This window comes from Chryseobacterium endalhagicum (genome assembly GCF_016745235.1).
Taxonomy (GTDB): Bacteria; Bacteroidota; Bacteroidia; order Flavobacteriales; family Weeksellaceae; genus Chryseobacterium; species Chryseobacterium endalhagicum.
In genome coordinates, this window is the sequence record NZ_JAELVM010000001.1 from 936,598 (window position 1) to 994,268 (window position 57,671).

At 37.9% G+C, this 57,671-nt stretch carries 51 protein-coding genes and 2 tRNA genes (1 of these 53 running past the window's edge); 30 read left to right on the forward strand and 23 right to left on the reverse strand.

The genetic code is table 11. From position 1 onward, the window contains the following. A protein-coding gene (locus JET18_RS04185) for a RagB/SusD family nutrient uptake outer membrane protein (protein WP_202089357.1) crosses the window boundary here: on the forward strand, window positions 1-103 show its final stretch. Its footprint begins 1,322 nt before the window's first position; 103 of the gene's 1,425 nt are visible here — the last part of the coding sequence; the start codon falls outside the window, past its left edge; its stop codon occupies window positions 101-103. Between the two features lie 91 nt (window positions 104-194). Here JET18_RS04185 and JET18_RS04190 read toward each other — a convergent pair whose 3' ends face one another. Next, a complete protein-coding gene (locus JET18_RS04190; protein ID WP_202089358.1) occupies window positions 195-1,127 on the reverse strand; it encodes an AraC family transcriptional regulator in 933 nt (310 codons plus the stop codon). 180 nt (window positions 1,128-1,307) lie between these two features. Here JET18_RS04190 and JET18_RS04195 point away from each other — a divergent pair, with 180 nt between their 5' ends. Both JET18_RS04195 and JET18_RS04200 read left to right on the forward strand, forming a co-directional pair. Continuing rightward, on the forward strand, window positions 1,308-2,837 hold the full coding sequence (locus JET18_RS04195; RefSeq protein WP_202089359.1) for an aldehyde dehydrogenase family protein: 1,530 nt from the start codon (window positions 1,308-1,310) through the stop codon (window positions 2,835-2,837). A gap of 590 nt (window positions 2,838-3,427) precedes the next feature. Then, window positions 3,428-3,811 (forward strand): DUF779 domain-containing protein, encoded by a 384-nt coding sequence (locus JET18_RS04200; RefSeq protein ID WP_202089360.1) that lies wholly within the window; start codon window positions 3,428-3,430, stop codon window positions 3,809-3,811. Window positions 3,812-3,927: 116 nt separating this feature from the next. On the opposite strand, the gene JET18_RS04205 is transcribed toward JET18_RS04200, so the two are convergent. Beyond that, window positions 3,928-5,127 carry a dicarboxylate/amino acid:cation symporter gene (locus JET18_RS04205; protein ID WP_202089361.1) on the reverse strand — a complete coding sequence of 400 codons (1,200 nt, stop codon included), beginning with the start codon at window positions 5,125-5,127 and terminating at the stop codon, window positions 3,928-3,930. A 301-nt stretch (window positions 5,128-5,428) separates the two neighbouring features. On the opposite strand from JET18_RS04205, the gene JET18_RS04210 reads away from it, so the two are divergent. The 4 genes from JET18_RS04210 (at window position 5,429) to JET18_RS04225 (ending at window position 8,686) form a co-directional block, all read left to right on the forward strand. Beyond that, window positions 5,429-6,793, forward strand: a complete 1,365-nt coding sequence (locus JET18_RS04210) for a S8 family serine peptidase (protein WP_228728482.1) — start codon at window positions 5,429-5,431, stop codon at window positions 6,791-6,793. 98 nt (window positions 6,794-6,891) lie between these two features. After that, window positions 6,892-7,809 (forward strand): DnaJ C-terminal domain-containing protein, encoded by a 918-nt coding sequence (locus JET18_RS04215; RefSeq protein ID WP_202089362.1) that lies wholly within the window; start codon window positions 6,892-6,894, stop codon window positions 7,807-7,809. Window positions 7,810-7,811: 2 nt separating this feature from the next. Beyond that, the gene (locus tag JET18_RS04220) at window positions 7,812-8,114 is read left to right on the forward strand and encodes a chaperone modulator CbpM (protein WP_202089363.1); all 303 of its coding nucleotides are present in this window, start codon (window positions 7,812-7,814) and stop codon (window positions 8,112-8,114) included. A 44-nt stretch (window positions 8,115-8,158) separates the two neighbouring features. Beyond that, entirely contained in the window at window positions 8,159-8,686 is a 528-nt protein-coding gene (locus JET18_RS04225) for a hypothetical protein (protein ID WP_202089364.1), read from the forward strand. A gap of 62 nt (window positions 8,687-8,748) precedes the next feature. Here JET18_RS04225 and JET18_RS04230 read toward each other — a convergent pair whose 3' ends face one another. Together JET18_RS04230 and JET18_RS04235 are read right to left on the reverse strand one after the other, a co-directional pair. After that, window positions 8,749-9,732, reverse strand: coding sequence for a PLP-dependent cysteine synthase family protein (locus tag JET18_RS04230; protein WP_202089365.1), 984 nt, complete (start codon window positions 9,730-9,732; stop codon window positions 8,749-8,751). 242 nt (window positions 9,733-9,974) lie between these two features. Then, the gene (locus JET18_RS04235; protein ID WP_202089366.1) at window positions 9,975-11,204 is read right to left on the reverse strand and encodes an ABC transporter permease; all 1,230 of its coding nucleotides are present in this window, start codon (window positions 11,202-11,204) and stop codon (window positions 9,975-9,977) included. A 4-nt stretch (window positions 11,205-11,208) separates the two neighbouring features. Here JET18_RS04235 and JET18_RS04240 point away from each other — a divergent pair, with 4 nt between their 5' ends. Beyond that, window positions 11,209-12,405: an exo-beta-N-acetylmuramidase NamZ family protein gene (locus JET18_RS04240; RefSeq protein WP_202089367.1), complete on the forward strand. Its 1,197-nt coding sequence runs from the start codon at window positions 11,209-11,211 to the stop codon at window positions 12,403-12,405. Window positions 12,406-12,517: 112 nt separating this feature from the next. On the opposite strand, the gene JET18_RS04245 is transcribed toward JET18_RS04240, so the two are convergent. The 5 genes from JET18_RS04245 to JET18_RS04265 form a co-directional block, all read right to left on the reverse strand. Then, complete coding sequence (locus JET18_RS04245) at window positions 12,518-12,724, reverse strand: hypothetical protein (RefSeq protein ID WP_040998643.1); 207 nt, start codon at window positions 12,722-12,724, stop codon at window positions 12,518-12,520. 4 nt (window positions 12,725-12,728) lie between these two features. Then, entirely contained in the window at window positions 12,729-13,352 is a 624-nt protein-coding gene (locus JET18_RS04250) for a DUF3575 domain-containing protein (protein ID WP_202089368.1), read from the reverse strand. After that, a complete protein-coding gene (locus tag JET18_RS04255) occupies window positions 13,352-14,530 on the reverse strand; it encodes a thioredoxin family protein (protein ID WP_202089369.1) in 1,179 nt (392 codons plus the stop codon). Before JET18_RS04255 ends, JET18_RS04250 begins: the two co-directional genes overlap by 1 nt. Before the next feature lie 169 nt (window positions 14,531-14,699). Next, complete coding sequence (locus JET18_RS04260; protein WP_202089370.1) at window positions 14,700-15,395, reverse strand: alpha/beta hydrolase; 696 nt, start codon at window positions 15,393-15,395, stop codon at window positions 14,700-14,702. A 67-nt stretch (window positions 15,396-15,462) separates the two neighbouring features. Further along, complete coding sequence (locus JET18_RS04265) at window positions 15,463-16,047, reverse strand: Crp/Fnr family transcriptional regulator (protein ID WP_202089371.1); 585 nt, start codon at window positions 16,045-16,047, stop codon at window positions 15,463-15,465. A gap of 352 nt (window positions 16,048-16,399) precedes the next feature. Between JET18_RS04265 and JET18_RS04270 the strand changes: the two genes are divergently transcribed. The 14 genes from JET18_RS04270 to JET18_RS04335 all read left to right on the forward strand — a co-directional run bounded on the left by JET18_RS04270 (window position 16,400) and on the right by JET18_RS04335 (window position 31,199). Next, window positions 16,400-17,467, forward strand: coding sequence for a helix-turn-helix domain-containing protein (locus JET18_RS04270; RefSeq protein WP_202089372.1), 1,068 nt, complete (start codon window positions 16,400-16,402; stop codon window positions 17,465-17,467). Window positions 17,468-17,740: 273 nt separating this feature from the next. Further along, on the forward strand, window positions 17,741-18,643 hold the full coding sequence (locus tag JET18_RS04275; protein WP_202089373.1) for an alpha/beta hydrolase: 903 nt from the start codon (window positions 17,741-17,743) through the stop codon (window positions 18,641-18,643). Between the two features lie 10 nt (window positions 18,644-18,653). Continuing rightward, window positions 18,654-19,322, forward strand: a complete 669-nt coding sequence (locus tag JET18_RS04280; RefSeq protein ID WP_202089374.1) for a hypothetical protein — start codon at window positions 18,654-18,656, stop codon at window positions 19,320-19,322. A gap of 205 nt (window positions 19,323-19,527) precedes the next feature. Further along, window positions 19,528-21,411, forward strand: coding sequence for a type VI secretion system Vgr family protein (locus JET18_RS04285; RefSeq protein WP_202089375.1), 1,884 nt, complete (start codon window positions 19,528-19,530; stop codon window positions 21,409-21,411). 90 nt (window positions 21,412-21,501) lie between these two features. After that, complete coding sequence (locus JET18_RS04290) at window positions 21,502-23,130, forward strand: DUF6402 family protein (protein ID WP_202089376.1); 1,629 nt, start codon at window positions 21,502-21,504, stop codon at window positions 23,128-23,130. Continuing rightward, entirely contained in the window at window positions 23,096-23,605 is a 510-nt protein-coding gene (locus tag JET18_RS04295) for a hypothetical protein (RefSeq protein ID WP_202089377.1), read from the forward strand. Before JET18_RS04290 ends, JET18_RS04295 begins: the two co-directional genes overlap by 35 nt. Before the next feature lie 69 nt (window positions 23,606-23,674). Continuing rightward, entirely contained in the window at window positions 23,675-24,250 is a 576-nt protein-coding gene (locus tag JET18_RS04300; protein ID WP_202089378.1) for a hypothetical protein, read from the forward strand. 20 nt (window positions 24,251-24,270) lie between these two features. Then, window positions 24,271-25,935: a hypothetical protein gene (locus JET18_RS04305; protein WP_202089379.1), complete on the forward strand. Its 1,665-nt coding sequence runs from the start codon at window positions 24,271-24,273 to the stop codon at window positions 25,933-25,935. Window positions 25,936-25,958: 23 nt separating this feature from the next. Beyond that, window positions 25,959-26,420: a hypothetical protein gene (locus tag JET18_RS04310; protein ID WP_202089380.1), complete on the forward strand. Its 462-nt coding sequence runs from the start codon at window positions 25,959-25,961 to the stop codon at window positions 26,418-26,420. Window positions 26,421-26,468: 48 nt separating this feature from the next. Then, the gene (locus JET18_RS04315) at window positions 26,469-27,338 is read left to right on the forward strand and encodes a hypothetical protein (RefSeq protein ID WP_202089381.1); all 870 of its coding nucleotides are present in this window, start codon (window positions 26,469-26,471) and stop codon (window positions 27,336-27,338) included. Next, the gene (locus tag JET18_RS04320) at window positions 27,325-27,477 is read left to right on the forward strand and encodes a hypothetical protein (protein ID WP_202089382.1); all 153 of its coding nucleotides are present in this window, start codon (window positions 27,325-27,327) and stop codon (window positions 27,475-27,477) included. The genes JET18_RS04315 and JET18_RS04320 overlap by 14 nt, the downstream gene beginning before the upstream one ends. 10 nt (window positions 27,478-27,487) lie before the next feature. After that, window positions 27,488-29,080 (forward strand): hypothetical protein, encoded by a 1,593-nt coding sequence (locus JET18_RS04325; RefSeq protein WP_202089383.1) that lies wholly within the window; start codon window positions 27,488-27,490, stop codon window positions 29,078-29,080. Next, window positions 29,073-30,059, forward strand: coding sequence for a hypothetical protein (locus tag JET18_RS04330; RefSeq protein ID WP_202089384.1), 987 nt, complete (start codon window positions 29,073-29,075; stop codon window positions 30,057-30,059). Before JET18_RS04325 ends, JET18_RS04330 begins: the two co-directional genes overlap by 8 nt. A gap of 177 nt (window positions 30,060-30,236) precedes the next feature. Further along, entirely contained in the window at window positions 30,237-31,199 is a 963-nt protein-coding gene (locus JET18_RS04335; RefSeq protein WP_202089385.1) for a beta-1,6-N-acetylglucosaminyltransferase, read from the forward strand. A gap of 191 nt (window positions 31,200-31,390) precedes the next feature. On the opposite strand, the gene JET18_RS04340 is transcribed toward JET18_RS04335, so the two are convergent. Beyond that, window positions 31,391-31,463, reverse strand: a tRNA-Phe gene (locus JET18_RS04340). Between the two features lie 278 nt (window positions 31,464-31,741). Here JET18_RS04340 and JET18_RS04345 point away from each other — a divergent pair. Beyond that, the gene (locus tag JET18_RS04345; RefSeq protein ID WP_202089386.1) at window positions 31,742-33,481 is read left to right on the forward strand and encodes a S41 family peptidase; all 1,740 of its coding nucleotides are present in this window, start codon (window positions 31,742-31,744) and stop codon (window positions 33,479-33,481) included. A gap of 46 nt (window positions 33,482-33,527) precedes the next feature. On the opposite strand, the gene JET18_RS04350 is transcribed toward JET18_RS04345, so the two are convergent. After that, window positions 33,528-33,890, reverse strand: a complete 363-nt coding sequence (locus JET18_RS04350; RefSeq protein WP_202089387.1) for a winged helix-turn-helix transcriptional regulator — start codon at window positions 33,888-33,890, stop codon at window positions 33,528-33,530. A gap of 118 nt (window positions 33,891-34,008) precedes the next feature. Between JET18_RS04350 and JET18_RS04355 the strand changes: the two genes are divergently transcribed. Further along, the gene (locus JET18_RS04355) at window positions 34,009-34,980 is read left to right on the forward strand and encodes an alpha/beta hydrolase (RefSeq protein ID WP_228728483.1); all 972 of its coding nucleotides are present in this window, start codon (window positions 34,009-34,011) and stop codon (window positions 34,978-34,980) included. A 19-nt stretch (window positions 34,981-34,999) separates the two neighbouring features. Further along, the gene (locus JET18_RS04360) at window positions 35,000-35,566 is read left to right on the forward strand and encodes a cysteine hydrolase family protein (RefSeq protein WP_202090709.1); all 567 of its coding nucleotides are present in this window, start codon (window positions 35,000-35,002) and stop codon (window positions 35,564-35,566) included. A 1,484-nt stretch (window positions 35,567-37,050) separates the two neighbouring features. Here the strand turns inward: JET18_RS04360 and JET18_RS04365 are convergent. From JET18_RS04365 to JET18_RS04375, 3 genes are all read right to left on the reverse strand, one after another. Beyond that, window positions 37,051-37,123: transfer RNA gene (locus tag JET18_RS04365), tRNA-Phe, on the reverse strand. Window positions 37,124-37,230: 107 nt separating this feature from the next. After that, a complete protein-coding gene (locus JET18_RS04370) occupies window positions 37,231-39,072 on the reverse strand; it encodes a lysophospholipid acyltransferase family protein (protein WP_202089388.1) in 1,842 nt (613 codons plus the stop codon). A 22-nt stretch (window positions 39,073-39,094) separates the two neighbouring features. After that, window positions 39,095-40,333: an aspartate kinase gene (locus JET18_RS04375; RefSeq protein ID WP_202089389.1), complete on the reverse strand. Its 1,239-nt coding sequence runs from the start codon at window positions 40,331-40,333 to the stop codon at window positions 39,095-39,097. A gap of 325 nt (window positions 40,334-40,658) precedes the next feature. Here JET18_RS04375 and fbp point away from each other — a divergent pair, with 325 nt between their 5' ends. Together fbp and JET18_RS04385 are read left to right on the forward strand one after the other, a co-directional pair. After that, complete coding sequence (gene fbp / locus JET18_RS04380; RefSeq protein ID WP_202089390.1) at window positions 40,659-41,675, forward strand: class 1 fructose-bisphosphatase; 1,017 nt, start codon at window positions 40,659-40,661, stop codon at window positions 41,673-41,675. Further along, on the forward strand, window positions 41,675-42,682 hold the full coding sequence (locus tag JET18_RS04385) for an o-succinylbenzoate synthase (protein WP_202089391.1): 1,008 nt from the start codon (window positions 41,675-41,677) through the stop codon (window positions 42,680-42,682). The genes fbp and JET18_RS04385 overlap by 1 nt, the downstream gene beginning before the upstream one ends. 9 nt (window positions 42,683-42,691) lie before the next feature. On the opposite strand, the gene JET18_RS04390 is transcribed toward JET18_RS04385, so the two are convergent. Then, window positions 42,692-42,835, reverse strand: coding sequence for a hypothetical protein (locus tag JET18_RS04390; protein WP_202089392.1), 144 nt, complete (start codon window positions 42,833-42,835; stop codon window positions 42,692-42,694). Window positions 42,836-43,293: 458 nt separating this feature from the next. Further along, the gene (locus JET18_RS04395) at window positions 43,294-44,424 is read right to left on the reverse strand and encodes an alpha/beta hydrolase (protein ID WP_202089393.1); all 1,131 of its coding nucleotides are present in this window, start codon (window positions 44,422-44,424) and stop codon (window positions 43,294-43,296) included. Between the two features lie 153 nt (window positions 44,425-44,577). Here JET18_RS04395 and JET18_RS04400 point away from each other — a divergent pair, with 153 nt between their 5' ends. Then, window positions 44,578-46,251 (forward strand): glutamine--tRNA ligase/YqeY domain fusion protein, encoded by a 1,674-nt coding sequence (locus tag JET18_RS04400; protein WP_202089394.1) that lies wholly within the window; start codon window positions 44,578-44,580, stop codon window positions 46,249-46,251. A 272-nt stretch (window positions 46,252-46,523) separates the two neighbouring features. Then, entirely contained in the window at window positions 46,524-47,690 is a 1,167-nt protein-coding gene (locus tag JET18_RS04405) for an MFS transporter (protein WP_202090711.1), read from the forward strand. A gap of 409 nt (window positions 47,691-48,099) precedes the next feature. Here JET18_RS04405 and JET18_RS04410 read toward each other — a convergent pair whose 3' ends face one another. Continuing rightward, window positions 48,100-49,065 carry a YpdA family putative bacillithiol disulfide reductase gene (locus JET18_RS04410; RefSeq protein ID WP_202089395.1) on the reverse strand — a complete coding sequence of 322 codons (966 nt, stop codon included), beginning with the start codon at window positions 49,063-49,065 and terminating at the stop codon, window positions 48,100-48,102. 117 nt (window positions 49,066-49,182) lie between these two features. On the opposite strand from JET18_RS04410, the gene JET18_RS04415 reads away from it, so the two are divergent. After that, window positions 49,183-49,827 (forward strand): hypothetical protein, encoded by a 645-nt coding sequence (locus tag JET18_RS04415; RefSeq protein WP_202089396.1) that lies wholly within the window; start codon window positions 49,183-49,185, stop codon window positions 49,825-49,827. A gap of 189 nt (window positions 49,828-50,016) precedes the next feature. Here JET18_RS04415 and JET18_RS04420 read toward each other — a convergent pair whose 3' ends face one another. The 6 genes from JET18_RS04420 to JET18_RS04445 all read right to left on the reverse strand — a co-directional run bounded on the left by JET18_RS04420 (window position 50,017) and on the right by JET18_RS04445 (window position 56,848). Further along, the gene (locus JET18_RS04420; protein WP_202089397.1) at window positions 50,017-51,351 is read right to left on the reverse strand and encodes a glycosyltransferase family 4 protein; all 1,335 of its coding nucleotides are present in this window, start codon (window positions 51,349-51,351) and stop codon (window positions 50,017-50,019) included. 26 nt (window positions 51,352-51,377) lie between these two features. Further along, on the reverse strand, window positions 51,378-53,918 hold the full coding sequence (locus JET18_RS04425; protein WP_202089398.1) for a YfhO family protein: 2,541 nt from the start codon (window positions 53,916-53,918) through the stop codon (window positions 51,378-51,380). A gap of 30 nt (window positions 53,919-53,948) precedes the next feature. Then, on the reverse strand, window positions 53,949-54,176 hold the full coding sequence (locus tag JET18_RS04430; RefSeq protein ID WP_202089399.1) for a hypothetical protein: 228 nt from the start codon (window positions 54,174-54,176) through the stop codon (window positions 53,949-53,951). A gap of 183 nt (window positions 54,177-54,359) precedes the next feature. Then, on the reverse strand, window positions 54,360-55,409 hold the full coding sequence (locus tag JET18_RS04435; RefSeq protein WP_202089400.1) for a DUF6263 family protein: 1,050 nt from the start codon (window positions 55,407-55,409) through the stop codon (window positions 54,360-54,362). A 96-nt stretch (window positions 55,410-55,505) separates the two neighbouring features. After that, window positions 55,506-56,255 carry a 23S rRNA (guanosine(2251)-2'-O)-methyltransferase RlmB gene (rlmB, locus tag JET18_RS04440; RefSeq protein ID WP_202089401.1) on the reverse strand — a complete coding sequence of 250 codons (750 nt, stop codon included), beginning with the start codon at window positions 56,253-56,255 and terminating at the stop codon, window positions 55,506-55,508. A 119-nt stretch (window positions 56,256-56,374) separates the two neighbouring features. After that, the gene (locus JET18_RS04445; RefSeq protein ID WP_202089402.1) at window positions 56,375-56,848 is read right to left on the reverse strand and encodes a DinB family protein; all 474 of its coding nucleotides are present in this window, start codon (window positions 56,846-56,848) and stop codon (window positions 56,375-56,377) included. Between the last annotated feature and the right edge of the window lie 823 nt (window positions 56,849-57,671).

Here is a 57,671-nt window from a genome sequence, read left to right on the forward strand (position 1 = left end):
GGGTGTGACATTGAATAGTACTAAATATCAGTTTAAAGCATTTCCCATTCCACAAGGAGAAATGCTAAGTAACCCAAATATCAAACAATTCCCAGGATATTAAGAAGATAAATAAATAATAAAAAAGCCCCGTTTTTCGGGGCTTTTTTGTATACATATATAAAATTGGTATTTAAAAATTGAGATTTAAATTTTTAACACTCCTTAGAAAGCACAACCCTCATCTGATAGCTCTTCGGCGTCACACCCACCAGCTGCTTAAATACCCGAGTAAAATAATTCGTATCTGAAAATCCTGTCTGATAGGCGGTTTCCTTAATGCTGTTTTGTCCGGCAAGTAATTCCTTTGCCCTGTTGATTCTTTCCTGAAGGATAAAATCGTTGGGAGAAGTTCCCAGCTCGTCTTTGAACATTTTAAAGAAATTGGATTTGCTTACGTAAGCCAGTTTTGCAATGCTGTCAATAGAAAGTTTCTGGTGAAGGTTTTTTTTGATATAATCCACAGCAAAACCAATCCTCGATTTATTCTTGGCAATATTTTTTTCCACCATGCTTCTGGCTTGGGTCTGCATCAGCCGTATCAGCAGTTCTTTCAGTGCAAAATCAGCCATGATATCCTTTTGGGAGTTATCATCCATGGCAATCCTCATGATATTGTTGGTGGCGGAGGCTAAGGATTTGTTATTAAAAAGAAAAAACTCATCCAGCTGGATATTCCACTGGGAAGTCTCATCTGCTTTAGGAAGGTTATAATTAAGATAATTCAGAGAATCCTCAATAAAATCAGGATTGAGGCTTAAGGAAATACACTGGGTAGGAGCTTCATCAGCTTCCGGAAAGTCAATGACCATGGTTTCGCCCGGGGCGACTAAAATACTTTCACCCGGAAAATAATCAAAATAATTCGTCTTATTATCCAGTTTCATATGTTTTTTGCCCCTCAACATGGCTGTGAACGCAATGTTTTCAAAATGAAGTTTAACGCCGTAAGCCGCTTTGTGTGTTTCGTATATATTGAATTCACAGTTGTTTAGGCTGAATTTTGTCTGGTTTTCAACAAGGCTCAATAACTGGCTCTCCTTCTTTAATTCGGGAGTATTTAATAAAAATTTATTATTGTTATTCATTTCTAAACATTTTGTAAAACCCAATAGCTCAAATATATAAATTTTAGCCCTGCACTGTTGTTAATAAAATTATAAAATTGAACATCTGCACTATTTTAATGTTTTTTTATACGATTGTGCTATCCCTTTTTCCCGTGTAAATGTAATTTGGCTTTACGAAAAAATTAAAATTATATTAATATGAGCACGATGACAGAACCGAAATCAGAGACTGCTTTCCAGTGGCCTGAATTCAAAAACAAATATGATAACTATATTGACGGTAAATTCACTCCTCCGGTGAACGGACAGTATTTCAATGTAGTTTCACCCGTTAACGGAAAAAATTTCACCCAGGTAGCCCATTCTTCCAAAGAAGATCTGGAGCTGGCTGTAAATGCTGCCGACAAAGCATTCCAGACCTGGAAAAATACTTCATCCGCCGAAAGAAGTATTATTTTAAACAAAATTGCAGACAGGATTGAGCAGAATCTGGAATACCTCGCCATCGTTGAAACCATCGATAATGGAAAGGCCGTAAGAGAAACATTGGCCGCCGACTTGCCACTTGCCATAGACCATTTCAGGTATTTTGCCTCTGTGGTGCGCGCTGAAGAAGGCTCCCATAATGAATTGGATAAAGATACCGTATCCCTGATCGTTCACGAGCCGCTGGGCGTTATTGCACAGATCATTCCATGGAACTTCCCGATTCTGATGGCAGTATGGAAGCTGGCTCCGGCCCTGGCGGCAGGAAACTGCGTTGTATTAAAGCCGGCCGAAAGTACTCCGGTTTCCATCATGGTTTTAATGGAAATCATCGGCGATTTATTACCGGCAGGCGTTATCAATATTGTGAACGGATTCGGAGCAGAACTGGGGCGCGCTTTAGTGACCAATCCAAAAGTATCAAAAGCCGCTTTCACAGGTTCTACAGCAACCGGACGCCTTGTAATGCAGTATGCCACGGAGAATATTATTCCTGTAACCCTTGAATTGGGAGGGAAATCTCCAAACGTTTTCTTCAGCTCCGTAATGGATGCAGATGATGAATTCCTGGATAAAGCAATTGAAGGAGCCGTTCTTTTTGCCCTGAATCAGGGAGAAATCTGTACATGTCCTTCCAGACTGCTGGTTCAGGAAGATATAGCGGATGCATTCATTGCAAAAGTAATTGAGAGAGTGAAAGCCATCAAAGTAGGAAATCCACTTGATAAAACAGTGATGATGGGAGCCCAGGCATCCCAGATTCAGAAAGATAAAATCCTTTCCTATATCCAGCTTGGAAAAGAAGAAGGAGCAGAAGTTTTGGTCGGCGGAGATATAAACAATGTAGGAGAAGATTTAGAAGAAGGATTCTATATCCAGCCGACTATTTTTAAAGGGAACAACAGGATGAGAATCTTTCAGGAAGAGATCTTCGGTCCCGTGCTGGCCTTTACCACCTTCAAAGATGAGGAGGAAGGAATAAAAATAGCCAACGATACTATTTACGGGCTTGGAGCAGGAGTCTGGACCAGAGATGCCCATCAGCTGTATAATGTTCCGCGCCAGATTCAGGCAGGAAGAGTTTGGGTCAATCAGTACCACTCGTATCCGGCGGGAGCTCCGTTTGGAGGCTACAAACAGTCGGGGATCGGTAGAGAAAACCATAAAATGATGCTTGATCATTATCGTCAGACCAAAAACATGCTGATCTCCTACAACAAAAACAAATTAGGTTTCTTTTAATTTTAAATATTAGGGCGTGCCCGTTTGCCCCGGCTCCGCCGGGGCAAAACGGTCGGGCTGTTCCAGGGCTTCACTTCGTTTCGGTGCTCCATTTCATTCCGCACCGGCTCGTTCCTCGCCGCCCTTCCCATCCCTCACGCGACAAATAGAGGGCTTTATCTGAACTGGTTCGGATAAGCAGGAATTTTGTTAGTGTTAAGGAAAAGACTTTTAATGTGAATTGTCAATTTTGCTACGTAAGTCAATAGTCAATAATCGGCAGACAGTAAGATTCACAATTGACATTTCACCATTCACACAAATTTTAATGTGGAAATTAAATAATGTAAGGACATATAGGCGGCAGAATCGTTCTCGATATTGCTCAAATTAAGTTATAATGAGTTAATGGGCCCGGCAAAATCACCTGCCGGGTTTTTTGTAAGAAAAGAGAAAACAGCGAAAAGGTAAAAAAGGAACTTGCATTTTAACAGCATTCAATTTTATCTTTGATAAAATCCTTGCGTCTTAAAGCACAAAGAAGATAAACAAAAATTGCGTCTTTGCGCTTAACAAAACAAAGAAGCAAATCAGAACAAAAAATCAGGAAAATGGAAACAAAAATATCAAGATTGTCCGCTACAGAAAAGGCCCTGGATGTCATTTTCGAGCTGGAAAATAAATACGGTGCCCTGATGTTTTACCAGGCAGGGGGATGCTGCGAAGGCACCCAGCCGCAATGTTTTGAAAAAGGAGGTTTCTATCCCAGAATGAACGATGCCATGATAGGAACCATAAACGGACATGAATTCTGGATAGACCGGGATCTGTTCGAATACTGGAAATATTCTCACTTTACACTTGATGTTACGGAGGGTTTCGGCCCGGGAGGTTTTTCACTGGAAACTCCCTTAGGCAAAACATTTAAAGTACAGTACAGGCTTTTCACGCCGGAAGAATATGAAAACCTCGAACCCGTAAAACGAAGTGAGTAAATTACAGTATACAATCTGCGTAATCCGTGCCATCTGCGGGAGATAAAAAAACGAACCATTAAGGGCTTTTTAAGATTTTAATGGCTAAAAATAATATGGATCTACGGGAAATATTGTCAGACCTTCACAAACCGGCTCACAAACATCGCCGCCACAATATCTCCAACCGCATTCAGGACAGTTGCCAGAGGATCCACCAGCGTTCCAATGATGATCACTGCAGGAATCGCCTCTTGTGGCAGCTGGTATACTGAAATCATCAGCATTTCACCGATATATCCGCCATTGGGAATTCCCCCGGCCACAATACTTACAAAAACGGTAATGCCTAAAGCAAGAAGCAAATTGGCCGGATCAAAAAAATCTTTTCCAATAATCAGGAAAGCCACATATATTTTAATAATTGATGACATGGACGATCCGTTCTTATGAAGCGTTGTTCCGATGGGAATAACCAGATTCGCTATAGAATTGGGAATCCCGATTTTCGTGGCAGCCTGAAGATTGGCGGGCATGGTCGCAAAGCTGCTGCAGGTACTCAGCGCAGTGAGGGTAGGATATACCGCATTGGTCCAGAAACTTTTGATTCCTCTGCGGCCATCTGCCATAAAAGCATACAGCGAAAAAAAGATGAAGAAATAAATAATTCCTGCAATATAATAAAGTCCCAGCGGCTTGGCATAGAATCCGAAAAGCTGAGGTCCCAATGTGGCTACCTGATAGGCAAAATAAGCGCCGAGCCCAATGGGAGCAATTTTCATAATCAGCAAAAGCAATTCCTTCATCACTTCATAGCCGGAAGCAATAAAAACCCTGAACGGCTGTCCTTTTTCACCCGATTTTCTCGCGGCAAATCCAGTCATGAAAGCGAAAATAAGCAGAGCCAGCATATTCTGTCTTGAAAAAAGCTGTGTAAACTCCCCAACCGTAAAAAAACTGACGATCCTGTTACCCCAGCTATCTTCAGAAGCAGCCTCAGCAACAGCTTCCGAACTGCCGGAAACTCCTGAAACCGGAAACAGGTAAACTGCACAGATGGTAAAAACAGCGGCTGTTAAAATGAAAAACAGAAAAGTAAAAGACATCACCAGAATAATCTTTCCAAACTTAGACTGCTGTTCAAGTGAAGCGATAGAATTGGAAACTGCAAAAAATACCAGTGGCACCACACTCACAAAGAGAAGATTCAGGAAAATATCCCCCAAAGGCTTAATATATTCCACAAAACCGGGAGCTGTAATGCCTATAATGCTTCCAATAATGATTCCTAACAGTAAAAATATGATTCCCGAATAGTTTTTCAGTACCTCTTTCATGTATCGCTTTTTATCAAAGATAGGTTATTTTTTTAGTGTAAAAACACATATTGAATCTGGTGTTGGCAGATTTATGATTTTAAAATATTTATATAAAATCAAACAGCTTATTCTCTATTTGGTGAAATTTTATTCTAATTTCAATGTTTTTTATAATATTATTTTAACTAATAATTGTTAGTTATTTTAGCTATTACGCATGTAATTTTAAATAATATTGATTATAATTTAATAAAATTGTTTTTTATTTGAATTATAATTAATACATTAGCCCCGATCTAAATTTAAAACAAATACATTTATGAAAAACAAAAACAGAATTTCGTTATTGATGATGGCTGCTCTTCTGGCCGTAAGCTGTAATACCGATAGAACCACTGACTTAAACGAAGCCAAGGAAACAACCGAATTAAAAAAATCAGTGTCTTCTGATACTTCAACACCCATCCAGGGACAGTATATCGTGGTTTTCAAAGATGGAACTCTATCTGCTATAGGTTTAGATGTTTCTAAGAGTACAGGAGGTAATAAAGAAAGCTACGAGAGAAACACCAGCGTATTGCTGGACAAGTTGAGAAGCAATGCAGAAGGCTTGAAACTGGGCATCGACAACCAGAAGATATCCAGTGTTTTCGGGTATGCGCTGGAAGGTTTTGTTGCTAAAAACCTCACTGATGCAGATGTGGCACTTCTTAAAAAAGACAGCCGGATTAAAAGTATTGAGCAGGATTATTTAATCACATTAGGAAAGCCAACGGAAACAACGGCGTCAGCAGAAGTTTCGAAAGCCGTTACCGGACAGGAAACTCCATGGGGAATCACCAGAATAGGAGGTGCTGGAAATGGTACCGGGAAAACGGCCTGGGTAATTGACTCGGGAATTGATCTGGATCACCCGGATCTTATTGTGAATACACAGAAAAGTAAGTCTTTTACAGGAGATAACAATCCGGATGACGGAAATGGGCACGGTACCCATGTCGCAGGAACTATCGCAGCAATCAATAATAATATAGGAGTGGTTGGAGTAGCAGCAGGTGCTAGTGTTGTATCACTGAAAGTTCTTGGTAATGACGGATCTGGAGATTTCTCATGGGTAGTATCTGCTTTGGATTATGTCTATGCTAATGCTTCAGTAAGTGATGTAGTTAATATGAGCTTAGGTCCCAAAGATCCTTTAAGGCTTACAGCTACAGATAATGCTCTTTTAAAAGTAGCTCAAAAAGGGATAAAAGTAGCAGTGGCTGCCGGAAATTCTTATAACAATGCGAATTTATATTCCCCTGCGGCAGTTAATCATGCTAATATTTATACAATCTCTGCAGTGGCTCCCGGAGATTTCTGGGCCACTTTTTCCAATTATGGAACCTGTGTAGATTATGCTGCACCGGGGTACCAGGTGAAATCTACCTGGTTAAACGGAGCATATACCACACTCAATGGAACTTCCATGGCGTCACCTCATGCGGCAGGAGTCCTGTTATTAGGGAATCCAACATCGGATGGTACAGTTAAATCTGCTTATTGGGAATATAATTATGGCTTTTTAACTAATGGAACGTATGGTAAATATTATACCGGCAACTATGGAGCTACAAATAGTTATTCACTTGCTGACAACCGTTATGATAAAGATGGTACAAACGACAAGATAATTCACAGATAACTATATGCATTTTTAATAGATAACAGGCTGTTTCATTTTTGAGACAGCCTGTTGATTTTCAGAGATAAATTTCATAAATTTGAGTAAACCTCATTTCTATGGCTTATATAGATTATTATAAAATTTTAGGCGTAGATAAAAACGCAACGCAGGATGACATCAAAAAAGCCTACCGGAAACAGGCGAGAAAATTACATCCTGATCTCAATCCGGACGATAAAGAATCCGAAAAGAAATTCAAAGAACTGAATGAGGCCAACGAAGTCCTCAGCAATCCCGAAAACCGGGTTAAGTACGACAAGTACGGTGAAAACTGGAAACATGGCGAAGAATATGAAAAAGCACAACAGCAGCAACGGCAATACCAGCAGCAGAACTATGGCGGTGGCGGAGGATTTTCCGGCGCTGATTTCGGCGAAGGAGAGGATTTTTCAGATTTTTTCCAAAGTATGTTTGGCGGTGCCGGAGGAGGTTTTGGGAAAAGTTCAAGAGGAAGCTCTTCAGGGAAGTTTAAAGGGCAGGATGTGCATGCCGAATTGAATTTAAATTTAAGAGATGCTGCAGAAACGCATCCGCAGACTTTCGAGATCAATGGTAAAAAGGTAAGAATTACAATTCCTGCCGGCGTATACGATGGGCAGCAGATCAAACTGAAAGGTCACGGGAATCCAGGATTCAACGGAGGACCGAACGGAGATCTGTACATCACATTCAATATTCCCGTTGATCCCAATTTTGAAAGAACCGGCGATGATCTGAAAACAAAAGTATCCATTGATCTTTATACCGCTGTTTTGGGAGGTGATGTAAAAGTAAATACCCTGAACGGAAGTGTGAACCTGAAAGTAAAACCGGAAACACAGAGCGGAACCACAGTGAGGCTGAAAGGCAAAGGTTTCCCGGTGTATAAAAAAGAAGGCCAGTCCGGCGACCTTTTTGTGACCTATGAAGTAAAACTGCCGACAAATCTTACAGATAAGCAGAAAGAACTTTTTGAACAACTTAAAAATTCCTAGTCATGAGTGAAAGAATATCGAGGGAAGAACTCGTAAAAATATACGATATAGAGATCACTTTTTTTGATGAATTGGTGGATGTGGGACTGCTGAAAGTAGAAACAGAGAATGAAATCCGGTATTTACTGTATGAAGATCTCCCTGTTTTTGAAAAATTTACCAATTGGCATTACGATCTGGAAATCAATCTTCCCGGTTTGGAAGTCATCAGTGAGATGCTTCGGAAAATGGAGGATTTAAAGCAGAGAAATCGTGATCTCATGAATAAACTTTCTGCCATAAGTGATCATTATGAAGATATTTGATTTAGTTTTGTACTCTTTAAGAACAAACTAAATATTTCTGAGAAATGAATGGCGATAAAATCATCAAATTGAATGTAAACAGAAAGGATTTCGAGGAAATTTATTTCAGTGGCAACCAGGGAAGCCTGTTTTTTTCACCAACTACCAAAGGGAAGGCTGTAACTACTGCAGTGATGGGGCTTATTGTATTGATCCTGTTTTATTTTAAAGGAGATTTAAGCAAGGAAAAGTTTGGAATTTTATATTTCGCAAGCTTTTTATTTCTGCTTTGTACCGTTTATCTTTCTTTAAGCATCAATAAAGTTTCCCGATGGAAAAAAGAAGTGAATAAATATCTGAAATCACTTGAAAATTCTGAAATATACGAGATCAGATTTAATAATGATATTTTTAATGTAAATCTTAATCATCAGGAAGAGCTCAGTAAATGGGAAGATTTTAAATACTTTGATGCTAATGATGAATTTATTTCTCTGGAAGGAAAGTATAATTACATGTTCCCGAAAAAATCCATGAGTAAATCAGATTATGACACGCTCAAACAGGCAGCAAAGAAAAGTATAAAACAATAAAAAAATCAGAGCACTAGCTCTGATTTTCTATTTATATAAAAGGATTTACTTCTTGTCTTTGATTAATCTAACCAGCCCATTTCCTTCATCCACTCATCATTGTAGATTTTTCCTACATATCTTGAGCCGTGGTCGTGAAGAAGAACTACAATCACATCATCTTTGGTGAACTGATCTTTCATCTGGATCAGAGAAGCAATGGCACTTCCCGCAGAATATCCGCAGAAAATTCCTTCTTCCTTAGCCAGTTTTCTTGCGTAGATTGCACCGTCTTTATCCGTTACTTTTTCAAAATGATCAATTACGGACATATCATAATTTTCAGGAATAATATCTTCCCCGATGCCTTCCGTGATGTAAGTGTAAGCATGATCGTAATGCAGTTCACCTGTTTCATGGAATTCCTTTAGAATAGAACCGTAAGTATCTACACCAATCACTTTAATATCTGGATTTTTTTCCTTGAAAAATGTTCCGCAGCCTGTAATGGTACCTCCTGTTCCGGCACCTACTACAAAATGCGTCAGGTTACCTTCCGTCTGTTCCCAGATCTCCGGAGCGGTAGATTCATAATGGGCAGCTCTGTTCGATAAATTGTCGTATTGGTTTACATACCAGCCGTTTTCTGTTTCTTTAGCCAGTCTTTTGGAAACTGAATAATAAGAACGCGGATCTGTAGGTTTTACATCCGTAGGGCAGACGATAACTTCCGCTCCTACAGCTCTAAGAATATCACATTTCTCTTTAGACTGCTTGGAATTGGTTACAAAAATACATTTGTAGCCTTTGATGATGGCTGCAAGAGCCAGTCCCATTCCTGTATTTCCTGAAGTCCCCTCAATAATGGTACCTCCAGGTTTTAATCTGCCGTCTTTTTCGGCATCTTCTATCATTTTAAGAGCCATTCTGTCCTTTACGGAATTTCCGGGATTGAATGTTTCCACTTTTGCTAAAACCAATGCAGGAAAGTCTTCACCTAGTACTTTGTTGAGTTTTACAAGAGGTGTATTTCCTATCGTTTCAAGAATATTTTTTGCGTATTTCATAAATGTTTTATAAGCGGTGCAAAGATAAGGCTTTAAAAATTAGCTGCGTAATTTAAAGATTGATTTATAAAGGTGAAAAGTGAAAGGTTAATAGTGAATTTTTTACCCGCAGCCATTATCGGAGCTGAATTATGAAAAGTAAATTGTCAATAGTGAATTGTCAATAGTGAATTTTTTAACAACGGTAAAATAGAATTCACCGTCTTCCATCATTCACAATTGGCCATTGACGATTCAAATTTCTAATTATACTTAATCGCCTTCACCGGAGAAATCTTGCTGATCAGATAGCTTGGAATAATCAATGCCAGTCCGGAAATAAGCAGAATTCCCAATGAAATTGAAATAATGGCCACCGGATTAAGATCTACAGGAACTGTGCTTACATAATAATTTTCGGGATTAAGTTTGATGATGCCGAAGAATTTCTGAAGCAGAATAAGGCCCAGACCAATGGCGTTTCCATACAAAAGTCCCGGAATCATAATGATCAGCGTATAATTAATGAAAGTAGCCCTGATCTGTGAATTGCTTGCTCCCAATGTTTTCAGCAGCCCGATGGAATTGGTTCTTTCAATGATCAGAATCAGAAGCACCATAATAATATTGATTACGACTACGATAAGCATAATAATAATGATCAGGGCAATATTCGTGTCGAAAATACTGATCCAGTCATTGATCTGTGGGAATTTTTCTGTCGCTTTTTCTGCATAGTTCTTATAGCCGATCAGCTTTTCAATTTCCGGAAAATCCTTATCGATGTCATTCACGTTTTTAAAGAAGATGTCCAGACCGCCAATTTCGTCCGGTTTCATTTCCTGGATTTTTCTTACATGATTGATTCCGCCGATAACGAATTGTTCATCAATCATCTTAATATCGGTTTTATAAATTCCAATTACCTTGAACTTTCGGTAAATTGGCTTCTGATCAGCTTTTGAAAATACAGTCACAATACTGTCATTCACTTTCAAATGAAGGTCATTCGCAATTTTTTGTGAAACGGTAACATCATTATTATAGCCTTTCTCTGTTACTGTTGGTGTAGTTCCGGCAACCAGGAATTTTTTAAATCTCAGGCTGTCAAAATCCTTTCCGATCCCTTTAAATATAATCCCTGAAAAATTATGCTCATTACGCATAATTCCGGTTACAGTTGCATATTTCTGAACACTTTCCACGTCCGGGAGCTCTTTAATCTTCTGGATATTCAGGCCCTGATTGTCCAGGATCGAAGTGTTATAAGATGAATTTGATCTTGTAGACCGTACCGTAATGTGTCCGCTGAAATCTGCCAGTCTCTCCTTAATGGCTTTCTTGGATCCGAAGCCCGTAGCCACGGTAATTAAAGAAACAATGATCCCCAAAGCTACAGAAAGCCTGCCGATGAAGATGATAACTCTTGAAAGGTTATTTTTGTTATCTTTGGAAAACGCTATTTTTCTAGAGAAATATAAAGGAAATTTCAAGCTTATGAATTTAGATTCCAAAATTAAAACTTTACTTCTTATTTGCCTAATTTTTTTGGGAGTATTCAACCAATATTATTCTCAGGTTCAAGTGAAACCGGATTTCAAAACCGGAGCGGACCAGCCTGAAATGTATCTCCCTCTCTTAAAAAATAAAACAATCGGCGTGGTTACCAACCAAACCGGACTGATGAGTGATAAAAACCATGTGGTAGATTTTCTGGTTAAAAACAATATTAAAATCAAAACAATATTTGCTCCGGAACATGGCTTCAGAGGGGATGCAGATGCCGGAGAAAAAGTGAAAAACGGGGTAGATACCAAAACCGGAATTCCGATTATCTCATTATACGGAAACAATAAAAAGCCAAAAGCGGAACAGCTGAAAGGACTTGATATTGTCGTTTTTGATATTCAGGATGTCGGTGTACGATTCTATACTTATATTTCCACTTTGGCTTATTTAATGGAAGCCGGAGCGGAAAATAATGTGGAAATTATGGTTCTTGACCGTCCGAACCCGCATGATGGTTACACAGATGGACCTGTTCTGAAAAAGAAATGGTCAAGTTTTGTGGGCATGCATGAAGTTCCGGTAGTATATGGCCTAACGATAGGAGAGTACGGGAAAATGGTCAATGGTGAAAAATGGCTGAAAAATGGAGTTCAGGCAAAATATACCCTGATCCCAATGAAAAATTATCACAAAAAACTGCGGTATCCTATTTCAGATAAGCCGTCTCCCAATCTTCCGAATGACAAATCAATCAATTTATACCCTAGTTTATGCTTCTTCGAAGGAACTCAGGTTTCTGTAGGGCGTGGTACCAGTCTGCCGTTTCAGATTTACGGATCTCCATGGACGCAGGGATTTCCTTATCAGTTTACACCAAAACCGAATTTCGGAGCCAAAGACCCGTTCCTGAATGGAAAACTGTGCTATGGAGAAGATCTTTCAGCATATCCGCAAGACCTTAAAGAACTGAACCTGGATTGGCTGATCAAATCCTATAAAAGCTATAAAAATCCTAAGCAGGGTTTCTTCCTTGAGAATCTATTTTTCGATAAACTGGCTGGAACAGATGAATTCAGAAAGCAGATTATAGCAGGAAAATCCGTTCAGGAGATTAAAGCTTCCTGGAAGAGTGATCTTGAAAAGTTTGAGAAAATCCGTACGAAATATATTGTTTATCAGGACTGATTTTTAAAGTGAATTGTGAATTTGGCTGCGCCAGTCAATAGTGAATTTGTTTATCATAAAAAATTCACTGGCGAAGCCAAATTCACAATTGACTATTGATTATTCATTTTTATCAATCAAAATTCTGTGGCGGTTTATTATCATTTTTCCCTTTATTAAGGATGAAAAGCCCAAGTGATAAACCGATGACTCCTGCAAAGGCTGTCATAAGTGCTCTCTCCAGTTTGTCGGGCAGGTCGTTTCCGATGTAGTTCATTAAAAAAAGGATCACAAAGGTGATGACTGAAATGATAATATGGTTTTTTCCGAACAGTTTCATGCTGTTATTTTAATTTGTAAGAAATCATGACACCTCCTCTGTAAGGAAGGAATTCTCCGCTTTTGTTAAATTTTTTGGCAGAATCGTATCGTCTTCCGCTGGCACGGTCATAGCCTTTATAGAAATCCTGGGAAGTACCTATTGAAGCATATACATCAATATTCCAGCGGTCTGATACTTTAAACTGGTATCCGCCTGTAACTCCTACAATAAAAGAGACTCCTTTTTGATATAAATTTGATGTGATGAATTCCTCGTTTCTCTCATTGATGTATGGGGTATCATTCCAATAGTCCCATTTCTGAAGAACAAATGCCGAGGCAGCTATATTAGCCCCAATATACCATTTGCTGAATGCTTCATTAAAATAATATCTGCCTTCAAGAGAACCGGAATAGTATTGAAATTCATGGCCGGCAAAAGACTTCCAAGGAGAGATGAAAATATCACCTTGTATAGTATATTTTTGACTGATCTGCTTTTCTAAACCTACGTTCAGGACGCCTATAGTGGCAAGCAGTGCATTTCCTTTAATGTATAGACTTTTTTCCTGTTCTTGTTCCTGGGCTGTAAGAGTTCCTATTGAAAGGAGTGCGATGGATGTTGCGATTAATTTGTGTTTTGGCATTATTGTATTTTTTTCAGTAGTTCTTCTGCGAGTTTGGAGTCTTTACCAGTCTGAACGGCCATATTTTTGGACATTTCAGCATAGTTTTTGGCCATTTCCTTGTTTCCGGTCAGGAAATAAAGCTTTGCAAGAATATATGTGTTTTCCGGTGTTTCACCGCGCATGACAGATTTTTCAGCCCATTCAGCAGCTTTTTTCAGTGATGCAGGATTTTTAACATGATCACCGAATACCCACGCTGCTCTCAACAGCTCATTAGGTTCGAATGCATCGGAATTTTTGTAATATTCTAATGCCGCTTTTTCAAATTCAGGGAAATTGGCATTTTGCTCGTAGTAACTGAGTTTTGTCTGGTTGAGTTTAGATTGTGCAAGTTGTTTTCCTACCAACGGTTCAGCCGTTTTCATGAAATACTCCTCGTTGATTCTTTTATTTTTATCATCAATGGACTGCTCCACGATTTTTGAAAGCTTCAGCTGGTTATCAAATTCGCTGTAGGTGGTTTCAGGCAGATATTTGATGATGTCAGCTTTCCTTGCCGTAAAAGTACTGTAGTTGCTGTCTTCCGTTGATTTTACAAAATACAGCAGGAAACCTATTTCTTCTTTGGAAAGTTCTTCCGTTTTCTTTTTATTTTCAAAATATCTTTCCGAAGCTTTTTTAGCAAAATCATAATCTGAAGAAGAGTTTAGCTTCATAATATTGATCAGGAATTCAGGATCTTTTTCTCCTTTGGCAAAACGGTCTTTCAAAGAACCCTTTTTATTTCCAGGTGAGTTGATATCCTGTGCCATAGCTACAAAAAGGCCTTCCTCCATATATCCGGTATTTTGAGATACCAGTTCACCCTCGCCATTCAGGAAAAGATAAGTAGGATAGGAGCGTACGCCAAATTTGGCTGCAATTTCCCTTCCTTCGCCTTTTTCCATATCGAATCTGGCGTTCACGAAATTGGTGTTGAAATAATCTCCGACGGATTTTTTGGTAAATACATTTCTTTCCATCATTTTACAGGGGCCGCACCATGTGGTATAGGCATCAAGGAAAACCAATTTTTTCTCTTTCTTTGCCTTTGCGATAATGTCTTTGAATGGCAGTTCCTGAAACTGTATAGCAGCTTCCTGAGCCATGATTACGACAGAACAGAAAACAAGTGCCCCGGTAATGATCTTCTTCATTTTCAAATTAAATTTGTAAGCGAAGATAAGTAATTTCAGATTTATAGACTAAGAATTTAGATATGAAGGCCTTATATTAACGAACTTTAAGACTGCCGGAATACCTTAAAAAAAAATAAACAGGCCGGAACCTGTTTATTTTTTTATGAATTTGAAAATTGATAACCTGTTAAGAAACAGCTGCTGCAGCTTCTTTAATCAGCTCAGTGATTTCTTTGGGATGAGTCGCCAGTGATGCGTGGCTGGCATCAAGATGAATGATTTTTCTTGGATTCATTCTTTCTGCCATTTCTTTCTCCGTTGCAGGCGGGATCATTCTGTCATTATCAGAAACCTGGTACCAGCTTGGTTTGGTTTTCCATGCAGGCTCTCCGGCTTCAGTGGCAAAAATGCTTCCGTGGATGGGCTTTTGAGACAGAGACATCACTACCGAGTCTTCAGGATTCAGGTCCTGGGCAAAACTTTCATGGAACTTATCATATTTAATCCATAAAAATCCTTTTGAATCAGGAACAATATTGGCTCCACCGGCAGGCTGCTCTCTGCGTCCGAAGATGCCTCCCAGGCTTTCCCCTTTATCCGGTGCAAAAGCGGCTATATAAACCAATCCTGCTACTTTATCATGATTTCCGGCTCCCGAAATTACAGCACCTCCGTAAGAATGACCTACCAACAGGACTTTTCCTTCCTGCAGATCAATCAGATCTTTTGTTTTCTGAATATCCTCTTCCATTGAGGTCAAAGGGTTCTGAACACTTCGTACGGTATAGCCTTCGCTGTGAAGATTTTCAATAACGTGTCTCCAGTGAGATCCGTCTCCCCAAGCTCCGTGAACTAAAATAATTGTGACATTTTTGTTTTCCATATTTCTTATTCTTTACATTTTGTATCACAAATTTAGGTCTATACTTTCTAAAAAATGTTCACTTTAGTTAACGTTTTAAAGTTCTGTTCCGGATTCTGCTTAATGATTGTGGTTTTACGCCGAGATAGCTAGCAATGTGCTTCTGGGCAACCAGTTGAAAAATTTTCGGATTTTCGGTCAGCAGTTTATGGTAGCGCTTTTCGGGAGAATAGTATAAGAGTTCTTCAATCCTTTTTTTGGCGCCCAGGTAGATTACTTCCGTCATTTTTCTCCCGAATTCCTGCCAGTAAGCATCTTTCTTGTAAAGCTTCTGGAGGTCGTCCTTATGGAGCAGCAGCACTTCGGAATCTTTTACGGCTTTAATATTCATTTTGGACTTGGTGTGGCAGAGAATGCTTTCATAATCGGTGAAAAAATAATTATCAAAATGAAAATTGAAATTCACATCCTCACCGCCTTCATTGATGTAGAATGTTCTCATAAAACCGGTTTTCAGAAACCCTAAGTATTGACATTCTTCCCCTTCTTTCAGGAAAAAATCAGATTTCCTGTAGGTGGTTTCGTGGAGATAGCTGCAAAATTCCTCATAATGTTCTTCATCTACCAGAAACAGCGGTCCGTATTTGGAATATTCGTCAAGAATGTTTTTCATAATTATAAATTACAAGTTCTTAAGCCGGATTTAAACGTTTTTCATTTAAAAGGCATATCCAGAGACTAATTTATTAAAAACATCCGAAAATGTGGACAGAATAAACCGGGAAGAGCATAATGAAAAAAATAATTATTTGTATTAGAAATAGTTAGAATTCTATTTCCAGTCTTTCAATGTCAATAATTTGAAAATTTTGAGGAATAGAAGAAATCAAAATCCTTTTGAATTTGCTTTAAAATTATCTCTATTTTTGCCGTGACACCACTAATCGGATTACACTTAATAAATACCGAAGCTTCTTATGCTCTACCTGTCCGGAGTTTTTTTAGCCTTCTTCTTGGCCTTTCTTTTGATCACAAAAAGAAATAAAAGTACTGCTGATTTTATTCTTGCAGGCTGGCTGGTGTCGATTGCACTCAATCTGGCAGGACATTATATGCTTCTTACGGATCAGTACACGCTGTATCCATCATTTATATTTTTTGGATTTTCGCTTCCTCTGGTGTATGGACCGTTTTTATACCTTTATATCAAAAGACAGACTTCTCCGGAATCTTTTTCATGGAAATATCTTCTGCATTTTATTCCGCTTGTTGCATGTAATCTTCTGTTTCTGTCATTTTATCTGGCGCCATTTGAACAGAGGGTGGAAATTTTCAGACATCAGGGTAAAGAATATGAAACGGAAATGCTAGTGAAGCTTTACTCCATCTACATTTCAGGGATTGTGTATGTGATTCTTTCATTCTGGACTTTATACAGGTTCAGGAAAAATATGGTTCAGCAGTTTTCCAATACCGAGAAAATCAATTTTGACTGGCTGCTGTATCTGATCATCTGGATTACGGTCATCTGGGGGCTTGTTCTTTTTACTGAGCAAGTGAATATTATTTATGGTGCCGTTACGGTATTTATTGTATGGCTTGGATATTTTGGAATTAAACAGGTTCAGGTTTTTAATCAGCCTATGTCGGTTTTTGGAAGCAGTCCTGAAAAAATGGATTTTGTCTTTGAAAGTGAGGTGGAACCGATTGCTTTTGTTGAAAAAAAATATCAGAAGTCTACTTTAACTGAGGAAAGTATTGATGATATTCATACAAGACTGATGCTTCTTCTGAATGAAGAAAAGCCATTTGTAAATCCCAATATTACCTTGAATGAACTTGCAGCAATGCTTGACGTTCATCCGAATTACCTGTCACAGGTTATCAATTCCAAAGAAGGAAAAAACTTCTACGAACTCATCAACGAAAAAAGGATTGAAGAATTTCTGAACAGAATTTCATTACCGGAGAGCAGACAATTTACCCTTCTTTCCATCGCCTTTGAATGTGGATTCAATTCCAAAACTTCTTTCAACAGAAATTTTAAAAAATACACAGGAATTACTCCAAGTGAGTATCAGAAACAGCCATAATCTGAAGTTTCAACTTCCAGGGAATAGGTTTCAACTTTCATAATGTATTTTAAATCAGTATTTTATGTTTTCGTTTTTCCATGTCTCAACTTTCCTGATGGAGCGCATCGCTTTTGGGAATGATGAATCTTTGCATCATAATTTTTAAACTCAAATTATGACAGCTTTAAAAAAATAAACGCAGCCTTTACTGCTTTCACCATTCTTTCCTTATTATTTTCATGCACCGACGGGCGGACTATTGATGAGCCCGGAAATCTTGTTCCTAAAACTGTGGATCAGGATTCTTCCCTGCCTTCCCTATTTGCTAATGGTGCGAAGCTTCATGCCGAGGCTTTCGGTCCTGAAAACGGAACTCTGATTATTGCACTCCACGGCGGCCCGGGAGGGGATTACCGCTATCTTCTCAAAGCGAAAGATCTTACGGAAAAAGGATACCGGGTTGTTTTTTATGATCAGAGAGGTTCCGGACTTTCACAGCGTTTTGCTAAAAAATCTTATACCTCACTTGGAGCCGGAGCTGTAGATCTGATGTATGATGAGCTGCATGCGGTTATTGCTCATTACCGAAAGACTCCTGCCCAGAAAGTGGTTCTATTAGGACATTCCTGGGGAGCCATGCTGGCGTCAGGATATGCCGGGAAATATCCTGATGATATACAGGGATTGATTTTGTGTGAGCCGGGCGGTTTGAAATGGCACGATGTAAAGGATTATGTGAAAGAATCCAGATCCTTTAAGCTGTGGAGTGAGACGCTTAACGATGCCACTTATATGGATCAGTTTATTTCAGGAAAAGAAGATCAGCATGAAATTTTAGATTACAAAATGTCCATGATGGTGTCTAAGAATGAAATTACAGGTGAGGGTGATTTTGATCCCAGTATGAACTGGAGAAGCGGTGCTGTGATTATGGATGCACTTTTCGATATTGGGGATGATTATCATGTAGATTTCTCCAGGGGAATAGAAAATTACAACGGGCCAGTTCTGTTTTTTTACAGTGAAAGAAATAAAGCCTACCCGGATTCCTGGGCTCAGAAGATCACATCAAGCTATCACAATCCTTCCATTGTAAAGGTTTCCGGAGTAGGGCATGACGGGATTGTTACCAATTCCGATGCCTGGAATAATCAGACCAAACCAAAAATCATCACCCTAATAGATGGCCTTTAATACAATACAAATGAAGAATACGATATATAAAACAGCGTTGTTGCTATTGCTGGCAATGAGCACAATGAATGCCCAAACGATAAACTGGAGTGCGCCCGGCAAAGAAAGGCATATCCTTAATGCGAATATCGGAGCTGAATATGGAATAGTTTTCGGCCTTGGGTATCATTATAAACTGAATAGTAAACTGTTTCCAATGACTGTTGGTATTGAGTTTTCAGTTCCCTCCGGAAATACGCTGCTGGATGATTTCAAAACAAAAGCCGGAGCGAATGTAAGATGGATTAAAGTGCGGGATTTCCAGTTTTCTACCAGAGTACAGGGCGTTTTCAGAAGGTTTGAGAATGACAATGTGGCTATAGCCAATTTCGGGTTGGATATGGCCGGAGTAGTGGGATATTACAGACCTAAATGGTTTGGTGGAGTGGAAGTAGGCTTTGATAAAGCTATTGTGAGCCATTTTAAACACAGCGAATATTATAAGGAAACATACCCTGATGTCAAAAACGGTTGGTATGAGCCTTCTACCGGAGGAAATTTTTATTATGGAGTACAGGGCGGTTATACGTTCAGGAACCACGAAATTTATCTGAAAGGAGGAAGTATGGTATCTCAGGATTTTAAAACGAAACCTATGCTGCCTTTTTATGTACAGATCGGATATAATTTAAAGCTCTAGAAATTTTAATCATACAGCAAAAAGGGGGCTGTCTCACGTTGAGATAGCCTCCGTTTCTATATTGTTGATATATAATTACTTGGATTGAACTTTTTTAGGGCATCGTAGTTTTACTACAATTTTTAAGATTTAATGAAATTTTATATTTAGCCGGGTATTTTTATCTAACTTAGGTGACATAATATCAAAAAACACACAAAATACTATGAAAAATACCTCAAATTCTGATAAAGTTTCAGAAAACCATATTTCGGGGATCAACCGTGTGGTAAAACTGGAAATTGTGGTTGAGGGCAAAGCTGTCAATCACTTTAAACACTTTCGTTTACAGCAGAGTGCAAGAAAGCACCATGATTTTGAACTGGTATTGGCTCATGATTCTTTAGGTGAAGTACAAAATCACAACCTGGAACAGGCCCAAAAGTTTTTAGGAAAAAGAATCACCGTTGTTTTTAAATATAAAGATGCTGAACGTGAAAGCCCCGAAAGAACATTTGTGGGCCTCATTACCAAAGTAGCATTCAGTCAGGAAAAAATGAGTCTGGGAAATATTATCTTAAAAGGAAAAAGTCCCACTATTCTGATGGATTCTGCTCCACATACCCAAAGTTTCGGAGGCGGCCAGGAGGTGAATACGAATATTATTGCCAACCGGATTATCAATGAGACCTTAGGCTCAAACAAATTTGATTTCAGGATAGATACGCAGAACAAAAGTTATATCGGTTACAGTTCACAATACAACGAAACGCATTACAATTACCTTACAAGGATTGCAGAAGCCTACGGAGAACAGTTTTATTATGATGGTGAAATCCTTCATTTCGGGAAACTTCCGTCTTCTGAAAAGCCTATTCTATTGGTGTATGGAAGCAATGTCACGGATGTGAATGTTGAGCTGAAGGCCGTTCACACGAAACCGGAATATTTTGGTTATAACAGCAGCAGCCATACTAAAATGGTTGGTGTTGATGACAGGATAGAACATGTGGGAGAACTATCTTCCAAAGCTTATGAACTGAATGACACTATTTTTACAACCCGGTCACTGACGCCTACACCCATCAATGCCAATATGTTCCGTGATGTGGATGATTCCCAAAAGAGTGCAAGAGGAAGTAAAGCCGTAGAGGTTTTTACCGTTTCAGGACATACAACGGTTCCGTTCCTGTATATTGGCTGTGTGGCAGATTTAGCGATGAGAAAGACGGACAGCAATGATACCTCGCATTTCACAACGCTTATGATTACAGAGGTGAGCCACGAAGTGGATGCAAGAGGATATTATTCCGGAAGCTTTGAAGCTATTGCTGAAGGAACCGGTTTTATGCCCAAACCTGATTTTGAAATGCCTAAAGCAGAACCGCAGGTGGCCACGGTGATATCCAATGTAGATCCGCTGAATCAGGGAAGAATACAGGTCCGGTTTGACTGGCAGTTAAATGATACGACCCATTTTATCAGAATGATGAGCCCTGATGCAGGCGGAACAGATGCTATAACCCAAAACAGAGGTTTTGTAGCAGTTCCTGAAATTGGAGATCAGGTGATGGTAGGATTTGAATACCACAATCCCGATTTTCCATTTGCCATGGGGGGAATGTTCCATGGGCAGGTAGGTCTGGGTGGAGGTGTGGACAATCATTTGAAATCCATACAGACGAGAAGCGGGATTAAGGTTTTAATGAATGATGCGGACAAAAGTGTAACCATTAAAGATCCGAGCGGAAATACCTATTTTATGGATGGTCAGGGCAATATTCATGTTACTGCGCCAAAAAATATGACTTTTACAGCAGGGGAAGATATGCAGATTTCAGTAGGAAGGAATATGACTACAAAAATTGGACAGGACAGCACCATTAATGTTGGAAATGACCATACTGAATCTATTACAAAGAGATATGCTCAAACCTCTGAAAACAAAAGTGTTACCGTTATAAAGGATCAAACAGAAAGCACTGGCAATACCTTTAAAAGTACTTCCGGAGAAGCCGATATACAGACCTCTAAAGGTGATTTAAAGCTGAGAGGATCGTCATTGGCTGTGTTCCAGGGAGGAAAAGACGTGAAAGTAAGTAAGGGCTAAATATATGACGCGTGATGAGATAAATTTCATTTGTTCCCAACGAATGTGATTCCGGTCTCAACAATTGAATCCAATCCAAAATATTTACACATGGAAGATCAGAATACTTCAGCGCATGATCGTAAGCTTTCTGAAAAACGGACAGAAAAGCAAAAAAAATCCAACGAAGATTCTCCTTTAGAAAAAAGAGAAGTGGTCATGCATGGAGCAAAGTTGAAATGTCCCTTTGCTCAGTCACCCGGAGATCTGAAAGTTACTTCTAACGAAATAAATCTTCAGGACCAGTTATGGGCCACAGAAGGTGATGGAAACAATATGGTAAACCTTCAGTTTAAAGGAACCTGCGGCCACCCCAAATGGCCTGCCAAAAACATGTCTCCTCCTCCTTGCATGAGTGTTATAAAACTAAGTCCATGGGAAAATCTGGGAACTTCTACGGTACAGACACAAACTGTTTTGGTAAAAGAATCTTTTATCACTTGTGATCCTGATTTTAATGCTGCTGTTGCGAAACCTATTCCAAAGGTTGCGAGTATAAAATCCAGTATTGGAAATGATAAACCAGCCATAATTGCAGGGCATTGGGTTGATAAAAATAATCAAAAAATAAAGCTGCATCCTTACGGAGATGAAAAATTACACTTTTTCTTCGAAGCGAATAAAGCGGCAATAGGGAAAAAAATCACATTTATAGTCTATGAATCAGATTCAGGTCCCATTAATGATGATAATTTATATGAAAAAGATTATATCATTTCCTCTGAAAGAAATAATATTCATTTCCTCCTAACGGCAGATCTATTTACAAAAGGAGAAGAAAGCATATTACAATTATATGCGAAAATTGAACTTGAAGGTACAACCTATGAACTGCCACAAGAAACTGATTATCTCAAAATTCATGTAGTTGAATTTGTTCCCAAGATAGAAGGAGCATTAAAATGGACCAATGCTAAAATGTTACAGGATATTTGGTTTAATGGTAATGAAAATGATAAACCTTGGTTAATTAATCCTAAAGTTGACTTATTATCCATGGATTGGGTGTTGTCATATCCTAGAATGAAAACTGAATATGATGCAATTATTACACAAAAATGGAAATCGGAAAATGCTATAAAGCTGCTGAAAAAAAGGATTAAAGAGATGACGAAAAATCCTAGTGTAAATTTAAAACTTCCTAAAAAAGATAATGAAACTATAAGTTTCGGAGTATCTGGAAATGTAATACAAACATTTAATAATATAGAACAGCCTAAATTAGGAGGACAAAAAGCACAGGAAATGATGCCACTATTTGAGAGATTTTATTATCAAAGTGTTTCCTATAATATCAGCAAAAATATTTTTTCAATGGAGCCATTAGATGATTTATTTGGAGCCTTGGCAAGTTGCCAATTTAGAGTCATTGCATTTGGGACAATTACACGAAAAAATAAGAATTATCTGGTTAAAATCACAAAAATTGGAGTTTATATAAAGGATAGTTTTGATTTTATAACCTCAGATGAATATTTGGGCGATTGGTCACCTAAAAAAAATGGAGTATCCGTAAATCCATACGGGGCTACAGCTGATACTTATTATACAATAGAAAATAAATCATATAGAGATTGGAGAAAAGATTATAAGAAAGGAATGGATTTTAACTTATATACTGATGTAAAATATTTAAATGTATATCATGAATTTTATGCTACCCCTCAAGAAATTGAATAGATTATCATATGCTGTTTTATGTAGTGTTATTTTTTATGTCGCTGTAGCAGTACTGTATTTTATTTTGAATAAACTGGTTGATAAAGTTGTTGGCTCTCCTTTGGGATCGGCCTATCACTGGACTTATCCTTATGCATTTCTAATGGTATTTGCTGTTTTTTTTATGATAACGATGGTATGGTTAGCAAGAAACAAGAAGATTATTCATAGCAGCATCTTCTATTACACTTTTTATGTACTCTGGATTGTGCCTTCTTTAGTTTTTTCGGGTCTTTTATGGTCCTTTTTTGATATGAATGCGGGTTACTTTCCACAAGGATATGATTTTTTTGTGAAAATATTCTCAGATATGTTTTATGGCTTAACTTGGGGTGGTTTGGCTATTTTAAGCGCGATACCTTTTAACTTTTTAGTTTTTGCAGTGTCATTTTTTATAGTTAAAAATTACAAAGCTTTTATTAACAATAATTTTTAAACCCGTATTCAGGAAAAAATAGAAAGCAGCAATTACAAAGATGGTGAATCACCAATTTATTACACAAAAATGAAAATCTTAGTTACCATTTTTATATTATTTTTCTTCATTCCTGCTTGCGGGCAGAAGGCTGTTCATGACAGTTTGAAAAGGTATTATCAGGATTCATTGATTGTACAGAAAAATTTTAAAGACGGAAACGTACCCAGTAAGCTTACCGTAAAAGTAATCAATCCCTGTAATGCTGAAAAAGAGAGATTTGACGGAGCTGTAACCATAATCAGTGCAGTTGTTGAAAGTAAAAATTACAGTGATAGTATAGTTTATAATTATCCCGATGCACAATCCGGTTTAATCAATTTAAAAATAAATACTATATCTGACTATACCATCAATAAGCATCAGGCGGTCTTAATCCCCTTTACGTATTGCGGAAACTGGGATAATGATACAAAAGTCTCCTGCATTATATTTTACAACCATAAAAAGTATCTGTATCATATAAAATATCGTTGTGGAGAAGATAACAAATGCAAAATCAATGATAATCTGAATATTACATTAAAAGATTTACCCACGGAATTAAAATCAAAAGTTATTAAAGACCTGGAAACAAAATATAATAACTCGAATGATTTCCAATAATCAGCTCAAAATAAAAAGGTATGAGTGAAGAACAAGAAAAAGATAATTACACCGCAAACCCCAATCAAAAGGTTTATGATATGCCGCATCAGGTAGATCATGAAGTAAATGTGGTGAAAATATATTTTGCGAAACAGGTTCCTAAAATGACCTGGGAAGCAAAGGAAGAAACATATACGGTGAAAAGTGGAGGTCTGGTATCTGATGTAAAAAAGAAGTACGAAAAAAAAGGAAGAAGGAATATCCAGGCCGATAAAGAGGACTCCGTAAGGTTAAGCGCAAAAGAATCAGTGAAAATTACCTGGGAAGAAGAAGTACAGGCTAAAAAAGCGGATGGCAGTCCGGATTTTGATTTTGAGAGAATAAACAGCACTACTATTAAAAAGAAAGTATGGGTTGTTGCCAACTGTGAGGGAGCCAGCGGAAAACTCTCTGTGGAGATCCATGAAAATAAATTAACAAATGCGGAAAACGTCTATGAAAATCCTGTCAAATTTTTAGATGGAGAAGAGGAGAAAAGTAAGATTGAATTCACGATCAACGGAACATTGGTGTATGCTAAAGAAATCACAATGCGTCCTAAAAGTGATGAAGATTTAAAGAAACTGATCGATAAATTGAATAAAAGAGACGATTTAAATGCCTTTTTATATTTCAAAGCCGAAGTAACCGGAACAGAAGATGAAGTGAAGTTTCCGGATGAGACGCATGAGTTTTTAAATAAAGACAATGAAAGGTTTGAGATCAGATATTGTAATTGTGGAAGCAACTATGACATTACCTGTACCCGGTACAGTGGAAAATATGGACCTGCTTACTGGGGATCGAAAAAACTTGAAAATTATTCCGATTGGGATACATTGATTGCGGACAATAAAATTACGGCTGAAGAAAAAGCTATTTTGGTGGGAATGTCTGAAAATGAAGGTAAATTAGATTCCGTTCAATCCTATGACTGGGACCTTTCGGGTGAACAGATGATCTTAACGGCTGGAGCCATGCAGAAAACCGTGGATCATACCGGAAAAGGAGAGTTTACTACACAGGTTGAAGAGTTTAAAGCTCAGTACCCTGAAAAATATGAGGAGTTATTTGTATCATGCGGCTGGACAGTAGATTCCGGGATTCTGTATTATAAAGATCCGGCAAATCCTGCTGCGGAGAAAATTACGGGAAATACATTGTCCAATAAAATCAGGGAAAACTGTAAAGAATCTTTATTCGGAAAAACAGTAGAATGTAAGCCTCTGCAGCCGATTGTAAATGCCGTGATTGATAAATCATTTCAGGAAAAACAAGTGGTGGATTTTATTAAAAGGTTAAAAGAAGTAGTGCTTCCTTTAGTTCCCACAGGATATTCATACAAACTGTCTGATTATTTAAAGTCAAAATTAGGGAAAGCAACGGCATTGGATCATCACATTAACAGGCCGGGATATGTAAAAGACGATTTCGGGGCTGCATTAGGCCGGTTTTTCGCTAAAAAAGATGCTGCTACAGCTAAAGAAAATAAAACAAAAAAAGAAGGTGAGAAATTAGAAAATATATCAAGAAACCCTGGCGAATGGGGAGAGAGGCACGGGACCTATGAGAAGGAAATTCTTGATGATTACGGGAATAAAAGAAGAGGTACCGATATGGATAAACGCTATGAAAAAATGGAAAAAAACTCAAACTTATCATGATGAAAAAAATAACCTCCATCCTAATGATTTTAATCATTTTTATTACTTGTGGAAACACGGTTTCCCATCGAAATCATGATGTACAACAAAATAAAAAGGTAAAGAAAGACACGATTATTAAGCTGAATGATACTTTATCACTGTATTATGCTTCCTATAACAGCTCTGTGAAGTTATGGTACAATCTTCATATCATTCATAAAAAGAAGAAGATAAAAGTAGGTAAAGGAAGCGAGTTTAAAGGGACCGGAAGCGAGCTCTTTTCCTCACTGTCGCCTAATGCAAAATATGTAGTAGTGGACGGCATCATCAAAGAATATGTGCATGAAAGTGCTAAAGACAGTACCCTGCATGAAAACTACACATGTGCCATTCTCGACATAAAAAAAGCAAAAATAATCAAGCAGATGCAGCAGGGCTGTGACGGATCATGGAACAAAAAAAGCCAATGGGTTTCCTCTGATGGGAAAGTAATTTTTAAGTAAAACAATGGTTTAATTGGCAGGTACAAATCATAAAATGAGTGAAAAATTATGGAACCGGTATTTCCTATAAATATTAAATTAAACCTTGTAGAAGGAAAGAAATTTTATCGTTATACCTATAATGAATATACCACCATCAACGGGAAAACTCACAGAAGCGAACTCAATAAAAATTTTCATGTCACGCTGAAGCTTTTAGAAAAAGAAAGGTTTGAATACCATATTGAAGTTTTTGACCGGGTTCACAGAGATAAAGAGCTCTCTCTGTCCGAAAAAGATTTTTTAGCCAGAATTGCAGATATCAATGATGATGTAGTGCTTATAACGGATGAATATGGGCGTTTAAAAAACGTACAGGAATTGTCCGTTCTTCAGGATAAAGTAAAAAAAACGGTAGAAAAGCTCTCCAGATCCTATGTTGGTAAATCTGCAGAAGATTCTTATCGGTTTTTAAAAGAATTTTACCAAAAGGAGCATTTAGTGGGTAAAGATTTTTTTAAAAATATTCATTTTGGAATGATCCTCCATCGGTTTTATGGAAGATATGAAAAGGAAAATCAGGTCAGTCATAGCGTGCGCTACCGTAATTTTATGGCCAATACCGTAATAGATATAGAAGAGCGTGTACAAACGGAGGCCATGCGGTGTGATGATGAATTATTGCTGCTACAGTATATAGGGAACATTCCTTCAGATAGAAATTGGGAAATGTTTTATGGGGAAATGAAAAGAAAGGAAATCGCTTATCATAGTGAAACCGATTGTCCAAAACTGGATAAATATAAAGGGCAGATTTTATTAGACTTTACAACCAAAGAAGTTTTGGAGCATAAACTGACCATAGAATTTTCCCTGGGAGAAAACTATCAGAAGAAAATCATCTATCATATAAAAGAAATAAGTCATGAAGAATTATAAAAACATAGGATGGATTGAAGCGCTGCCGGACCAGCTGGATGAAAAATTGAACGTCTTGAACCTTACCTCGTTTAAGGAAAATAAAATCGTGGTTAATCCTCGTCAGGAAATATCAAAATCTTCCCTGTCAAAAAAATAAAAATCTTAAAATGGCGACACGTATTACAATAACAGATTCCGGGCAGACCCAAACCTTAAATGGTCCATTGGCTCCGGATACTCCCGATGATTCATTACAGCGCGTTACTGATGTTTATTTTGCGAAAAAAGTGACAACAGATAACGGAACAAGAGTCAGTTTTACAAAAATTGATTCCGCCCACGTGCAGCAGGATCATCAAAATCAAAATATTCCATACGATTCCATATTAGGGAAAACGGTGTATCTGATCATAGAGACCAGCAATATGCAGACCTTGAGCATAGATGCGGTAATAAGACCTTCAGCCAATACCATGACAGAAAATACGGATACATTACAGCTCATGCGTTTCGTATCTCCTGACCGATATGAAGTACAGAGAATGTTTACCGTACAGGTAGGAAACTTCGACGCTCTTAACAACAGCGCCGGCAGACACGATCATTATGGTAATTTAGATGCTGACCATATCAACAAAGCCATTATTAAGCTGCAACTCAGACCTGATTCAAGAGCTACCTTTGATGAGTGGAGCAGAAGACTGGCGGATGGCAGTATCAATCTGGAAGTGGCGGTAGAAAGATCAGATAATAGCCCTTGTGCCTATAAAGACGGACAGGAAGAAGTAAATGGAGCCGGTGTTTTCTTAGATGATGATACAGGCAGATTCAGGGTGGTTAATAAAAATATCTACAACATTCACCACGGCAGCAATACGTACAATACGTTACAGGAGATCAGTACAAATCCATCGAGAAGAAGAAGGATTCAAAAAGTCCTGAATACCCATTCTACGGAAGCGGTCTTTTTTTATTACGATCAAAACGATAATGAACACAGGATCTGTGCCAGAACTAAAGAAACGCTGACAAGAAAAAGAAGGGTTAATGCCATTCCACCGCTGGCCCAAAGAGGGGATCTGCTGGAAACAATAGACTTTACCGCAAACAGAGCTGCCGGAGAACAGATAGATGCACATCAGTTATTGGTGTATTCTAACGGAACCCTCGGTGATGGAGCAACGGATAAATGGTACGCCAATCAACAGGGAAATGTCGAATTGGTCAATATGGATATTTTAGCGAATGCAGGGGTAGGACCACAGATATTTGAAGCATTTAATTATAATCAGAACGGAGTCATCATCCGCTATGGATTTCAGCATACCAGAAGAAGAAGTATTCAGCCGGATTTATTTGCCGGTTTCTTGGGGTCATTGGCACAATTCAGACAGGAGGGACACAGTCATTATATCGTATCTCAGGGTTTTTCTTATTCCGATGCATCGTGCTATCCCAGCGCAGAACACGTGAATGGAGAGGCCGGAGATTTGAATTTATTAACCACTCAGGAGGATGGAGTCAATACGATCCTTACCGCTGCGAATTTTGATTATGATAATGCTGTAATTCTCCGGAATATTCTCTTTGATTTTGGATTTCTGTTAGGGAGGTCAGAAAATTTTTCCAACGCCTCAAATGCCAGTGCGGCAGACAATGCTAATACCCGGTTGCCAAACACGATCCATACAGCCACTCCGAGACATAATAATCATTTGCATATCCATGGTTTCGCTCAAATATCAGATATATATGTTTAAAATAAATATAGTTTTTTTCACCAGTCTGTTTTTTCTTTTTTCCTGCTACAGTAAGGCTCAGACAGAAAATAAGGCGGTAAAAACAGAAGTGCATTCCACAGATAAAGGATCGTTTTCTTTTAACACCAACAAAGCGGATTGTATTACGCTGCCTTTTGGGTATTCAGATATTTCAAAAAGAATAACCGTGGACTCGGCTCTTTCCGCCATACAGGATGAAAATAAACTGAAAGAACTCAATGCATTGCAATTTGAGAAATCAATTAAAAAAGATCTTGTATCACTTCCTGAAGAATACGATGTCTTTCTGCCATTCAGCAATTCTGTGAATGAAAAATATGACCGCATTAAAATAGCCTCTGATTTTCTGTGTTACGGAGATTATTCACTGTACTTTATGGCGGTCTATAATACCGTGCGTTATGCCCAGCCCTTTATTGAAAAAATGTATTTAGTTTCAACGAAGGAGGGTAAACTTATCGATATGAAGAGAATTTATCTTAATCATCAGGGAGAAATGGGATTTGCCAGCCACACATTATTTAACATAGATAAAAATTATATCATTTCTCTGCAGGATTATGAATTTACTGAAGATCCTTTTACATTAAACCCTTTACAACAGTACCAGATTCTGCCCTCCGGAAAATTTGCCGGATACTATGACCATGATGGTCCTTATAAAAATAATGAAGAACAGGGCCTGGTGAAAAATCACCATAAGGAAGGAAAATGGATAGAAACCAAACCCAATGGGTCTATGGATTGGCAAAAATATCCGGAATTTACAGATTCCTATACTTATCTGGAAGCAGAATATAAAAATGGTTTACCCGTTGGAAAATGGAAATTTTACAAATTACAGCAAAAATACAGTGAAGAAACTGGAGAACCTATATTGAACACAAGAAAAAAAGGAAAATTAATCTATACTGAAATTTATAGAGAAGGTGCATTGGAAAAACGTGAAATTCATTAACAACCTGACATCAAATAATGTTCGGAGATTTTTTATGGTTTACTGTTTCTATGAATTGTAGTAGTTGATTTTAATATTTTGCAAAAAAAGTGATTTAATTTTCGTATATTTATAAAAATGTCTATTAATACTTTATAAAATAAGTTGTAAACATTAAAAATTTTTAAATAAAATAAAATGAAAGATGTTTATGCAGGCGATAGCGGCAGACATAGCATTGGTGAAATTCCAATGAAATCAATGAGTGTAGCATATTTAATTTTAGTGCATCGTTTACCTAATCAATTCAAAAAGCTTTTCAAAGCTATCTATGAATCAACCAATTTTTATCTTATACATATTGACAAAAAAGCTAACCAGGAAATTGGCAAGGATATAAGAAGCTTTTTGGAGCAATATTCTAATGTGCATATCCTTAACAGTGAAAATGTTATCTGGGGAGGATATAGTATGGTTCAGGCCGAACTGGATGGCATCAAATACCTATTGAGTATGGATGCAAAATGGGATTATTTTATAAACTTAAGCGGACAGGATTATCCGTTAAAATCACAAAAAATTATCAAAGAGTTTTTATCGAAGAATAATGGTAAAAGCTTTATTAAAATTGACAATCAGGAGAAAAAAAGACCTGAGACGATGAATAGGATTGAGAATTATTTTGAAGAATTGGAAGACAGTATTTCTGATAAAACCCATAAAAGAGGTTTCATGAAAGATGTAATACCTTATATCGGCGGGCAATGGATGATTTTAACAAGAGATTGCTGTGAATTTATAAATAGCAGCGTTGAGGTTAAAAAATTCGAAGATTATTATTTAAATACACTAATTGCGGATGAATCTTTTTTTCAAACAGTTTTAATGAATACATCGTTTAATGGCACTTTAGTAAATGATGACAAGAGAGCCATTATCTGGATTCCTGACGGAGACATTAAATTACGCCCTAAAACATTCACTAAATATGATTTGCCCTTTCTTCAGAGAGGTAATCATTTGTTTGCCAGGAAGTTTGATGATAATATCGATAACAAAATAATTGATGATATTAAAATTCAATACAACGAACCTTTTAAGACATCAGTGAAACTGACTAGTATGAATCATGCTGGCGCAAATTTTAATCATCTGAACTAAAAGACTGTTAACATTATAATATTAACCTTTATCAAACCTGATAGAGGTTTTTTGCTGTCAAAAATAAATTTGATTTTTAAATTTCTAAAGAAAGAACACTATTATTAAATAGTACTAAAACAAAAATCCCTTCCAAACATTGTTTAAAAGGGATTTTTTGATTGACTAAGTTAAATTGCGTTTAACTTCTGTGGTTTCTCCAGGAATCGAACCAGGGACACATGGATTTTCAATCCATTGCTCTACCAACTGAGCTAAGAAACCATTTGTTTCGTTGTTTAACGTGGGTGCAAAAGTAGAACTTTTTCCTATACTGCGCAACTTTTTTTATGTTTTATTTTTAAAAACTTTCATGGTGAAAGGTTTTTTCTTGTCAATTGTTTGTTTATCAGAAGGTATTCGGTTTTTGATGAAGACGTTTTAAAATATCCTGAAAATGGAGATTTTCCTGGATGGTTTACAATTTTACAATTTTTACAGTTAGGGAATAGATAATTTTGGATAACAACAGTATATAACTGTTTATCTAAAAAAATGATGATATGAAAAAATTATTTCTTGCCACCGTATTATTCTGCAGCGTTTTAAACCTTGCCCAGAACCATAATAAAATTAGTCCTCCCGAAGATCATACCTTTGATAAAGGCTCTTCTGTTTCTGTTCAGAAACTTTCCGGGATGCAGATTAAAAATCTTGCAGTGCTTGGAAAAGTGTGGGGCTTTTTAAAGTATTATCATCCCAAAGCTTCCTCTGGTACACTGAATTGGGATTATGAGCTTTTTAAGGTGATGCCTGGAATTCTTTCTGTTAAAAATGATTCAGAACGAAATGCCGCATTGCTTACCTGGGCAAATTCTCTTGGAAAGACTACCAAAAAAGCAGATACACCAGATTCTCTGGAAGTAAGATACAGACCGGATTTCAAATGGATCAGTAAGAAATCCCTGGACAAAGATCTTAGTAAACTATTGATCAATATTTCCCAGGCAGAAAGAAGCCGCGAAAATTATTATGTGAAAATATATTCAGAAGATATGCCTATTCCGTACTTTCAGAATGAAGCCGCCTATAAACAGCTCAAATATCCTGATGCCGGTTTCAGATTATTAAGCCTGTTCAGATATTGGAATATGGTAGAATATTTTTACCCCTATAAAAATACACTGGAACAGAGCTGGGATACCACTCTGGAAGAATTAATCCCGGAATTTGTGAACGCTGGAAATGAAGTGGAGTATAAACTGGCAGCAGCATTTATGGTTGCTAAAATAAAAGATTCACATGCCGAAACCTCTGTATGGTACGAGCCTGTACTGTATAAAAAGATGGGCACAATGAGGCCGGCAGCAGATCTGGTTTTTGTAGGAAATAAACCGGTAGTCACAAAAAGTCTTGAAGAGCAAAAAGGTAATAAAAATGAACTTTTACAGGGTGATGAAATTCTGTCTGTGAATAAAAAGCCTGCTGAAGCTATTTTGAAAGAACGTTTGCCTTATGCATCTGCTTCCAATTATCCTGCTCAGTTATTAAAAATAGCCGTTAGTTTTTTAAGAACGAACGATTCTCTGATGGATGTAAGCGTAAAAAGAATGGGAGTTATCAAAGATCTCAAAATAAAAGCACTTCCTTTTGAAAAATCATTGATTGAAGAAAATAAAGATGAGCCGGCGTTCAAAATGTTAAACAATAATATTGCTTATATCCATCCGGGAAGACTTGATGTAAAAAATCTGGATGAAATCATGAAGCAGGCTGTGAAAAGTAAGGCTATCATTATTGATATGAGAACTTATCCCAAAGAGACCATGTTTACCATGAAAATTGGAGAATACCTGTTTGAAAAGCCAAAAGACTTTTGCCGGATGACGAAAGGAAGTGTGTTGATGCCAGGGCAGTTCAGCTATTTAAGCAATCAGTATATGAATAATATTAAAATAGGAAAAGATAACATTGCATATTATAAAGGAAAACTCATTGTTCTCTGCAATGAAACTACCCAGAGTTTTGCGGAAATGACCCTTATGGCATTCAGAGCGGGTCCTGCGACCACGATAATTGGAAGTCAGACATCAGGAGCCGATGGTAATGTGACGGATACCATTGTTTTACCGGGGAATGTCAAAACTATTTTTACGGGAATAGGGATGTATAACCTTGACGGAACGGAAACACAGAGGATAGGAATTGTTCCTGATATAGAAGTAAAACCCACTGTAAAAGGAATTCTGGAAAAGAAAGATGAAGTACTTGAAAGAGCCATTCGTTTTGCTGACGGTGTCTGATCCTGAATCTTTCCGATTAGAATAAGAAAATAAAGAAAGCCTTTTGTTATAAGGCTTTCTTTATTCTTTTGTGATCTTCCCCCCAGATTTCCAACTGATCCAGAACAGGGATCAGATTTCTCCCGATTTCCGTTAATTCATATTCTACTCTTGGGGGAACTTCTGCGTACACCGTTTTTAGGATCAGTTTTTCTTCTTCCATTTTCTTGAGCTGCATCGTCAGCATTCTTTCACTGATGTTGGGGATTTTTTTTCTGAGCTCCGAAAATCTCATTTTTCCTGTTCTGAGGCAGTAGCAGATAGAAAGGATCCAGCGTCCGCTGATGAGGTTTACCGCATATATTTCTGAACAGCTCAGTTCCAGACCTTTTTTATTTTCATGATTCGTTGATGATTCTTTAATACTCATACTAACATTTTTGTTCGTTCCACACAATTTATTGAGAATTTGGGCGCGCGAAATTCATCAATTAAATTTACAAAATAAATCAGATTTCCTGTTTCTATCCGGGAAACTGATTAATGAAATGAGTAAAAACACATATTATACCAATACTGCAATGGATTTCAACAGAATTGACAAAGATCTGAGATTTAGCATTGAGAACTTTCCGTTTTCGTTAGATATTGATCAGGCCCTGTTTTTAAACAACCCGGAAATTGTTCAGAAAGAAAGAGAAGAATTCACAAAGAATAATCCTTTCAAAGGCCCGGATCACATCAAGGTAAAAGATATTTTTATAAGGAGTTCTGCTGATGATCACCAGATCAGGCTGCATATCTATCAGCCGGAAGAATTTGACTCTCATAAAACAGTGGTTTATTTTCATGGAGGAGGCTATGTGTTCGGTCTGCCGGAGCAGGTCGATTATCAGATGTTTGAAATGGCAGACCGTCTTAATGCTACTATTATTTCGGTTGATTACAGGCTTTCCCCGCAATATAAGTTTCCGGTTCCGGTTCTGGACGGATTTGATGCCTTACAATGGACCATTAAGCACGGAAAAGAACATCTGGGAATTGATCCGGACAATATTTCTGTATATGGAGCGAGTGCGGGCGGCCATCTGGCTGCCTCTGTTACCCAGATGGCCAATGATAACGGAATTAAAAACATAAAACATCAGTTCTTATTATACCCCGTGATTCACAACAAACTGAATACCCCTTCCATGAACGAATTTACAGATGCTCCACTCTGGAATAAAGAATATGCTGAAACAGCGTGGCTTCATTTTCTGGGTGATGATAAGGATAAAAGTTTAACCTATTCAGATCTTACGCATTATTCTGACTTTAAAGGCTTGCCCAGAACGACAATTGTGGCCTGTGAACTGGATCCTCTAAGGGATGAAGCTATAGAATTTGCCCAGCTTTTATATCAGGCAGGTGTTAAAACGGAACTTTGGGTAATACCCGGTGCCGTACATGTGTTCGATCTTTTTGAGTCATCCTTAACGGAGGAGTACAAACAGTTTCTATACAGCAGATTATTTTAATTGAAATAAAGGATAAATGATGAATTTAAGAGACAGCAAACCCGCACTTCTTCTGATAGATATTCAGAAAGGATTTTTAGATGAAAAGTATTGGGGCGGAAGACGGAATAATAAAGATGCAGAAGAGACTAGCGGCATTATATTAAAAAAATGGCGCGAATTGAATTTACCCATTTTCCATATCAGGCACAGTTCCGTGAATCCACAATCAAAACTGCATGAATCTGATCCGGGTTTTCAGTTTAATGACCATGTTCTGCCGCTGGATGATGAACCGGTGATTACAAAAAATGTAAACAGTGCATTTATCGGAACCGATTTGAAAGAAAGAATAGACCGTCTGGGGATAGATACTTTAGTGATCATAGGAATAACCACCAATCACTGTGTTTCAACCACGACAAGGATGGCTGGAAATTTGGGCTATAAAACATATGTCATTTCAGATGCAACCGCTGCATTTGACAGGGTAGGGATCAATGGTGAGAAATATGATGCTGAACTTATCCATTTAACCGCTCTTGCCAATTTAAATGAAGAATTTGCAACGGTCTGGAATTCTGAAAAACTATTAAAGGAATTATAATAAAGAGTGTTCCAAAGCTTTTTGCTTAATTTTTTTCACACAAAGAAAAACAAAGAATTGATTAAATTTCTTTACAGGTAAGATAAACAAAGGCGTTTCACTTATTTCCGAAATACAAAGATTCTCCCCCCTGAACTTTTGTTTCACTCTGTTTCAACAGAAAAGAATTGGTTGAGCTTTGGTATTGTTTTACTTTTATAAATGAAATGCCTTTGTTTATCTTTATAAAAATAGCTTCATTTCAAAAAAACTTTGTTTATCCTTGCGATTATTAAAATGTTTAAAGCAATATCAAAAGTATCACGCAAGGTTCTATTGTAATTCCGCTCATTAAATTTAGTAGAGAAAAAAATCAATCTCCGATTGATTCCACTAAGTGTACACTATAACCGTATGCTTAATCAGTGGCGCAGCCGCCATCTTTGTCTTCCTTAAAATCATCAGGAACCTTCAGGAAAACTTTGCGTTAAAAAAATATAATTATTCTTCTACTAAGCATAAGTAACCTGAAAAACTATTAAAGGAATTGTAATAAAGAGTGTTCCAAAGCTTTTTGCTTAATTTTTTTTCACACAAAGAAAAACAAAGAATTGCTTTAATTTCTTTACAGGTAGGATAAACAAAGGCGTTTCACTTATTTCCGAAATACAAAGATTCTACCTCTGAACTTTGTTTCACTCTGTTTCAAAAGGATAGAATTGATTGAGCTTTGGTATTGTTTTACTTTTATAAATGAAATGCCTTTGTTTACCTTTATAAAAATAGCTTCATTTCAAAAAAACTTTGTTTATCCTTGCGATTATTAAAATGTTTAAAGCAATATCAAAAGTATCACGCAAGGTTCTATTGTAATTCCGCTCATTAAATTTAGCAAAGAAAAAAATCAACCTCCGATTGATTCCACTAAGTGTACACTATAACCGTATGCTTAATCAGTGGCGCAGCCACCATCTTTGCTTTTCTTAAAATCATCAGGAACCTTCAGGAAAACTTTGCGTTGAAAAAAAACATAATTATTCTTCTACTAAACATAAGTAATCTGAAAAACTATTAAAGGAATTATAATGAAGAGTGTTCCAACGCTTTTTTGCTCATTTTTTTTCACACAAAGAAAAACAAAGAATTGATTAAATTTCTTTACAGGTAAGATAAACAAAGGCGTTTCACTTATTTCCGAAATACAAAGATTCTCCCCCTGAACTTTTGTTTCACTCTGTTTCAAAAGGAAAGAATTGGTTGAGCTTTGGTATTGTTTTACTTTTTTAAATGAAATGCCTTTGTTTATCTTTATAAAAATAGCTTCATTTCAAAAAACTTTTGTTTACCCTTGCGATTGTTAAAATTTTTAAAGCAATATAAAAAGTATTTTCTCCCACAGATTTCGCAGATTTGCACAGATGATTGAGAATATTAGTGTTTCTTGTGTTTAAACAGCATCTTTAGTAAAAACAAAAAAACCTCTAAATAAATTAGAGGTTTTCAAGTGGTTTCTCCAGGAATCGAACCAGGGACACATGGATTTTCAATCCATTGCTCTACCAACTGAGCTAAGAAACCATTATATTTTTGTTGACTTACTTCGTTGTTTTAAAGTGATGCAAAAGTAGTAAGTTTTCTTATATGAAGCAAGTATTAACGGGACTTTTTTTCAATAAAAATAAAACTTACTGATTTTCAGCTGAATTATTTTCCTGTTCCTTTCTGATTTGGTCGCTCATCTCTTCAAGTACAGGTTTTATCGTACTTTCCGGAAGATCACTGATCCGGATATACATCAATCCGTCAATCGCATCATTGAAATTCGGATCCACATTAAAAGCAATTACTTTAGCGTTCTGTTTGATGTATTTCTTGATCAGAACAGGCAGTCTCAATTCTGGTTCAAGATCATCAATAATCTTATCCAGCTTATTCAGATCAGACTCCATTTCCTCGAAAAAGATATTCTTATCCCTGTCGCGCAGTTTTACCTTGTATTCATTTCTTGGGGTGATGTACTGTGCCACCGCGGAATCAAAGTAATTCGAGCGCATGAATTCAATCATCAGCGACTTGGAAAATTCAGAAAACTTATTGGAGATACTTACACCTCCCATTAAAAACTTGTGGTCGGAATTTCTTAAGCACACATGAACAATTCCTCTCCATAAAAGGAAAAGCGGAAGCGGCTTCTGCTGATACTCCTCACAGATATAGGCGCGGCCCATTTCGATCACTTTCTTGAAGAACGGGTGAATGTCCTGCTCAAACTCAAACAGAGAGCTTGTATAGAATCCTTTGATGCCGTATTTCTTCATCACATCCTTACCAAGGGCCATTCTGTAAGCTCCGGCAAGCTTCTCGGCACTGCTGTCCCAAAGGAAAAGATGGTGGTAATGCTTGTCATATTCATCCAGGTCGAACGGAAGATTGCTTCCTTCACCTACAGCACGGAATGTGAGCTCTCTTTGGCGCCCGATTTCTCTCATCACAGAAGGAATTTCCTCATAAGTGGTGAAATAAATCTCGTAATTTCCGTTGCTGAACAGCATTTTGTCCGTTCCCTTCAGCCTGCTGATATCTTTTAAGATGTCTTCCTTGGGCGTTTCGTCAATGATATTCTGAACGATATTTTCTTCCTTTAAAAGCGGGAATTTTACCGTTAAATTTTTAAGATTAATGGTTTGGGCTAATGATTTTCTCTTTTCGTAGTAAGATTTCATCATATAGACCTTACGTTTCAGAAATTCTCCGAGTTCTTCAATGGTTTCCATTTCGTCCATCGCCTTTACGGTAATAGGCTTTCCAATTCTGATTCTGATAGGTTTTTCCCTGTCATTCATCATTTCGGCAGGAAGCATCAGGGTTTGTAAGCTTGGATGAAGCTTGGCCACCTGGTAAAAAAGGCGGCTGTTTTTTGCATGGAAATACAACGGAACTACCGGTACTTTAGCCATTCTGATCAGCTTAAGAGCAGGTTTTTCCCAGTCTCTGTCAAGAATTTCTCCGTAAGGATTGTTCTTATTGGATACTTCCCCGGCAGGGAAAATCCCTACGCAGCCTCCTTCCTGAATGTGTTTCAGGGTCTCACGCATTCCTGAAGTACTGCTGTAAGCATCTTTCCTGTTTTCAAAAGGATTCACGGAAATAACGTACGGAGCCATAGGTTTGATCTTTTCCAAAAGGAAATTTCCCATCACCTTAAAATCCGGACGTACCTCCGAAAGGATTTTGCACATTAAAATGCCGTCAATGGCTCCCAGCGGATGGTTTGAAACTAAAATAAACGGTCCTGTTTTGGGAACTTTAGCCAGATCCTCTTCAAAAGCGATATAGCTTAAGTTTCTTTCCCTTACAAATGAGTCGAAAAAGTCTTTGCCTTCCTTGTCCTTTAATTTATCGTATAATCTATTAACTTCATTTATTTTGGCAATGCTCATCACGGCAGATGCAACCGGGTTTTTGAGGAACCCGATTTTGCTTAAGCCGGAAGCTGTGATAAGATCGTTTTTCGAAATTAAACTCATATGTGTTTAGTCGCAGTTAATATTATTGTGTTACCATTTGAACCGTATTCTTGGAAATCTGTTCCAATAATACATTTTTTTCCTGGTAAAATTGGTCAATATGATCCATCTTCGCATTTCTTACTGTGAATAAAGATACATTTTTAACGGCTTTGGTTTTAAATATTTTTTGAAGTTCCTCATTAAGCTCATCCACCTGGTCAAATTTGTCTTCCAGACATAAAGCCAGTGAGATAGCAGAATTCTGCATAAGAGATACCTTGATCTTGTATTTGGAAAGATATCCGAAAATAAGGCTCATATGATCTTCTGCAATGAATGAGAAATCTCTCGTAGAGATCTTTAAAAGAACCTGGTTTTCCTTTAAAATATAAGATTCTTCATGCTGGTTCTTGTCAGAAGCCCCAACTTTAGTTCCTTCTTTGGTAGGATCTACAAAAGATTTTACATAAAAAGGAATGTTTTTCTGTTGTAAAGGCTGTAGTGTTTTCGGGTGAATCACACTCGCTCCGTAATAAGCCATTTCAATAGCTTCCTCATAAGAGATATTGGAAAGAAGAGATACATCACTGAATTTTCTCGGATCTCCGGTCATCACGCCCGGCACATCTTTCCAGATCGTCATGGCATCAGCATTCAGGCAGTAGGCGAAAATAGCCGCAGAATAATCTGAACCCTCTCTTCCTAAAGTTACCGTGAAATTATTATCGTCAGAACCTATGAAGCCCTGCGTTACATAGCAGATCTCCTGATTTAAGGTCGAAATGAATTCCTCTGTTTTTGCCCAGTCTACCGTACCTTCCCTGTAAGAACTGTCCGTTTTGATATAATCTCTCGCATCCAGCCATTGGTTGGTAAACTGAATTTCGTTCAGATATTCACTTAAGATCTTCGTAGAAATCATTTCTCCGCAGCTTACTACCTGATCATACACGAAGCTGTAGTTAGGAGATTTGTTTCTTCTCAGGAAAGAATCGATATCATCAAAAAATACATTGATCTCAGCAAAAACAGCGTGGTTCTCAGGAAACAGACCTTCCGCAATCTCAATGTGTTTTCGTTTTATCTTTTCAATCTCAGTTTGATAGTTATCCTTCTTGAAATAAAGTTCTACAACTTTTTCCAATTCATTAGTCGTCTTGCCCATCGCTGAAATAACCAGCAGACACTTGGCAAAGCCCTGGCTTTGTAAAACCATGGACACATTTTTTACACTTTCGGCATCTTTTACAGATGCTCCACCAAACTTGAAAATTTTCATTAATTTGTTTAAAATAAAATTGTTAGATTAAAAATTACATGAGTTTTTTACGGAGGTCAAAATTATAAATTTACAACGAGATATGAAAGAGTCTGGCGCTTGGAAGGAATTAAGATTTAATTAAAATTGAGACTTGAGACGGATTATCAGAATTTCATTGATTTATTGTCATCAAATGGGGATTAATTATAGAGCAGGAATTTCAGGTGTAGATCAGTATTGGTTCTGTATGATATTGAAAAACAGTGGTTAAGGTCTTTTATGATAAAAGCTTTCTTTCTCCGATAAATTTTCCGAAATTTGGGGAAAACGTAAAAAGAAAAATATGTCAAATCAACCATTACAGACTTTAGGAGAATTTCTTATTGATAAACAGGAAGATTTTCAGTATTCTACCGGGGAATTTTCCCGTCTTCTGAGTGCAATAAGACTGGCTTCAAAAGTGGTAAACAGAGAAGTAAATAAAGCGGGAATTGTAGATATTACGGGGGCTGCAGGGAATCAGAATATTCAGGGAGAAGAGCAGCAGAAACTTGATGTGATTGCCAATGAGATTTTTATTACAGCTTTGTCTCAGAGAGAGGTGGTTTGTGGTATTGCTTCCGAGGAAAATGATGATTTTATTGACATCAAATGCGGCGAAAACGGGCACTTAAGCAAATATGTAGTACTGATTGATCCTCTGGACGGATCTTCCAATATTGATGTGAATGTTTCCGTAGGAACTATTTTCTCTATTTACAGAAGAGTTACAGAGCCGGGAACTCCGGTTCAGCTGGAAGATTTCCTTCAGAAAGGAATCAACCAGATTGCAGCAGGATACGTAATCTACGGTTCTTCCACCATGATTGTTTATACAACAGGAAACGGGGTGAACGGGTTTACATTGGATCCTTCATTAGGAACCTACTATCTTTCCCACCCGAATATGACATTTCCTGCCAGCGGAAAAATTTACTCTATTAACGAAGGAAACTACATCAAATTCCCTCAGGGAGTTAAAAACTACCTGAAATACTGTCAGATGGAAGAAGGCGACCGTCCTTATACTTCAAGATATATCGGTTCTTTAGTAGCGGATTTCCATAGAAATATGCTGAAAGGAGGTATTTATATTTATCCTTCCTATTCACAGGCTCCGAACGGAAAACTGAGACTGCTTTACGAATGTAATCCTATGGCGTTCCTTGCTGAGCAGGCCGGAGGTAAAGCTACAGACGGGTTCAGAAGAATTCTTGAAGTAGAGCCTACCGAGCTTCACCAGAGAATTCCGTTTTTCTGCGGAAGTATCAACATGGTAGAAAAAGCGGAGGAATTTATGCGCATCGACAGTGTAAAGTAATGAAAGCAAAATATTCCAGATATTTATTAGAATTCAAACGCCCGAGTGGAACATCTCGCGGCGTTTTGAATGAAAAAGAGACCTTTATTCTCGAAATAGAAGAACAGGGCCGAAAAGGGATCGGCGAATGCGCTGTTTTCAGAGGTCTGAGCTTTGACGATCGTCCGGATTATGAAGAAAAGCTGAAATGGCTCTGTGAAAATATTGATCTGGACTTCTCTTATTTAAAAGAAGAATTGAAAGATTTTCCATCCATATGGTTTGGTTATGAGCAGGCGCTCCTGAATCTTAAAAATGGGGCTGATCTTTATTTTCCAAGCGAATTTACCGAAGGAAAATCTGCTATTATGATCAATGGACTCATCTGGATGGGCGATATTCATTATATGGAAGAGCAGATCCGGGAAAAGCTTGAACAGGGATTTCACTGCATCAAACTGAAGATTGGTGTTAACTGGGAATCCGAACACAAAATTCTCCAGAAATTAAGAGAAAAATTCTCAAAAGAAGCCTTGGAACTTCGTGTGGATGCCAATGGCGGATTCAGCAGGGAAGAGGCGGAACTTGTCTTACAGCAGCTGGCAGAACTTCATATTCATTCCATTGAACAGCCAGTAAAAGCTGGAAATTGGGCTGATATGGAGGCATTGTGCGCTGGAACACCTACACCAATTGCTTTGGATGAAGAGTTGATCGGAATTACAGATCCTGTTGAGAAAAAGAAACTTTTAGAAACTATTAAGCCTCAGTATATTATTTTAAAACCAGCATTGGTTGGCGGTTTTGCAGGTTCAGATGAATGGATTTCGCTGGCAGAGGAACAGAATATCGGATGGTGGATCACTTCTGCACTGGAAAGCAATATCGGTCTGAATGCCATTGCTCAGTATACCTACACAAAAAAAAGTCCGATGCCGCAGGGTTTGGGCACCGGATCTTTATTTGTAAATAATTTCGAATCCAGTTTAGAACTGAAGAATGAAATGCTCTGGTTTAAAACCTCGTAAGAAGATCAATTAAATTTCAGGGCAGACAGGGTTGTTCATATGCTCATCATCCCATGATCTGCAGCATCTTTTTCTAGGATCCCAGCTGTTGCAGCCAATAGGGATGATACCTCCTTTGATCACTCTTAACTCTGCTTTTTTAAGTTTTTTCATGTTTTTCATAATAAGTTTTAGTTTGATTGGTACAGTAAATATCAATCTCTTTTTTTTATTATGCAAGGATTTAACTTAAATTAACAAATTTCACCTTCAAAGGATTTATGCTTTAATGTAATAAAAATTCTTTTTAGTGAAAAAGATTGTGAAAGATTTAAAATAAAATCATCCTCCAAATGAATTTCTGGAAGATATCTCAAGGTCGCTAATCAATTTAAAGTAGTCTTATGGTCGGATAGTTTTTCTTTTAAATGGTTAATACTCTGAATTAAATTACATCTTTTACAAAAATTGCTTTCTTAATATAATCCAATATATTAGAAAACTTGTTTTTAATTCTTTTCATGATAATGGTATTTCTCTGTTTAATGAAAATTGCAATCTCCATGCCAACTTAAACAGCAGTTTAAAGTTTAACATATGATTAATCTCATGGCGTTTTTTTTAATATAGTGTTAAGAAATAATAGTAAAAGTATATTCGTTATTCTTAGATCTGCCTGTTATTAAGTTCTTATCCACCCCATACAAATTCTGGAAAATATCCTTTTGTACCATGGAGCTGGAAAGGTATCCCCAATGATTTCCCACTTCATATTTAAAGCTGTTCAGAACATCATCTTCCGCAAGAGTACAATCAATCACAGACACAATATCTTTGAACTTTTCAATGTCACCGGGCCCGTTTTTCCCTAATCTCGGCGTGAGGATATTTTTGGTGAATTGTGAAATGCCCAGAATGGTATCTTTTCTGTTTAAATAAATAGAAACCCGGTTGGCCAGCAACGGAAGCTTATTGAATGAATCTTCCGAATCCTCAAATACCTTGTACGTGACATCTGCATTTAAAAGCAGCACCTGGTCAATGACCCGCAGGATGTTTTCTCTTTTAAGACTGTAGAGCATACTTTGAAGAACCCGGTTTCCCATAGAATGCGCCATCAGATGTATTCTCTGGTTGCAGGGAGCGAGATCGCGGTTTGAAAAAATATCCTTTAAAAACTGGGTGTAAAAATAAAACAGGCGCATCAGCGATGATCCGGAATTGATACTGGAAGCCTTATCATCGAAATAGGTAAGAGGAACAATACTGCTGGAGGCCGGCCAGCTTACAAAAAGGATATGTTCAACGGGCGAGGCCGGATTATCAATAAACAGTTTCTTAAGGTCAATGATTGCTTTTAATTCATCGTCAAAATCATAGGCATAACCGTGGATAAAGATCAGAACATCACTTCTGTCTTTGGTAGAAGACATATTTTTATAAAGTTCATAGAAAAGTCTCTGGGTACCGCCGAGGTTGTTTGCGGTCAGTGTTGATGTTTTAATTCCCTTTTCACTTTGAAGAACTTCCAGAACGTCTTCATAGCCCTGTTTTTCGGGTTCGGAGAATAATTTATAGTTTAAAATATTGCGGTTGGTGTAATCTTTCTTCTTTTTGGCTGCCGCAGCAGGCTCTTTGTAAGTGTCAAAATCACATTTTGCGATCCGGAAATTGGGAATAGAGTATTCATCATTGGAAAATGAATCTGCTTTTTCGCCCTTATGGCGGACGATCTTACGATTGCTTAGGATATAAACAGCCATAGACGGTAATTTTGGAGATGGTACTTAGTTTTATCTAAATTAATGAAAAATATTGAATTAACATCATTTCAGCTCTTCAATTATCATTTCCGTAAGCCCCAAATTTTCCGTAACTTTGTGCAACTTTTTTTGTACAAAACAAAAGCTAATTTAATGGAAGAAGAAAAAAAATCACTCAATTTTATTGAGCAAATTATTGAAGATGATATGGCAAACGGTCTGAAAAAAGATCAGATCCGTTTCCGTTTTCCCCCTGAACCGAATGGATATCTGCATATTGGCCACACAAAAGCCATCTGCATCAACTTTGGTCTGGGTGAAAAATACAACGCTCCTGTAAACCTTCGTTTCGACGATACGAACCCTGAAAAAGAAGAACAGGAATTCGTAGATTCTATCAAGAAAGACGTTGAATGGTTAGGTTTCAAATGGGACAAAGAGCTGTATGCATCTGACTACTTCCAGCAGCTTTACGAATGGGCCGTACAGATGATCAAAGAAGGAAAAGCTTATGTAGATGAGCAGCCGTCTGAAGTGATCACAGAGCAGAGAAAAAATCCTGCAGAACCGGGAATAGAGTCACCGTACAGAAACCGTCCGGTAGAAGAATCTCTTGACCTGTTCGAAAGAATGAAGAATGGTGAATTTGAAGAAGGGGCTATGTCTCTTCGTGCTCAGATCGATATGGTTTCCCCGAATATGAATTTGCGTGACCCTGTGATGTACAGAATCCTTAAAAGACCTCACCACAGAACAGGTACTGCATGGAAAATTTATCCGATGTACGATTGGGCACATGGAGAATCCGATTATCTGGAACAAGTGTCACACTCATTATGTTCATTGGAATTTGAAAACCACAGACCACTTTATAACTGGTATCTGGAGCAGGTTTACGACGAATCCAAAGTAGCGCCTAAGCAGAGAGAATTTGCCAGAATGAACGTTTCTTATATGATCACTTCCAAAAGAAAGCTTCAGAGACTTGTTGCTGAAAAAGCGGTAACAGGCTGGGATGATCCGAGAATGCCTACTATTTCCGGAATGAGAAGAAAAGGTTTCACACCGGCTTCCATCAAGAACTTTATTGAGAAAGTAGGGGTGGCGAAAAGAGAGAACCTTATCGAGATCCAGCTGCTTGATTTCTGTGTACGTGAAGACCTGAACAAAGTGGCAAAACGTGTGATGGCTGTTGTAGATCCGGTAAAACTTGTCATTGAAAATTATCCTGAAGGTAAGGAAGAGTGGCTTGAAACGGAAAACAACCCGGAACAGGAAAATGCGGGAACAAGAGAAGTTCCTTTCTCCAGAGAATTATATATTGAAAGAGAAGATTTCAAAGAAGAGGCTAATAATAAGTTCTTCAGACTTAAATTAGGCGGAGAAGTCCGTTTAAAATCTGCTTATATCATTAAAGCGGAAAGAGTAGAGAAGGACGAAAACGGTGAGATCACTACGATCTATGCCAGCTACGATGAAAAGAGCAAGTCCGGAAGCGGAACCGAGGAAAGCTTAAGAAAAGTAAAAGGTACGCTGCATTGGGTATCTGCTGCTCATGCAATCCCGGTAGATGTAAGAATCTATGAAAAGCTTTTCACTGTAGAGCAGCCTGATGCTGAGAAAGATGTGGATTTCTTAAACTTCATCAATCCGGAATCTGTAACGACTATCAAAGCATTTGCTGAACCTGCCCTGAAAGATGTGGCAGTAGGAGAGCCGCTTCAGTTCCAGAGAATAGGCTACTTTACGAAAGATCAGGATTCTACGGATTCCAATCTGGTATTCAATCGCACTGTAACGTTGAAAGATTCTTTCAAACCGGAATAATCTTGAAACATGATCCATATAGGAGCAGGGCTTTTTATAAGTCCTGCTTTTTTATTTTACAATCAAATGAAAATTGACCGGATTAATTCCCTTTCAAGGGTTATATTCCGGTCTCTATTAAAATGATTGATAAAAAAAGTTCCTTTTAAAGGGGCTTCTGAGCCAATTTGTCTAATTTTGTACTTTACTCACTTTCTCCCAAAAAAATAATTATTGTGAAACTTATTAGCGTATATACGGGTTCTTTTAAAGGACTCTCAGAAGAGAGCTGGATGTTGGCGTTGGTTATGCTGATTAACCGTGCGGGTTCTATGGTGCTCCCTTTTTTGGGTGTATACATGACGGCCCACCTTCATTTCAGTATTGAAAACTCAGGAATTGTTTTGAGCTTTTTTGGTATTGGGTCTGTATTGGGCTCATGGCTGGGAGGACTGATCACAGATAAAATCGGAGAATACCGTGTCCAGAGTCTGAGTCTGCTGCTGAGCGTACCGTTATTTTGTCTGATTCCGCTTTTTAAAACAGAGGTGGGACTGGCTGCAATTATCCTGATTCAGAGTATTGTGAGTGAAACCTTCCGTCCTGCCAACTCTGTGGCGATCACTAAATATGCAAGACCTGAAAATATCACCAGAGCTTTTTCATTAAACAGAATGGCGGTGAACCTGGGATTTTCCATAGGTCCGGCATTGGGAGGAATCTTATCTGCTATTTCGTATGAATTCTTGTTTTTCTCGAATGCTCTGGCTGCCTTGTTGGCGGGATTAATGTACATCCGGTTTTTCAGAAAAAGAAATAAGCTGGCTACCTTGAAATCAAGGAAAACAAAAGAAGCAGCTCCGGTAAAAAAGGAAAATTCGCCTTACCGTGACGGAAAATTTCTTATCTACAGTTTCATTTGTATGCTGTTCGCGATATGCTTTTTCCAGCTATTCAGCACACTGACCATCTTTTATAAGGATACAGCGCATTTAAGCCAGCAGAGTATCGGTTATATCCTTGGCTACAGCGGCTTCCTGATTGTTTTGCTGGAGATGGGTTTTGTACAGATTGCAGAAAAATATTTCAATCTGGCATTTACGCTCTTCATTGGAACTTTATTATGCGGCGTTTCTTACGCTATGCTCGCATTTGATTATTCCATCCTTACGCTTGTGGTTTCTATGACCCTGCTGTGCATCGGTGAGATCTGGACTCTTCCGTTTATGTCAACTATAACTGCCCTGCGTTCGGGAGAAAACAATAAAGGTGCCTATATGGGACTGAACGGGATCGCCATTGCCATTGCCTTTATCATTACTCCTTATGTAGGAACTATGACGGCAGATAAGCTAGGCTTCAATACGCTTTGGATAGGAACCGGGCTTCTGGCGATAGGTATTGCCGCCGGGTTTTATTTTGTGATTCCGTGGATGCTTAAGAAGAAAGCGGGAGAGTAGAGGATGAGGGGTTTTTGAGTTGGAGAGTTTGAGAGTTTTAGGGGTTTTGGATGGAAGAGGGAAGCTTGAAGATGGAGGTTATTGAAGTCTGTAAAACTTCTTTTCTGAAACCAGGTACCATATCTGACATCTCATATCTGAATCCAGTATCTAAATCTGCTCAATCTGCGCGATGAAAAAATCTCCCGCAGATTGAGCAGATCAAGCGGATCTTTATAATGAAGCTAGAATTTTCCGGACAAATATTTTCAATCAATTTTATCGGAGATAAAATCCTTGCGCCTTAAAACGTATTATTTTAAGATTATCTTGCGCCTTCGCGATGTTCCAACTTTAACGTTAAATATAACCGTCTAAGCGGCAGAATATTCAGTCTGAAATCTGACGTCTGCTATCTGAAATCTAAATTCTAAATTCCAGCAACAATATTCCTCACAATCATCTCCGCATGAATACGCGAGTTTTCTATAAACCACAGATGTGTATCCTTTCCGCCACAAACGACTCCGGCCAGATACAGATTCGGGACATTCGTTTCCATGGTTTCAGGATGATAAAGCGGATTCAGACAGTCGCCTTGCAGTTCTATTCCGGAATTTCTTAAAAACCCGAAGTCCGGAAGATAGCCGGTCAGTGCGAGTACAAAATCATTTTCAATCTCAACAGACTGTCCGTTTTCGTCTTTAAAAATAACGGTATTTTCCGTGATTTCTGCAATTTCAGAATTGAAATAAGCTTTAATGCTTCCTTCTGCAATTCTGTTCTCAATATCCGGTTTTACCCAGTATTTCACACTTTTTGAAATTTCAGAGTGGCGGATGATCATCGTTACATCAGCTCCTTTTCTGTACGTTTCAAGGGCTGCATCCACGGCTGAATTGCTTGAACCTACCACCACAACTTTCTGCTTTGCATAAGGATAAGGTTCTGTATAATAATGTTTTACTTTTGGAAGGTCTTCTCCCGGAATGTTCATCAGGTTGGGGATGTCGTAGAATCCGGTGGAAATCACAACATTTTTAGCTTTATAGGTTGATTTTGAAGTTTCAATATCAAAAATATCTCCTGTTTTAGAAACTTTCAGCACTTTTTCATAGAGATTGATATTAATTTCCCTTTGTCTTGCAATTCCCTGATAATATTCCAGAGCTTCCTGACGTCCGGGCTTAGGAGCGGTGGAGATAAAAGGAATGCCATCTATCTCAAGCTTTTCTGCGGTAGAGAAAAAGCGCATATATAAAGGATAATGATATAAAGAATTGACAATAGTTCCTTTTTCTATGATCAGATAAGTCAGATTATTTTTTTTAGCTTCAAGAGCACAATTAAGACCGATAGGCCCGCCTCCGATAATAAGGATGTCTAAAATTTCCATAGCACAAATTTACTTAAAACCACGGTATTAAGCATAAAGCGGCCAACAGAATTGATCTATTGAAACGATGGTATTGGCACCAGTTTTGGTGTTTCCTTGGCATTAAAAAATTGAAAAATGAAAAACCTGATCATTCCAATATTGGTATTGTCTTTGTTGACGGCCTGTAAGAAAAATCCTGAAAAACCGGTTCCCAATGTCATAGATTCCATGGCTCAGGCGAAGGAAAAAAATTTGGAGGCAGCAGAGCAGAAAAAGAAAACGGATGAGGTGGCTGTAAAAAAAGCTAATGATGATATTCTGCTGGCTTTAAAAAATAAAGATTACAAAACATTTACATCATTTATCCATCCCGAAAAAGGAATCAGTTTTTCCATGTACGGATTTGTGAATCCAAAAGAAGATCTGCATTTTTCCAAAGCTGATTTTGAAAAGAACCAGCCTTTGAAAACAGCATTTACCTGGGGCGCGATGGATGGTTCCGGAGATCCATACAAGACAACGATCAATGATTATCTTGGAAAGTGGGTTTTCTCTAAAGATTTTACAGTATCGCAATACTCATTGAATAAATTCCAGGCTGGTGGAAACTCACTGAATAATTTAAAGGAAATATATCCCGGAAAAGATTTCACGGAAAACTATATAAAAGGAACCGGAAAAAACGGTGAAATGGACTGGAAAACTATCCGTTTTGTCTTTGAGGAATTCCAGGGAAAGCAATATTTGATCGCTGTTGTGAATGATCAATGGACGATTTAAGAAATTAAATCAAGCCAGATTATAATAAGAATGCTTCGACTCTGCTCAGCATACCCTTTCTCAACTTTACAATAATGTATTAGAGAGGTCATGCTGAGCATAAATTGAAAATTTACGAACGTAGTTCACGAAGCATTTATTTTATTTCATCCTTGTCAAGATTCTAAATCCTGACAAGGATTTTCTAGGTTAACCTAAAATCTCAGCCAGCTTTTTCGTCAGATTTCTTCTTGAAAACTGATCAATATTCTGAGTATTGGCAACAGTACTTCCATCTTTCCACAACTCAAATTTTTCCAGAATAAAATCTTTTACCGCTTTGGCATCTTCATATCTGAAATGTTTTCCTGCATTTGTCTCGGCTAAAATCCTTGAAACATCAGCTTCATCGGGACCGAAAGAAATAATCTGCTTTCCGGTTGCCAGATATTCAAAAATTTTCCCAGGAATAATCCCTTTTGAAGAAGTGCTCGGGAAGTTGGTGATGAGCAGAAGATCTGAACCTGTCATTTCTTCCACGGCTTTATCATGGGAAATATACCCAAGATTCAGGATATGTTTTTTCAGATTTGAACTTTCAATAGACTGAAGGATTTTATCATCCACTCTTCCTGCAAATTTCAGGGTAAAGTGGTCTGCAAATTCTTTATTTTCCCTAACCAGTTCATCCAGTACTTTCCAAAGGTTTTCAGGATTCCGGAGCTGCTCCAGGACCCCGATGTAGCTAAGGGTGAAAGATTGGTTAATTTGCTGATCTGATGATTTGCTGATTGGTCCATCCGTCGTTTCATCTGTCATGCTGAGCGGAGCCGAAGCATCACTTTCATCAAAACCATTCGTAATGCAAACTGCATTGGCACCTGCTTTCCTGAAATTTTCTGCATCCGTATAGCTGGTGGCCAGGGTAATATCTGCATTTTTAAAAACAGCACTTTCAAGCTGACGGTGTTTCCTGTCAGAACTTTTGGTGAGTTTTAGATGTTTGTAATAAGAAATCTCGGTCCATGGGTCACGGAAGTCCGCAATCCATTTCAGGTCGGGGAATTTATTTTTAAGTCCAAGGCCGATCATGTGAAGAGAGTGGGGCGGACCGGAAGTCACCACCACATCTATTTTATTTTCTTTCAGGTACTGCTCTAAGAATTTAATGGAAGGTTTTACCCAAAATACCCTGGCATCAGGAATGAAAAAGTTTCCCCTTACCCAGATGGAAAGTCTGGATTTCCAGCTTTGGTTTTTACCGACATCAAATTGTCCTGCTTTGAATTTTTTATTGCTTTTATTCAGCTTTTCTGCCAGCTGGTAAGGTTCCCATATTTTGGTCTTTACCATTTCTATATTCCGGGGAACCTCGTTTAAAAGACTTTCATCAAGCAAAGGATAGCTTGGATTTTCAGGGGTGTAGATCACGGGATTCCAGCCGGAATCAGGCAGATATTTTGCAAACTTCAGCCATCTTTGAACACCAGGACCTCCCGCAGGAGGCCAGTAATAGGTGATGATCAGTATTTTTTTTTGTTCCATTAACCTTGAACAATAAACTTTAAACGTTAAACAGTCTGTTCAGCCAACTGTTCTTTTTTCTTATTCTTATTCATCCAGAAAATCCCGAATGCACTCAGCGCGATAAACAATCCGAAGCAGAAGAGGGATAACCATTTTCCTTTTTGGATCACTTCTGGTTCAAAGACCATTCTGATGTGATGATTTCCTGCAGGAACATGTACTGCACGAAGAAGATAATCCGCTTTGATATAAGGAACCTCTTTTTCATCTACGAACATTTTCCAGCCGTGAGGGTAATAAATTTCAGAAAATACGGCCAGCTGAGGGGTTTTAGACTGAGATTTAAATTCCAGTTCATTAGGCTGATACTTTGTTAAATTAATAAATGCCTCAGAATCTGTCTGAACCGGTTTGTTAGTGAAATATGACTTGTCTGATGAAGCGATAACCGCTGTCTTCTTACTGTCAATTACCCCGATAGATTTAATTTCTTCATCCGGCGTATTCACGAATTTAAGGTCGCTTACAAACCATGCATTTCCGTTGGCTTTCGGATTCGGCATAGCCTGAGGTTTTTCAGGTCCTCCCACTACCCAGTATTTGGCGTTAAGAAGGTTAAGGACATTCGGTACTTTCACAGAATCCATGGTCTGGAAATATTCATTGATCACGTCATCATATCTTCTCAGTTTTACGGCATGATAACCTCCGATGGACGATTTGAAATAAGACGTATTGGTCTCGCTGAATGTTCCTAAAATATTATTGAAAACCCTGTAATGCGTCTTATCTTTCTCAGCAAGGGTTTCAAGGGTTTTATTAACGTTTACATTGGCTAAAATAGATTCCAGGTTCGGATTTCCTTCTACTTTCTCTGCCAGAAGATCTGAGCTTTCCGTCTGGAACGGATTTTCAGCGAAAACTTTGTCTACATAATTGGTATCATTCAGATAACGTTTGTTGACTGTCCAAAGATCAAATAAACTCACGGCTCCAATGATGATCAGAGCAATATTCTGGCTCAGTTTCTTCTTCATGGTCATGAAAAGAACGGCAGCCGTTATCCCAACGTAGATCAATGCCTTGATGGCATCAATTCTGAATAATTTAAATCTTTCCTCAGCAAGATAATCCAACAGGAATGGCGGGAAATAGGTCTTTTCGCTATCGGTATAAAAACCAAGCAGTGATTTTCCGAAAAGCAGAAGGATCAGTAAAAGTCCTAAAGTTCCTCCGCTTACATACATAAGGATTTTCTTTTTGTATTCTTCGGTCAGTTTTTCATCAGTAAAGAATCTGTAGATCCCGATCACAGCAATTAACGGGAATAATAGTTCCACTACCACCAATATAGAAGAAGGGGCTCTGAATTTGCTGTAAAAAGGAACATAATCAATGAAGAGATCAGACAGCGGCATAAAGTTGCTTCCCCATGCCAGCAAAACGGTCAGAATGGAAGCGCCCAGAATCCAGTAACGGTATTTTTTCCAGGCAAAGAAAAATCCTAATAACGCAAGGAAACATACTACAGCACCCTGATAGGCAGGACCGGATGTTCCGGGTTGGTCTCCCCAATAGGTTACTCCATTGAATCCTTTTGAAATTCTGTCCATTTCAGCCTGTGAACCTACGTTTTCCTGGATAAGTTCCTGCACCCTGTTCATCATTTCTTTGGCTTCCGGTTCCTGGCTTCCGCCACCCATCAGTCTTGGAATGAAAAGGTTCAGCGTTTCCAGTTTTCCATAGCTCCACATCAGAATGCTGGTTTTATCCATTCCTGATTTTCCTGAAGTATGGCTGTCATTCGTCAGAATCTGCTTTCCACGTACGGTTTCTTTGATGTATTCGGAATTGGCCATGATCCTTTGAGAGTTCATTCCAACACCGATTGCGCATGAAGCGGCAATAATTCCTGATGAAATAAGAAAATGCTTCATCGGAATTTTTTTCTGGATCGCTCTTACCAGCTCGGACAGGAATAAAAATCCTAAGGCAAGGAAAAGGTAATACGTCATCTGCGGGTGGTTCGCTGCAATCTGAAGCCCCATAAAGAGGGTAGTGGCAATGAATCCCCAGATATACTGTTTCCTTATATAAACCAATATAATTCCGGCTAAAAGCGGTGCAAAATATTCTATCGTATTGACCTTACCATTATGGCCGGCCGCAATAATAATATAAAAATAGGTGGATAAACCGAAGAAAGTAGCGCCCAGTAAAGCGTATTTCCAGTTTCTGACGGTTACCATTCCAAGGAAGAAGAATCCTGCAAACAGCAGGAACAGATAATTCACCGGTCTTGGCAGGAAATTCAGGTTTCTGTCTATCTGCTTGATGATGTCGCCTTTGAACTGGCTTCCCATCTGATAAGTAGGCATCCCGCCAAACATGGAATCACTCCAGTAGGTTTCATTTCCGGTATCGGCTCTGTAGTCCAGGAGTTCTTTTGCGCCTCCTCTGTACTGTACGATATCATGCTGAAAAAGTTGTTTCCCTGAAAAAACAGGAGTGGAGTATAAAAATGCTAAAACTATAAATACAACTAATGAAATTGCAATATAAATTAAGTTTTTATTTTTAGCCATGCTGGTTATTATCTTTTATTTCTTGGAATTTTACCTTTTGTTGTTACTTTCTTTTACCTCTTCATAGTCAACTGTTTCCGCATCCCAGTTGAGGTTCTGTTTATTCTTGCTTGCATTGTGAAGATCCTGCTGCCCGTTATTGTTCTTATGGTTATTGAATCTGTAGCTGTAAAAAGTTTTAAAGAAAACCCTTTTCAGAATATTCCACACAAAGAAAATAATAATGGCTGCGAGTACTAATTCAAGAATGTACTTCATAATTTCTAATTTAAATTAAAAGCTTTTTAAAGTGTGTTTCACTGTTAAGAGTTGCTGGTTGTCAGTTGCTGGTTATTTGTGAATTTATAATATTCATCAAACACTAAAACTCTCTAACCCTAAAACGCTCTCACTCTCCAACTCTCCAGCTCCCAAACACACTCTAAAACTCCGTTATTTCAATTATTTTGCAGAAGGATTTACCATCACAGAAGACTTGGAGATGCTTTTCATAGACTGGGATTGTTTTCCGTCTGAAATAGTCTCGATCTGTGTAGTTTTTACATCAATATTCTGGTTGGTGATCCATCCTGTACTTTGGTCAAACTTAATGGTTCCGTTCTGTGCAAGCTCGCTGCTCAGACTGTGGGTGATAGGCCCCTGGGTTTTCTTTTCTGTCTTTTTAGGAATTCCTCCGGTAACAGAAATCTCGGCAGCTCCGTTTCCTACGCTTTTCAAAATGTAGTTTGAAGTTACTTTAAGGGTTCCGCTGGCGTCCGCATTTTCGGAAATGGTCCATTTTTCTCCTATTTTTACTCCTTTTTTAGGAATAATCGTTAAGTTCTTATTCAGCTGGTCTTTCAGTACTTTCTCATTGAAAGTTTCTTTAAGGCTGGCTACAACACTGGCTTTCTGGTTGGCATCCTTGATCAGGGTTCCTACCGCATTGGTTACTTTGGTATATACCGCATCAAAACCTGTAATGGAGATCACATTTCCTTTCGTGTCCATTTTCATGTTAAGTTTGTTTCCGGTAAGCGCTTTGTTGATATTCCAGATCATTTTAAGATCATCTTCTTTTGGAATAGCCAATTTGGTATCCACTACCACTGTTTTGCCCTGTGCATTCTGTGAATTTCTTTTAGCCACAAGATTAAGGGTCATGTCATATACATTTCCTTTGATATCGTTTACAACGAAATTCATTTCATCTGTAGACTCACTTGTTGCAGTAATGGTTTTTCCCTGAGGATCTTCCATGGTTTTAACGTCTCTCTGATACGTGGTAAGAGGATACGTCTTCCCCTTTTCCAGTTTAAAGGTCTGAGTGAAAACTCCCGCAGAATCTTTAATGGCAGGGTTTTTCGCTACTTTGGCTACAGAATCGGCAGGAACTTCCACAGTAACTGTTTTTCCTGTTTTAGGATCTACTTTAGTGATGGTTGCTGTTTCTTTTTTACAAGATACTAAAGCTATAGATGAGATAAGCATTAATGCTGCTACGTTTTTCATTCGAATTTTTTTAAATTTAAATTGTACTGATATTCCTGTTCTTTGTATCAATAACGATACCATAAACATCAGCCTGAAATACCCGTGTCCGGCTGATTAAGGATTCGGAACTGCTGTGATTTTCTGTCTTACGGCTTCATATAAAATGGCTCCGCAGGCTACAGAAACATTCAGAGACTGTGTTTTTCCCTCAATAGGAAGTTTTATTTTTTCATCCGAATGATGCATCACTTCTTTTGAAATTCCGGTTTCTTCATTACCCATCACAATTGCGCAAGGTTCTGTGAAATTCACATCATAGATCAGTTTCTGAGCTTTTTCAGTAGCTGCAAATACAGAAATACCGCTCTGCTGAAGGAAATCTACCGCATGGGCAAGATTAGGTTCCTTACAGATTTTAATATTGTAAAGTGCTCCAGCAGATGTTTTAATAGCATCAGAGTTGATGGGTGCTGCTCCTTTTTCCGGAAGAATAATAGCATCTACTCCCACACATTCTGCGGTTCTGCAGATCGCTCCAAAGTTTCTCACATCTGTCAGTCTGTCAAGAATCAGTAGAAAAGGTGTTTTTCCTTCTTCAAATAACTGAGGAACAAGATCTTCCACTCTGTGAAACGGAACGTCAGAAATAAAAGCAACCACTCCCTGGTGGTTTTTTCTGGTAAAACGGTTCAGTTTTTCAATCGGAACATAGTTGGGACGAATTTTATTTTTAGCTAAAATGGTTTTCAGCTCAGCATAAATAGGACCCTGAAGTGCATTCTGCACAAAGATCTTGTCAATTGTTTTTCCTGCTTCTATGGCTTCAATCACGGGACGCAGCCCGAAAATAAAATCGTCTTTCATTGAAAATGTATTATAAATTATATGGTGAATGGTCAAGGGTGAATTATACTTCGTAAGTCAATTTTTTTGGAGGCTGTTTTTATTCACAATTGCCCATTGACTTGCGCAGCAAATACTCACTATCTTCCACTTTCACCCAATATCGCTCTTTTTTGTGCCATGATGTAGCCGTAATGAAGGCTTTCATGCATATTGTTGAAGATGATGGCATCCTGGATGCTTTTCAGATCCATCCCGAAACTTGTGGTGTATGGAGTGTAGTCCGAAAAGAAGTCGCTGTCATAATCTTTCATCAAAATCTTTGAAGTTTCGGTGAGTAAGAACTCAAGGTCTTCCACTTCAGATTTTTGTACACTCAGGTTTGGAAGCGTGCCTTTTTTGTAGGTTTCAATCCAGTATTTATCTATTCTGAACGGATTTCCGCTCAGATAATAATGCAGCAGCTGCTGGGTAGCAACCGTATGCGCAATATTCCAGTACATATTATTGTTGAAACCATCGGGAATCAGCAAAAGATCTTCGTGGGAAGTGTTCTGCAGGATGCCTAAAAGGTTCTTTCTCACCTGTCTGTGTGCTTGAAAATGATAATTCATTTTGCAAAATTTTTAATCACCAAAAATAGTTTAATAAACTGGAAATGACAATTTTTTGAATGAAGGATTAAAGCAAAAATTTTTAAGGCATTAAAAACGGAAGAGATTACTATCCTGTTTTAATGAAAATTTTCTCCTGAATAATAAGTTTTTAATAAAATCTGGATAGAAACTGCGGTAGAAATGGAGAGGGTTTTGTTAAACGCAAAACTTTAAGAGCATACTTTATATTATAGGAAAAATCAACAAGTTGATTTGATTAAGCGGACGGTTATCCATACACCTTCATCAGCAGCGCAGCTGCCCTCCTTTGCAAACCTTAAAGTAGAACACATTTTTCAAAAAACTTTGCGTTTTAGAAAGAATAATATCAACAAATAATAAGTTTTGAAAGAAGATTAGGATAATATATACAGTAAAGATGGGTAAGGTTTTGTTAAACGCAAAGTTTTAAGATCATACTTTATATTCTAGGAAAGCAAAGCTAAGAATCAACAAGTTGATTTGATTAAGCGGACGGTTATCCATACAGCTTCATCAGCAGCGCAGCTGCCTTCCTTTGCAAACCTTAAAGTAGAACACATTTTTCAAAAAACTTTGCGTTTTAGAAAGAATAATATCAACAAATAATAAGTTTTGAAAGAAAATTAGGATAATATATACAGTAAAGATGGGTAGGGTTTTGTTAAACGCAAAGATTTTAAGATCATACTTTATATTCTTGGAAAGCAAAGGTAAGAATCAATTGAAATTGATTCGATGAAGCGTATGGGTAAAATGTTTGCTTGTTCAGCTGTGCAGCCACGCCTCTTCGTTTTCCCTA

What these genes read in the sequence shown, in the direction of transcription:
- JET18_RS04400 (WP_202089394.1), top strand. Translation starts at nt 44,578, where the DNA reads ATGGAAGAAGAAAAAAAATCACTCAATTTTATTGAGCAAATTATTGAA.
- JET18_RS04215 (WP_202089362.1), top strand. Translation starts at nt 6,892, where the DNA reads ATGGCTTATATAGATTATTATAAAATTTTAGGCGTAGATAAAAACGCA.
- JET18_RS04420 (WP_202089397.1), bottom strand. Translation starts at nt 51,351, where the DNA reads ATGGAACAAAAAAAAATACTGATCATCACCTATTACTGGCCTCCTGCG.
- JET18_RS04300 (WP_202089378.1), top strand. Translation starts at nt 23,675, where the DNA reads ATGAAAATCTTAGTTACCATTTTTATATTATTTTTCTTCATTCCTGCT.
- rlmB (WP_202089401.1), bottom strand. Translation starts at nt 56,255, where the DNA reads ATGAAAGACGATTTTATTTTCGGGCTGCGTCCCGTGATTGAAGCCATA.
- JET18_RS04360 (WP_202090709.1), top strand. Translation starts at nt 35,000, where the DNA reads ATGAATTTAAGAGACAGCAAACCCGCACTTCTTCTGATAGATATTCAG.
- JET18_RS04310 (WP_202089380.1), top strand. Translation starts at nt 25,959, where the DNA reads ATGATTTTAATCATTTTTATTACTTGTGGAAACACGGTTTCCCATCGA.
- fbp (WP_202089390.1), top strand. Translation starts at nt 40,659, where the DNA reads ATGTCAAATCAACCATTACAGACTTTAGGAGAATTTCTTATTGATAAA.
- JET18_RS04415 (WP_202089396.1), top strand. Translation starts at nt 49,183, where the DNA reads ATGAAAAACCTGATCATTCCAATATTGGTATTGTCTTTGTTGACGGCC.
- JET18_RS04285 (WP_202089375.1), top strand. Translation starts at nt 19,528, where the DNA reads ATGAAAAATACCTCAAATTCTGATAAAGTTTCAGAAAACCATATTTCG.
- JET18_RS04220 (WP_202089363.1), top strand. Translation starts at nt 7,812, where the DNA reads ATGAGTGAAAGAATATCGAGGGAAGAACTCGTAAAAATATACGATATA.
- JET18_RS04445 (WP_202089402.1), bottom strand. Translation starts at nt 56,848, where the DNA reads ATGAATTATCATTTTCAAGCACACAGACAGGTGAGAAAGAACCTTTTA.
- JET18_RS04265 (WP_202089371.1), bottom strand. Translation starts at nt 16,047, where the DNA reads ATGAAAAACATTCTTGACGAATATTCCAAATACGGACCGCTGTTTCTG.
- JET18_RS04325 (WP_202089383.1), top strand. Translation starts at nt 27,488, where the DNA reads ATGGCGACACGTATTACAATAACAGATTCCGGGCAGACCCAAACCTTA.
- JET18_RS04370 (WP_202089388.1), bottom strand. Translation starts at nt 39,072, where the DNA reads ATGAGTTTAATTTCGAAAAACGATCTTATCACAGCTTCCGGCTTAAGC.
- JET18_RS04295 (WP_202089377.1), top strand. Translation starts at nt 23,096, where the DNA reads ATGAATTTTATGCTACCCCTCAAGAAATTGAATAGATTATCATATGCT.
- JET18_RS04280 (WP_202089374.1), top strand. Translation starts at nt 18,654, where the DNA reads ATGAAGAATACGATATATAAAACAGCGTTGTTGCTATTGCTGGCAATG.
- JET18_RS04245 (WP_040998643.1), bottom strand. Translation starts at nt 12,724, where the DNA reads ATGAAACTGTTCGGAAAAAACCATATTATCATTTCAGTCATCACCTTT.
- JET18_RS04335 (WP_202089385.1), top strand. Translation starts at nt 30,237, where the DNA reads ATGAAAGATGTTTATGCAGGCGATAGCGGCAGACATAGCATTGGTGAA.
- JET18_RS04390 (WP_202089392.1), bottom strand. Translation starts at nt 42,835, where the DNA reads ATGAAAAAACTTAAAAAAGCAGAGTTAAGAGTGATCAAAGGAGGTATC.
- JET18_RS04230 (WP_202089365.1), bottom strand. Translation starts at nt 9,732, where the DNA reads ATGAAATACGCAAAAAATATTCTTGAAACGATAGGAAATACACCTCTT.
- JET18_RS04225 (WP_202089364.1), top strand. Translation starts at nt 8,159, where the DNA reads ATGAATGGCGATAAAATCATCAAATTGAATGTAAACAGAAAGGATTTC.
- JET18_RS04190 (WP_202089358.1), bottom strand. Translation starts at nt 1,127, where the DNA reads ATGAATAACAATAATAAATTTTTATTAAATACTCCCGAATTAAAGAAG.
- JET18_RS04410 (WP_202089395.1), bottom strand. Translation starts at nt 49,065, where the DNA reads ATGGAAATTTTAGACATCCTTATTATCGGAGGCGGGCCTATCGGTCTT.
- JET18_RS04290 (WP_202089376.1), top strand. Translation starts at nt 21,502, where the DNA reads ATGGAAGATCAGAATACTTCAGCGCATGATCGTAAGCTTTCTGAAAAA.
- JET18_RS04345 (WP_202089386.1), top strand. Translation starts at nt 31,742, where the DNA reads ATGAAAAAATTATTTCTTGCCACCGTATTATTCTGCAGCGTTTTAAAC.
- JET18_RS04330 (WP_202089384.1), top strand. Translation starts at nt 29,073, where the DNA reads ATGTTTAAAATAAATATAGTTTTTTTCACCAGTCTGTTTTTTCTTTTT.
- JET18_RS04240 (WP_202089367.1), top strand. Translation starts at nt 11,209, where the DNA reads ATGAATTTAGATTCCAAAATTAAAACTTTACTTCTTATTTGCCTAATT.
- JET18_RS04200 (WP_202089360.1), top strand. Translation starts at nt 3,428, where the DNA reads ATGGAAACAAAAATATCAAGATTGTCCGCTACAGAAAAGGCCCTGGAT.
- JET18_RS04315 (WP_202089381.1), top strand. Translation starts at nt 26,469, where the DNA reads ATGGAACCGGTATTTCCTATAAATATTAAATTAAACCTTGTAGAAGGA.
- JET18_RS04425 (WP_202089398.1), bottom strand. Translation starts at nt 53,918, where the DNA reads ATGGCTAAAAATAAAAACTTAATTTATATTGCAATTTCATTAGTTGTA.
- JET18_RS04405 (WP_202090711.1), top strand. Translation starts at nt 46,524, where the DNA reads ATGTTGGCGTTGGTTATGCTGATTAACCGTGCGGGTTCTATGGTGCTC.
- JET18_RS04250 (WP_202089368.1), bottom strand. Translation starts at nt 13,352, where the DNA reads ATGCCAAAACACAAATTAATCGCAACATCCATCGCACTCCTTTCAATA.
- JET18_RS04205 (WP_202089361.1), bottom strand. Translation starts at nt 5,127, where the DNA reads ATGAAAGAGGTACTGAAAAACTATTCGGGAATCATATTTTTACTGTTA.
- JET18_RS04320 (WP_202089382.1), top strand. Translation starts at nt 27,325, where the DNA reads ATGAAGAATTATAAAAACATAGGATGGATTGAAGCGCTGCCGGACCAG.
- JET18_RS04430 (WP_202089399.1), bottom strand. Translation starts at nt 54,176, where the DNA reads ATGAAGTACATTCTTGAATTAGTACTCGCAGCCATTATTATTTTCTTT.
- JET18_RS04260 (WP_202089370.1), bottom strand. Translation starts at nt 15,395, where the DNA reads ATGGAAAACAAAAATGTCACAATTATTTTAGTTCACGGAGCTTGGGGA.
- JET18_RS04395 (WP_202089393.1), bottom strand. Translation starts at nt 44,424, where the DNA reads ATGGCTGTTTATATCCTAAGCAATCGTAAGATCGTCCGCCATAAGGGC.
- JET18_RS04355 (WP_228728483.1), top strand. Translation starts at nt 34,009, where the DNA reads ATGAGTAAAAACACATATTATACCAATACTGCAATGGATTTCAACAGA.
- JET18_RS04350 (WP_202089387.1), bottom strand. Translation starts at nt 33,890, where the DNA reads ATGAGTATTAAAGAATCATCAACGAATCATGAAAATAAAAAAGGTCTG.
- JET18_RS04195 (WP_202089359.1), top strand. Translation starts at nt 1,308, where the DNA reads ATGAGCACGATGACAGAACCGAAATCAGAGACTGCTTTCCAGTGGCCT.
- JET18_RS04385 (WP_202089391.1), top strand. Translation starts at nt 41,675, where the DNA reads ATGAAAGCAAAATATTCCAGATATTTATTAGAATTCAAACGCCCGAGT.
- JET18_RS04375 (WP_202089389.1), bottom strand. Translation starts at nt 40,333, where the DNA reads ATGAAAATTTTCAAGTTTGGTGGAGCATCTGTAAAAGATGCCGAAAGT.
- JET18_RS04255 (WP_202089369.1), bottom strand. Translation starts at nt 14,530, where the DNA reads ATGAAGAAGATCATTACCGGGGCACTTGTTTTCTGTTCTGTCGTAATC.
- JET18_RS04435 (WP_202089400.1), bottom strand. Translation starts at nt 55,409, where the DNA reads ATGAAAAACGTAGCAGCATTAATGCTTATCTCATCTATAGCTTTAGTA.
- JET18_RS04305 (WP_202089379.1), top strand. Translation starts at nt 24,271, where the DNA reads ATGAGTGAAGAACAAGAAAAAGATAATTACACCGCAAACCCCAATCAA.
- JET18_RS04210 (WP_228728482.1), top strand. Translation starts at nt 5,429, where the DNA reads ATGAAAAACAAAAACAGAATTTCGTTATTGATGATGGCTGCTCTTCTG.